The sequence below is a fragment of the Streptomyces sp. NPDC054872 genome, from assembly GCF_053610705.1.
Genome location: NZ_JBSGYY010000003.1, coordinates 238,121 through 295,791, shown reverse-complemented (window position 1 = coordinate 295,791; position 57,671 = coordinate 238,121). Strand labels below are relative to the sequence as shown.

Below are 57,671 nucleotides of genomic sequence, written 5' to 3'. Positions count from 1 at the left end.
TCCTTGTTCGCGTGGTCGATTTATTGACGGCGACACATGATGCGAGTGCGAGCGTTAGCGTGACGGTGAGTCGTTGGCCTGTTTGGAGATCCTTCAGGGCTCCGAGTGCTAGCACGTTGAACCCGGCGGCAAAGCTAAAGAGTGCGATGCAGTGAAACCAGACTTCGGTGGAGATGTGAAAGGCGAGCCGTTCAGGCTCCCAGCCGGTACTACGCGGTGAAGCGAGTCGCACTCCGGAGGCGGTCATCAGTCCGATTCCGGCGGCGATCAGATTTCCGGAAGTCAGGGCGAGTGCTGACACCATCACAATGGCTAATGTCAGCATTAGGCGCCCCGGGAAGCGGAGGCTCTGTGGGGCAAGGAGGTTCTCAAGTGAGTGATGGCTGTCCTCGCCCCTGAACTTATATCCGGCGAAAAGCACGTTTAGGGCCGCCAGTGCCAAACTCAGAAGCCCTGACAGGCTGTCAAGTCTGTCCACGTGCACCTCCATTCCTGTGTGTCGCTCATCTCGGCGGCCTCCGCTAAAGCCGCGCCATCTGTTTGAGTAGATTCAGAGTTTTCGAGTGAGGGGGCCGATGACTCAGCGCGCATCGGCCCGCCTGCTTTCCGAGATCCGCCGGTCCCACACGGCCTACTCCTACATCGACGTGATCTCTCCGGCGCAGGAGCGCAGGCGCCTTCCTGCTATCGGAGGGGACGACTCCTGCGACCGCACGGCGTCGATCCGGCGGACGTGCAGGGCCACCTGCGTAGATCCTCTGGGCGACCTGGTCCCGAGTGACGCGACGTCTCTGCTGACCCAGTACGGGACCGAACTGAGGGCGTACCGGGGTGTTGATCGAGATCATAAGGGCGACCGGCGATGATGACACTACTGCTCCCTATCATCGCCTGTTGGACATTCTGTTTTCTCCCCGCGCGGATAGTGCCGGGTCCTAGAATCTGCCCTGCGTCATTCTCGATGGGGGAGGACTGATTCATGAGCGAGATGCTCGCCGGGGCCGTCAACACAGATGCCCGCGCCGGACAGTTGCGTGCCGTCGCCTATCTGCGTGTCTCTACGGAGGCGCAGAAAAAAGGGTACGGCATCGACTACACCCACAGGAGGGTAAAGGCGCACTGCGTCAAGAAGGGATGGCATCTCGTTGACACCTTCTCCGACGAGGGATTCAGCGGAAGCCTGGAGTGGCATCAGCGTCCGGACTTGAAGACCCTCATGGAGCAAGTCCGGACAACGCCCCGCCCTTTCGATGTCGTGTGCGTGTACGAAGAGCGGGCTATCGGGCGAGCAGGCCGCGCGTTCTGGCCCTGGGTCTGGGAACTTGAAGGCCTCGGGGTCTTCACCGCCATCGTGCGAGGCGACTACGACAACACCTCAGATGAGGGCCGCTCGCGCATGCGCAAGGCTGCGGACCGTGCCGAGGATGAGCGAATCACGATCCGTGATCGCCTTCAGGGCGGAATCCAGGAGGCGGCAGAACAGCGCGGGGGCGAGGGCGGTTACGTCGGCGGACAACCCCCGTTCGGCTGGTACATCAAGAACCAGGGCAAGAAGGGCGAAGGTGTTTACGCTCTTGACGACCAGCCCAGCGGTTCGTGGCACACACTCGCCCGGGGGCGTGAACTGGTCGTCGAATACAAAGGCGATATCGAGCGTGCGGCCGTGGCGTTGAATGCATGTGGAATGCTGACGCGCAACGGCAGACTGTGGACGCGTGAGAACCTTCAAGCCCGACTGCTCTCGGACGCGGTGCTCAGCTCCGAGGTCACCTTTCGCGATACACGCAAGGTGATCAACCGGGTAAAGACCGATGCTGATGGAAACCCCCTGTATGGGGAAACTGTCGTCATCAGGATTCCCCCGGCATTCTCGGAGCGGGAAATCAAAGAACTGCTGGACGCGGTCAAGGTGAAGTCGTACGGGCCACGCCGCGGGGATCGCACTTACCCCTTCAGTGGTCGCATCCTCTCGGTCTGCGGCAGCTACTACACCGGATGCGCCCCGGGGAAACGCCAGCGTCAGTACCGGTGCATGGGCAAGCGGCCGAGGTACGCGGGCGCCGCGGTATGCGCGTGCGGGCAGATGCCCGCACGCGAGCTTGAGGAATTCATCTGGGGCAAGCTCGCCCAGATCCTCAAGGACCCAGATGAGCTGCGCTTGCGCGCTGAGGAATGGTCCGGGTTGAACGCACAGGCCAACGTCGACTTCGAAGAGCGGCTGATGCTGCTCGACCGGGAGATTGCGCAGAAAGACCGGGCGATTGGCGCGGTCATGGCCGCGGCGGCGCAGGATTCGGACAATCCGGAAGAGGTCATCCGCATTGCCACCAAGGCGCTGATGGACCAGCGCGTTCAACTGGCCGTGCAGCGGGAGCAGGTTGCCGCGTGGCACGGCGAAAGCGTGGCGGCGCGAGGGCGAGCGGTTGAGCTTCAGCGCCTGGCGGACATCGCGTCCAAGCGGCTCAAGGTGATGGACCTCGATGACATGGCCGAGATCGTCGGCATGATGAACATCGAACTGAGGCTGCTCGAACCGGTCCCCGACGTGGCCCGCTCTTGCCCCGTGACCGACTGGTTCCGTCAGACCGGGCTGGATGTCCCCGTCCTGACGGATGAGGGCTGGGTGCGGGTCGAGCCGGCCATCAAAGCGCGCCACCGGCCGGACCGTCGGCTGCCTCAGCGGCTCATCCTCCAAGGGTTGCTGCACAAGGCGCGCACGGAAACGTCCTGGCACAAGCTCACGGAGTACGGACGCGGCCAGGGCCTGCGCGCGGCGTGGGGCCGGTGGCTGACGTCGGGCGCCTGGGCTGACGTCATCGCCCTGTTGGACGGGGAGGGGGCGCAGCGTCCGCCCTCCCGCCTGCCCCGCGTGCGCATGAAGGTCAAAATCATCGACGGTCTCATCCTCAGCACAGAAGGGGACTCGATCACATGCGACCCAAGGGCGCGATGATGACGCACCGCGCCCTGGTGCACGAGTACGTCAGCGCGATCACCGCGCTGGACCTCAAGGAGACCGACAAGCCTGTCCACGCCCTGCCGCTCTACCACTCGGCGCAGATGCACGTCTTCCTGCTGCCCTATCTGGCCGTCGGCGCCGAGAACACGATCATCGACGCGCCCGACGCCGAGCGGATCTTCGAACTCGTCGAGGCGGGCCGCGCCGACAGTCTTTTCGCGCCGCCCACCGTATGGATCGGCCTCTCGCAGCACCCCGGCTTCGCCACCCGTGACCTCGGCGGCCTGCGCAAGGCCTACTACGGGGCGTCGATCATGCCCGTTCCGGTCCTGGAGCGACTGCGCGAACGGCTGCCGTCACTCGCCTTCTACAACTGCTTCGGACAGAGCGAGATCGGCCCGCTCGCCACGGTCCTCGGGCCTGACGAGCACGAGGGGCGGATGGACTCCTGCGGGCGCCCCGTGCTCTTCGTGGAGGCGCGGGTCGTGGACGAGCGAGGTCTTGAGGTGCCCGACGGCACACAGGGTGAAGTCGTCTACCACTCACCGCAGTTGTGCGAGGGCTACTGGGACAAACCGGAGGAGACCAAGGAGGCGTTCCGTGACGGATGGTTCCACTCCGGGGACCTGGCGGTGCGGGACCAGGACGGCTACTTCACCGTCGTCGACCGGGTGAAGGACGTCATCAACTCCGGCGGTGTCCTCGTGGCGTCGCGCCAGGTCGAGGACGCGCTCTACACCCACGAAGGCGTCGCCGAGGCGGCCGTGATCGGGCTGCCGGACGAGCGCTGGATCGAGGCGGTCACCGCGGTCGTCGTACGCAAGGGAGAGGTCACCGAGGCGGAACTCGTCGAGCACGCGCGCGAGAAGCTCGCCCACTTCAAGGCGCCCAAACGGGTCCTCTTCGTGGACGAGCTGCCGCGCAACGCGAGCGGGAAGATCCTCAAGCGGGAGCTGCGGGACCGCTTCAGCGCCTCGTAACTGGCGCGGGCCTCGCGGTCACTTGTCGCGCAGGTCCACGATCCGCTTGAACTTGCCCACCGACCGCTCGATGGTCTCCGGATCGACGATCTCGACCTTCACCGAGACGCCGATGCCGTCCTTCACCGCCGACGCGATCTCCCGGGCCGCCGCCACGCGCCGCTCGGGAGGCGTGTCCGCGCGGGACTCGGCCCGGACCGTCAGCGCGTCCATGCGGCCCTCGCGCGTCAGGCGCAGCTGGAAGTAGGGGGCGACGCCCGGTGTCCGCAGGACGATCTCCTCCACCTGCGTGGGGAAGAGGTTCACGCCGCGCAGGATCACCATGTCGTCCGAGCGGCCCGTGACCTTCTCCATCCGGCGGAAGACCCGTGCGGTGCCGGGCAGGAGGCGGGTCAGGTCGCGGGTGCGGTAGCGGACGACGGGCATGGCCTCCTTGGTGAGGGAGGTGAAGACCAGCTCTCCGCGCTCGCCGTCCGGGAGGACCTCGCCGGTGATCGGATCCACCACCTCCGGATAGAAGTGGTCCTCCCAGATGTGCAGGCCGTCCTTGGTCTCCACGCATTCCTGGGCGACTCCGGGGCCGATGACCTCCGAGAGCCCGTATATGTCGACCGCGTCGATGGCGAACCGCTCCTCGATCTCGTGGCGCATCTCCTCCGTCCACGGTTCGGCGCCGAAGATGCCGACCTCGAGCGACGTCGTGCGCGGGTCGACGCCCTGGCGCTCGAACTCCTCCAGAAGCGTGAGCATGTAGGACGGCGTGACCATGATGATCTCGGGGCGGAAGTCCTGGATGAGTTGGACCTGCCGTGCCGTCATGCCGCCGGACGCGGGAATCACCGTGCAGCCGAGCCGCTCGGCGCCGTAGTGCGCGCCGAGCCCGCCGGTGAACAGGCCGTAGCCGTACGCCACATGGACCTTGTGACCGGGACGGCCGCCCGCCGCGCGGATCGAGCGGGCGACGACGTCCGCCCACATCGACAGGTCCTGTTCGGTGTAGCCGACCACGGTGGGCCGGCCTGTGGTGCCGCTGGACGCGTGCAGGCGTCGTACCTCGGACTGCTCGACCGCGAACATCCCGAAGGGGTAGTTGTCCCGCAGGTCGGTCTTGGCCGTGAAAGGGAAGCGGGCCAGGTCGGCGAGCGTGCGGCAGTCGTCGGGGCGCAGGCCCGCCTTGTCGAACGCCGCCCGGTAGAAGGGCACGTTCTCGTACGCGTGCAGCAAGGTGTCCTGGAGGCGCTCCAGTTGCAGCGCCTCCAGCTCCTCGCGCCCGAGGCGCTCCGCCGCGTCCAGCATGGCCGTCATATGCGGTTTCTCCCGTCCCAAACGGGCGACCGATCATTCGGTCGTCGATCTTCCGTCAGGGTCAGTAATCCAGCCGCGGAGGCGGCCGTCAAGAGATCGCGCACGGCGGCCTTGAGCTGCGGCGCGACGGCCGAACGGCATTGTCCGGGCGTGGCGTGGGATGTGATGATCGCCCTCATGCCGACATTCAGGGGAATCGCTGTGCGTCCCGTCTCGTCCGTGAGGCGTCTGCTTGCCGTCGGGGCCGTGGCGGCGGCCCTGCTCGCCGGAAGCGGGGGCGGGAGCGGGGTGGCGGTCGCCGCTTCCCCGGCGCCGCTGCCTGGCGTGTCGTCGTCCGTCCCCGCGGGGGCTTCGTACGCCCGGCTCCACTCGCTGGTCGATCTGGCCGCCCAGCGCCTGGCCACCGCCGATCTCGTGGCCGCGGCGAAGTACGGCACGGGCAGCCCCGTCGACGATCCGGCGCGTGAGCGGCAAGTACTCGACGACGTCGCGCGCCAGGCGCGGGAGCTGGGCGCCGACCCCGAGGCGACCGTGCGGATCTTCCGGGACCAGATCGAGGCCAACAAGGTGGTGCAGCGGGAGCTGCACCGGCGGTGGGACGCGGATCCTTCGCAGGCGCCTACCCCGCAGGAGCGGCCTGACCTCGCGGAGGTGCGCGTGGAGATCAACCGGGTGAACGGGGAGTTGGTGCGGGGGATCGCCGACTCTTCGGGTGCGCGCGCCGCGCCGTCCTGTCATGGGCTTGTGACTGCGGCGGGCGTACGGGTGCGGGGTGAGCGGCAGCTTGACGCGCTGCACGTCGTGGCCCTGGGGCGGGCGCTTCCGTCCGTCTGCTCGGACTGACGCCCCTCCGACCACCGCTGAGCGCCAGGTCTCTCCCGCCCACCCGACCGATTACCCCGCGGCCACCGCTTTCGCCCACCGGTAGTCCGCCTTGCCGCTCGGTGAGCGTTGGATCTCGGGGGTGAAGACCACGGCGCGGGGGATCTTGTAGCCGGCGAGGCGGGTGCGGCAGTGGGTCTGAATGGCTTCGAGGTCCAACGGGGCGGCTCCGTCCCGTAGTTGGACGACCGCGGCCACGCGGTTGCCCCAGCGCTCGTCGGGGACTCCGGCGACCAGCGCGTCGTACACGTCCGGATGGGACTTGAGCGCCTGCTCGACCTCCTCCGGATACACCTTCTCGCCACCGGTGTTGATGCACTGCGAGCCCCGGCCGAGGACGGTCACGATGCCCTCCTCGTCGACCGTGGCCATGTCGCCGAGCAGCACCCAGCGCTCCTCGCCCTTCTGGAAGAACGTCTCGGCGGTCTTCGCCGAGTCGTTGTAGTAGCCGAGCGGTACGTGGCCGCGCTGGGCCAGGCGGCCCACGACACCCACCGGCACGGGCTCGTGGGTGGCCAGGTCCACCACCTGCGTACGTTCGTTGACCTCCAGGCGGAAGCCCTTCTCCGGGCCCGAGTCGTCCGTCGCCTTGCCGTTGGAGCCGGACTCGGAGGAGCCGAAGTTGTTCAGGAGCAGGACGTCGGGGGCCAGTTCCTGGAACTGGGCGCGCACCGTCTCCGACATGATCGCCCCGGAGGACGAGACGCTGAAGAGCGACGACAGGTCGGTTCCCTTGAGCGGGCCGTGCAGGGCGTCGATGAGCGGCCTGAGCATCGCGTCGCCCACCAGCGACACACTGGAGACCTTCTCCCGCTCGATCGTGCGGAGCAGCTCCTCGGGGACGTACTTGCGGTGAATGGCCACCCGCTGGCCGTAGTTGAACGCGATGAACGACGTCAGCGTCGAGGTGCCGTGCATCAGCGGGGGAGCGGGGAAGAACGTGATGCCGGGGCCGCCCGCCGCGACGCGCTCCGCCAGTTCCTCGGGCCGCTTCACCGGCTCGCCCGCGGGCTCGCCGCCGAAGAGCCCGGCGAAGAACAGGTCCTCCTGGCGCCACATGACGCCCTTGGGCATGCCGGTGGTGCCGCCGGTGTAGATGATGAACAGGTCGTCCGCCGAGCGCGGACCGAAGCCGCGCTCCGGCGAACCCGCCGCCTCAGCCTCGGCGAAGGCCACCACGTCGAGCGCGGGCGCGTCGGCCGGCGGGGTCCCCACCCGCACCAGATGCCGCAGCTTCTCCGTGCGCGGCAGCGCCGCCGCGACCCGCTCGGTGAACTCCGCGTCGAAGACGAGCGCGGCGAGGTCGGCATCGCGGTAGAGGTAGACCAACTCCTCTTCCACGTAGCGGTAGTTGACATTGACGGGAACCAGGCGTGCCTTGAGGCAGGCGAGGACGGTCTGGAGGTACTCGACGCCGTTGTAGAGGTGCAGCCCCAGATGCTCGCCGGGCTTCAGGCCGCTGTCGATCAGATGGTGTGCGATGCGGTTGGCGGCCCGGTCGAGCTCGGCGTACGTCAGCCTGCGTTCCGCCCCGGTACCGGGGTGATCGATGTACACGAGCGCCTCGCGGTCGGGGACCACGTCGACGACCGACTCGAACAGGTCGGCAAGGTTGTACTCCACCGCTCCTCCTGACCCCGGCGTCATCTCTTCTGGCGGTCATCAGAGCAGAGGCGTCAGCAAGTGGGAAGGGTCCTCGTGCAAGAAAACTGACTGTCTGTCAGAAAACTCTTGAACTGGCTCCCCGCCTACTGCAACCTGTTCCAGGTCCGAAGCCGACAGCAAGAAGGAGCACGGCTATGGGTGGGACGGAACATCTCGCTGTGCAGCGCGAAGGCGCCACACTGATACTCACGCTCAACCGGCCGGAGGCGAAGAACGCGCTCTCGCTGCCGATGCTGGTGGGCCTCTACGACGGGTGGGTGGCCGCCGACGAGGACGACGCGATCCGCTCCGTCGTGCTCACCGGAGCGGGCGGCGCGTTCTGCGCCGGCATGGACCTCAAGGCTCTCGCGGGCAAGGGCATGGACGGTGAGCGCTACCGAGACCGGATGAAGGCCGACCCCGATCTGCACTGGAAGGCGATGCTGCGCCACCACCGCCCCCGCAAACCCGTCATCGCCGCGGTCGAGGGGTACTGCGTCGCGGGCGGCACGGAGATCCTCCAGGGCACGGACATCCGCGTCGCCGGCGAGTCCGCGGCGTTCGGCCTCTTCGAGGTCAAGCGCGGCCTGTTCCCGATCGGCGGGTCGACCGTGCGCCTGCCGCGCCAGATTCCCCGTACCCACGCCCTGGAGATGCTGCTGACCGGGCGGCCCTACACGGCGGCCGAGGCCGCGTCGATCGGTCTGGTCGGTCACGTCGTCCCGGACGGCACCGCCCTGGAGAAGGCCCTCGCCATCGCCGAGCAGATCAACGCGTGCGGGCCGCTCGCCGTCGAGGCGGTCAAGGCGTCCGTGTACGAGGCCGCCGAGATGTCCGAGACGGACGGCCTCGCGGCGGAGCTGAAGCGGGGGTGGCCGATCTTCGACACCGCCGATGCGAAGGAGGGCTCCAGAGCCTTTGCGGAGAAACGTGACCCGGTGTTTCGGCGGGCCTAGGTCGACGGCCACCCGCCGGCCGGTGGGGGCTGGTCGCGCAGTTCCCCGCGCCCCTTACGGGGCGCCCCTGTCGTTCCCGAACGGGGCGATTTTCTTACCCTGCTGAGAAACGGAGTTCTGCTCATGGCATCCACTCCCTCACCCGAAGTGCTGCGCGCGCCTCTCGTCGTCGAATTTCCCTTCACCCGGTCCCTCGGGCCCGTGCAGAGTGCCTTTCTCACCGGGCTGCGCGAGCGCACCGTACTCGGCGTGAGGACCACCGACGGGCGCACGCTCGTCCCGCCCGTCGAGTACGACCCCGTCACCGCCGACGAGATACGCGATCTGGTCGAGGTCGCCGCCACCGGCACCGTCACCACCTGGGCCTGGAACCACGAACCCCGCAGGGGGCAGCCCCTGGACACCCCCTTCGCCTGGGTCCTGGTGAAGCTCGACGGCGCCGACACCGCCCTGCTGCACGCCCTGGACGCGCCGGGCCCCGACGCCGTCAGGACCGGGATGCGCGTCCGGATCCGCTGGGCCGGCGAACGCGTCGGCGCCATCACCGACATCGCCTGCTTCGAGGCGGACGCCGATGCCGCGGTGGGGCAAGCCGGCCCGCACACAGGAGAGTTCAGCGACCCGGTCACCGGCATCGTCGCCCTCGCGCGCCTCGACTACACGTACGCGCCCGGCCGCGCCCAGACCGCCTACATCAAGGCACTCTCCGAGCAGAAGACCGTCGGCGAGCGCTGCCCCTCCTGCCGCAAGGTCTACGTACCACCCCGCGGCGCCTGCCCCACCTGCGGTGTCGCCACGGCCGAACGGGTCGAGGTCGGGCCCCGCGGCACGGTCACCACGTACTGCATCGTCAACATCAAGGCGAAGAACCTCGACATCGAAGTGCCCTACGTGTACGCGCACATCGCCCTCGACGGCGCCGACCTCGCCCTGCACGCCCGCATCGCGGGCATCCCCTACGACCAGGTCCGGATGGGCCTTCGCGTCGAGCCGGTGTGGACCGAGGGCGCCCGCTTCCCCGACCACTACCGGCCCACGGGCGAGCCTGACGCCGACTACGACACGTACAAGGAGCTGGTGTAGATGCCGTCCGCCAAGCCGTCGGTGATGCGTCCCGTCCGGGACATCGCCATCGTGGCCTTCGGCCAGACCGACCACCTGCGCTCCACCGACGAGCTCTCCGAGGTGGAGATGCTCATGCCGGTCCTGCACCAGGTCCTCGCCGCCACCGGCATGAAGACCAGCGACATCGGCTTCACCTGCTCGGGCTCCTCGGACTACCTCGCGGGGCGCGCCTTCTCCTTCACGATGGCGCTCGACGGGGTGGGCGCCTGGCCGCCGATCTCGGAGTCGCACGTCGAGATGGACGGCGCCTGGGCACTGTACGAGGCGTGGACCAAGCTGCTCACCGGCGAGGCCGACACCGCGCTCGTGTACTCCTACGGCAAGTCGTCCCCCGGGTCGGTGCGCGACGTGCTGACCCGACAGCTCGACCCGTACTACGTGGCTCCCCTGTGGCCGGACTCGGTCGCCCTCGCCGCACTCCAGGCGCAGGCCCTGATCGACGCGGGGGACGCCGACGAGCCCGCGCTCGCCGGGGTCGCGGCGCGCAGCCGACGGGACGCGTCCGACAACCCGCACGCGCAGCTGCGTGGAGCGGTCCCCCAGGGCGACTACCTCGTGCGTCCCCTGCGTACCGGTGACTGCCCGCCCATCGGGGACGGCGCCGCCGCCGTGATCCTCGCGGCGGGGGACCGGGCCCGTGAGCTGTGCGAGCGGCCCGCGTGGATCCGGGGGATCGATCACCGCATCGAGGCGCACGGCCTCGGCGTGCGCGACCTCACCGACTCGCCGTCCAGCCGCCTGGCCGCCGAGCGCGCCGGTGCCTTCGAACGGCCCGTGGACACCGCCGAGTTGCACGCGCCGTTCACCTCCCAGGAGCTCGTCCTGCGCAAGGCGCTGAAACTGGGCGACGACGTCGCGGTGAACCCGTCGGGGGGCGCGCTCGCCGCGAACCCCGTGATGGCCGCCGGACTGATCCGGCTCGGCGAGGCCGCCGCCCGCATCCACCGCGGCGAGTCGGACCGGGCCCTCGCGCACGCCACATCAGGCCCGTGCCTGCAGCAGAACCTGGTCGCCGTCCTCGAAGGGGAGTCGTGATGAGTGGGGTGAGCGGGATGGGCAAGGAGCCCGTGGCCGTCGTCGGGATCGGCCAGACCAAGCACGTCGCCGCCCGGCGGGACGTGTCGATCGCGGGCCTCGTCCGAGAGGCTGCCCAACAGGCGCTCGCGGACGCCGAGTTGACGTGGGCCGACATCGACGCCGTGGTCATCGGCAAGGCGCCGGACTTCTTCGAGGGCGTCATGATGCCCGAGCTGTATCTCGCCGACGCGCTCGGCGCGGTGGGCAAACCCATGCTGCGCGTCCACACCGCGGGCTCCGTCGGCGGCTCCACGGCCCTGGTCGCCTCGAACCTGGTCGCGGGCCGCGTCCACGGCACCGTGCTCACCCTCGCCTTCGAAAAACAGTCGGAATCCAACGCGATGTGGGGGCTCTCCCTCCCCATCCCCTTCCAGCAGCCGCTCCTCGCGGGCGCGGGCGGCTTCTTCGCCCCGCACGTGCGCGCGTACATGCGGCGCACCGGCGCCCCCGACACGGTCGGCTCACTCGTCGCGTACAAGGACCGCCGCAACGCCCTGAAGAACCCCTACGCCCACCTGCACGAACAGGACATCACCCTGGAGAAGGTCCAGGCTTCGCCGATGCTCTGGGACCCGATCCGCTACTCCGAGACCTGCCCGTCCTCCGACGGGGCCTGCGCGATGATCCTCACCGACCGTGCGGGCGCGGCCCGTTCGCCCAGGCCGCCCGCCTGGATGCACGGCGGCGCCATGCGCAGCGAGCCGACGCTCTTCGCGGGCAAGGACTTCGTGTCGCCGCAGGCGGGCAAGGACTGTGCCGCCGACGTCTACCGGCAGGCGGGCATCACCGACCCGCGGCGCGACATCGACGCCGTCGAGATGTACGTGCCGTTCTCCTGGTACGAGCCGATGTGGCTGGAGAACCTGGGCTTCGCCGAGGAGGGTGAGGGCTGGAAGCTGACCGAGTCGGGCGTGACGGAGCTGGACGGGGATCTGCCCGTCAACATGTCGGGCGGCGTCCTTTCCACCAATCCCATCGGCGCCTCGGGCATGATCCGGTTCGCCGAAGCGGCACTTCAGGTGCGTGGCCAGGCCGGCGAGCACCAGGTCGAGGGGGCCCGCAGGGCGCTCGGACACGCCTACGGAGGCGGCTCGCAGTTCTTCTCCATGTGGCTGGTCGGCGCGGAGCCGCCCACGACGTGACGGGTGTGCCGCGCCGGACGGGCGGGTGTCCTCCTGCCGCGGCCTGTCCGGTACCGGAACCGAAAGCTAGGCTGGCGGGCGGACGACGCATCGGGAGGAGCACGGACGTGGCCGAAGGCACCATTCAGCAGCATCCGCTCGCAGGTCAGCAGCGCCCGCTCGCGGGCTGGGACAAGCCGGAGCTCGACCTCAGCACAGCGGACTGGCAATCGAGCAGCGAGGGGCGGGGTGATGTGGAGATCGCCTTTGTCGAGGGCTTCATCGCGATGCGCAACGCAGGCCGTCCCGAGAGCCCGTCCCTCATCTTCACTCCGGCGGAGTGGGGAGCGTTCGTGCACGGCGCGCGTGCGGGGGAGTTCGACCTGACGTAGGCCGTGCGGGGCGTTGTGGCCCCTCGTCTCCGGCTGTCGCGACCGCTCGCGGCTCGTGCCGTGCTGACCTGGTGACCTCGGGATCCGCCGTCGGCCCGCCTCCCGGAGGGGGCAGGGACCGGCAGCGGAGCCGGTCGACCTTGGCCTTGCGCCGGAGACGAGGAATGCCATGCGTGACGACGCCCCCGTTGAACCAGTCGCGGCCGCCGACGGACCCGTCGTCGTGGCCGTCGACGGGTCGGCCGGCAGCGACCACGCCCTGGAATGGGCACTGACCGCCGCGCGCCTGCGGGACGCGCCGCTGCGGATCGTGCACGTGCGGCAGTACGCGATGCCGCTCGCCGACGGTCCGTACATGCCGGCCATCGATCACCGCCCGGACGCCGACCCGGTCGTCGACCGGGTGCGCGCGGCCCTTGAGGGGCGGGCCCAGCTCCCCTCGCTGACCGTCGAGGTCGTGGAGGGCAGCCCGGGGCGGGACCTCCCCGGGCTCGGCGACGCGGCGCGGCTCCTTGTCCTCGGGTCACGCGGGCGCGGCGGTTTCGCCAGCCTGCTCCTTGGCTCGAACGGCATCGCGTGCGCGCGGGAAGCGGCGTGCCCCGTGGTCGTGGTGCGGCCGGACAAGGAGCTCACGGCGGGGGCCGAGCCGTGCGTGGTGCTCGGTCTCGACGCGCTTTCCCCGCACGCGTACACGATCGGCTTCGCCTTCGCGGAGGCGGCTCTGCGCGGCGCGGTGCTCCGTGTCGTGTGCGCCTATCCCGGGCCCGTCCTCGTCTACACGGCCACCGGCGACTTCGTGACCTCGGCGGAGGCGGACGCGGCCACCTCGGCGCAGTACACGGAGCTGGCGGGCGAGCAGCTCGCGCCCTTCCAGGAGCGGTACCCGAACGTGCGTGTCGAGAGGGAGGTCCTGCCGGGGGACGCGGCGGGTCTCCTGGTGGACGCCTCGCGGGAGGCGGAGCTCGTGGTGGTGGGAAGACACCACAGCCGCAGGTCGCTGGGGCGGCTGATGGGCTCGGTGACCAACGCGGTGCTGCTGCACGCGAAGGGCGCGGTGGCCGTGGTGCCTCCTGAGCCCCGATAGGGGCCCTGGCCCTGGCGCGGCAAAGACGCGGTCCCTGGCAGCCGGTTCCCTCACCGCAGCACCACGCACCCCCGCCCCTCAAGCCTCCGCAGCAGCTCCTCCGGCACGGCGACCTCGTTCCAGCGCAGGTCCAGCTTCTCCAGCGCGGGCAGGTCGCCGATCCAGGAGGGGAGTTCTCGCAGGCGGTTGGCCCGCAGATCGAGCCGCCGCAGCAGCGGCAGTCCGCGCAAGGCCTCGGGGACATGCCCGAACTCGTTCTCCCGCAGCTCCAGTTCGCGCAGCTCACGCAAGCGGCCGAGCGAGTCGGGGAGCGATGTGAGGCGATTGCCGCGCAGCCACAGTTCACGCAGGGCGTTCAGGGCGCCAAGGGACGAAGGGACCGAGGTGAGGCGGTTGTGCTGGGCGCGCAGTTCCACCAGGGCGTCGAGTGAGCCCAGGGTCTCCGGCAGCGCCGTCAGCCGGTTCTCGCCCACGTTCAGATAGGTCAGCCGCCTCAGGTTGCCCAGGGAGTCCGGCAGCGACGTGAGGTGGTTGTCGTGGACGTAGAGGAAGCGGCTCAGGGCCGTCAGATCGCCCAGCTCCGGCGGGAGCCCGGTCAGGGAGTTGTGGCCCAGGTCCAGTGTGTGCAGCGAGGTCAGGGTGCCGATCCGGGCGGGGAGCCGCGTGAGCGCGTTGTCGGGCAGGAGCAGCACCTCCAGGGACGGGTGGTGCCACACCTCGGCGGGGACGTCGCTCAGGCCGCCGTGCCAGTAGTTCAATACGTTCTCGGAGCCGACCCTCACATGTGGTCCCTTCGTCCGGAGTGGATGACCCAGGGGGCATGTCCATGGCCAGTGGATGTCCATGGACAGGGGATGACCATGCCGCATCGCACCGCTGTGACCGAATCGGCTCCCGGCGGGCGCCACGGGCGTAACCTGAAGTGCCTGAAGTCCAGGGCCCGCGCCGCGAGAGACGCCCGGCGCACCACCGTGGCGAGGGGTGTCCCATGGTGCAACACGGCACCCACGGCAAGCGGATCCTCTTCGAGCGTGAAAGTGAACTCGCTGCGGTCGACGAGGCGTTGAGCGAGCTGTGCGGCCTGTCGCGGGACGGCTCCGAGCCGCCGGACAGGCCCCGCGGCGCCCTCATCGCCTTCGCGGGGCGGGCGGGCCTCGGCAAGACCTCGCTGCTCGCCGAGGCGCGGCGCCGCGCCGTCGCCAAGGGCTGCACCGTGGCGCCGGCCCGCGGCGGCGACCAGGAGCAGCGGGTCGCCTTCCACGTGGCGCGGCAACTGGTCCAGCCGCTGCTCGCCTCCGTCCCGGACGCGGAATTAAGGGACGTGCTCGGCAGTTGGTACGCCATCGTCGGCCCCGCCCTCGGTCTGTGCGCGCCGCCGGACGACGCGCCGCCCGACCCGCAGGGCCTGCGGGACGGCCTCGACTGGGTGCTCACCCATCTCGCCGTCCAGCGCGCCCCGCTGGTCGTCGTGATCGACGACGCGCACTGGGCCGACGCCGAGTCGCTGAGCTGGCTCTCCGCCTTCGCGCCCCGCGCGGAGGCCCTGCCGCTGCTGCTGGTTGTCGCCTACCGCCCCGAGGAACTCCCCTCCCACGCCGAAGAGTTCAGAGGCCTACCAGGACGTGCCGGGCAGCGGCCCATCGGACTCGAACCGCTCAGCGCCACCGCCGTCGCCCACCTCGTACGCGACTCGCTCGGTGCCCGCGCCGACGACGCGTTCTGCCGCGAGTGCTGGGCGGTGACCGCGGGCAATCCGTTCGAGGCCGTGGAGCTGACCGCGAAGGTGCGCGACCGCGGGCTCACCCCGGACGAGGCCGGCGCGCATCTGCTGCGTGATCTCGCCGCGGCCGTCAAGGGCAGCGGCCTCGTCGCCCGTCTGGAGCGCCTCGGCACCTCCACCGTGCGGTTCGCCTGGGCCTGCGCCGTCCTCGGCACCTCGATCTCCCCGGCGCTCGCCGCGACCGTCGCGGGCATCGGCGAGCGCGAGGCCGCCGACTGCGCGGACCGGCTGCGCCGCGCCCGGGTCCTGACCGGCGCCCGCACCCTGGAGTTCGCGCACCCGCTGATCGCCACCGCCGTCTACCGCGCCATCCCCAGCGGTGTACGCGTCGCCCTGCACGGGCAGGCAGCCTGGACCGTGGTCAACGCCGGACTCGGGGCATCCGCCGCCGCACGCCATCTCCTGGAAGTCCACCCCGACGGCGACACCTGGGTCGTGCAGCAACTGCGTGCCGCCGCCCGCGAGACCGTCCGCGCGGGGGCGCCCGACGCCGCACGGCGCTATCTGGCCCGCGCCCTGCGGGAGCCCCCGCGCTGGGAGGACCGTGCCGCCGTCCTCTACGAACTCGGCTGCGCGTCCCTCCTGACCGAACCGGCGACCACCGTCAACCACCTGCGCGCCGCGCTCGAGGAGCCCATCACCGATCCCGTCCTGCGCCACGGCATCGTCTACCGCCTCTCGCAGGTCCTTGCCCACTCCGACCGCCTCGGCGAGGCCTCCGACACCCTCGCCCGCGAGATCCGCCTGACCACCGAGCCCCGGGTGCGGATCCGGATGCAGGCCGAGCAGTTCATGTGGGACGCCTTCCGGGCCGACGAGCCGGACTCGCCCGCCCGTTCACGGCGTCTGGCCCGGCTCGCCGACCGGCTGCCGGGCCACGATCTCACCGAGCGGTACATCATCGGGCTGCGCGCCTGGGACGCGATGCTGCGCGCCGAACCCGCCGCGACGGCCGTGCGCAACGCCGAGCGCGCCCTGGTCGGCGGGCTCGGCTGGGCCGAGGAGTCCCGGGGCTTCGAGGTCCCCGTGCTTGTCGCGCTCACCTTCCTGTACGCCGACCGGCCGGGGCGGGCCGAGGAGCTGTTCGCCGCCGGGATCGCCGACTTCGAGCGGCAGGGCTGGCGCGGCGCCCATCTGTCGTTCGCGTACACGCTTCTCGGGTACGTGCGTTTCCGCCGCGGGCGCCTCGCCGAGGCCGAGGACTTCGTGCGGGCGGGGCTGCGGATCGCCGAACGGGTCGGGCCGGGAACCCCCGCCCACTGGTACGCCGTCGGCATCCTCATCGAGATCCTGCTGGCCCGCGGCCGCCTCGCCGAGGCCACCCGCACCGCCGATGACTACGGCTTCGGGGCGCCGTTCCCCGCGGCCGTCGTCTTCCCCGACGCGCAGGCCGTGCACGGCGAACTGCTGCTCGCCCGCGGTCTCACCAAGGACGCGGCCGCCGAACTCGCCGCGGCGGGGCGCCGCCTCGACCCGCGCGGCATGCGCAACCCCGCCTGGTGCCCCTGGCAGCTGCACCTCGCGCTGGCCGAGGCCGAGGACGCCCCCGAGCGCGCCCTCGCCACCGCGTACGAGGCGGTCCGGCGCGCCCGCAGGTTCGCCACCGCGTCGGCGGTCGGGCAGGCGCTGCGGATCACCGCCGAGGTCGCGTCGGGCTCCGCGCGCCTCAAGCTCCTGGAGGAGTCCGTCAGCCACCTGGAGCGGTCGCCCGCGGCGTACGAACTCGCTTGTGCGCTGGTCGGTCTCGGCGCCGAACTGCGACGCGCCGGCCGCCCCAAGGACGCCGCTGATCCCCTGTACCGGGGGTTGGAGGCGGCCGTCCAGTGCGGCGCCGACGGCCTGGTCGAGCAGGCCCGCGACGAGCTGGCGGCGGCCGGCCTGCGCCCCCGCCTGCTGCACAGCACCGAGACCGAAACGCTCACCGCGCGCGAGCGCACCGCCGCGGCGCTCACCGTCCGCGGCGACTCCGCCTCCCGCATCGCCGAGGAGCTGCGCACCGACGAGCCGACGGTCGTGCGGCTGCTGTCGGCCGTCTACCGGAAAGTGGGAACGGACCACTCCGGTCTCGCCGCCGCACTCGCGCCCCACGACCCCCGCTGACCTCGTGCGGAGCACCGGCCCGCCCTCCTCGCGCCGCGCGCGGACCGGCGCCGCCCCCGCGCCGACAAGCACCGCGGGCCACGTACCATTGGCGCATGTCCTTCCTCCGCCGCCGCAGCTCCGCCACTCCCGCCGGCCCGGACTTCGATGTCCTCGCCATGGACCCGGGTGACTGGCCCGGCAATCTCGGCGCGGGCCTGCTGCCCGCCCCCGACGGCAGCTGCCAGGGCGTCTTCCTGCGCTACGACCTGTTCGGCGGGCGCGGCCCCGCGATGATCATCGGCAATCTGCCCGAGGGCTCCCCGGCGCGCGACACGGCCGACGACGAGGTGCCCTTCGAGGTGGCCCAGCTGCTGCTCGCGCTGGAGAACGACGAGGAGGTCACCGTCGTCACCACCGAGGACATGCCGGTGATGCAGGGCGACAACCTCCTCATCGTGCGCCGCCTGAAGCTTTCGGAAAGCCGTATCTCCTGCGTGCAGTTCGACCGCAGCGACGGCGTCCTTGTCACCATCGCCGCCTGGGACCGGCCGATCACCGACGATCTGTACGCCCTCCTGAAGCCGCTGCCCGCGGAGCTCTTCCAGCAGGGCTGATCCGCCCGGCACCACCGCAGGCCATGTGCCCACCCCTCCGGCCGGAGGGGTGGGTTTTGTCATGTGCCTTGCCAGGCCAGTCATCGGACTTTTAACGTGACCGGTCATGACTCCCGGGATCTCGCGAAGAACCACGATGAAGTCCGCCGTAGGCGGAGCAGCCGTTCTGGCATCGGGCGGAGGCGTGCTCGCGGGTACTGCGACCGCAGCCGAAGAGCGACCCCAAGGCCGGCCCCAAGAGCGCGACACATCCGATGAATCGCTGCTCTGGTACGCGGCACCTGCCGCCGACTGGGAACGCGAGGCCCTTCCCATCGGCAACGGCGCACTCGGTGCCATGATCTTCGGCACCCTCGCCTCCGAGCGGCTCCAGTTCAACGAGAAGACCCTGTGGACCGGCGGCCCCGGCTCCCGCGAGGGCTACGACCACGGCAACTGGCGCGAGGCCAGACCCGGCGCCCTCGCCGCCGTGCAGAAGGATCTCGACGAGCAGGGCAAGCTCGCCCCCGACGCGGTCGCCGCCGACCTCGGTCAGTCCCGGCGCGGCTACGGCGCCCACCAGACCTTCGGCGATCTGCACCTCGACATGCCTGGAGGCCCGGCCGAGCCCGACGCCACCTACCGCCGCGCCCTGGATCTCCGCACGGGCCTGGCGACGGTCACGTACACCCACCAAAAGGTGCGCCACGAGCGGGAGTTCTTCGCCTCGTACCCCGACGGCGTGCTCGTCGGACGCCTCGGCGCCGACCGCCCCGCGAGCGTCACCTGCACCTTGCGACACACCTCGCCCCGCGCCGACTTCACCGTCACGGCCGACGGCGACCGGCTCTCCGTACGAGGTGAACTCGCCGACAACGGACTGCGGTTCGAGGCGCAGCTGCGCGTCGTGCACCAGGGCGGCACGCGCACGGCGAACGCGGACGGCAGCATCACCGTCAGCGGCGCCGACCACGTCTGGTTCGCGCTCGCCGCCGGAACCGACTACGCGGACACCTACCCCGACTACCGGGGGCCCGACCCGCACGCCCGCGTCACCGGCGCCGTCGACAAGGCCGTCGCCCGCGGCCACGGCACGCTGCGCGCCCGCCATCTGCGCGACCACCACGACCTGTTCGGCCGCGTGACCCTCGACATCCGCCAGGGCCCCCTCGCCGATGTCCCGACCGACCAGCTGCTCAAGGGATACGGGGCAGGCGCGAGGGCGGCCGACCGAGCCCTCGAAGCTCTCTTCTTCCAGTACGGCCGCTACCTCCTCATCGCCTCCTCACGGCCGGGCTCACTGCCCGCCAACCTCCAGGGCGTGTGGAACAACAGCACCACTCCGCCCTGGTCGGCCGATTACCACACCAACATCAACCTCCAGATGAACTACTGGCTCGCCGAGGCCGCCAACCTGGCCGAGACCACCGCCCCCTACGACCGCTTCGTCGAGGCACTGCGCGCGCCGGGGCGGCGCACGGCGAAGGAGATGTTCGGCTCACGGGGCTGGGTGGTGCACAACGAGACCAACCCCTACGGCTTCACCGGCGTCCATGACTGGTCCACCGCCTTCTGGTTCCCCGAGGCGGCCGCCTGGCTCGCCGCGCAGCTCTACGAGCACTACCGCTTCGGCGGCTCGACCGAGTACCTGCGCACCACCGCCTATCCGGTGATGAAGGAGGCCACCGAGTTCTGGCTCGACAACCTGCGCACCGACCCGCGCGACGGCACCCTCGTCGTCACCCCCAGCTACTCGCCCGAACACGGCGACTTCACCGCGGGTGACTCCATGGCCCAGCAGATCGTGCACGATCTGCTCACCAACACCCTGGAAGCCGCCCGTGTGCTCGGCGACTCGGCCGCCTTCCGCGCCGAGCTCGAGAAGACCCTCGGCAAGCTCGACCCCGGCCTGCGCGTCGGCTCCTGGGGACAGCTCCAGGAGTGGAAGGCCGACCTGGACTCGAGGACCGACGACCACCGGCACGTCTCCCACCTCTACGCCCTGCACCCCGGCCGCCAGATCCAGCCCGGCAGCAAGTGGGCCGACGCCGCGAAGGTTTCCCTGACCGCGCGCGGCGACGGTGGCACCGGCTGGTCCAAGGCCTGGAAGGTCAACTTCTGGGCGCGGCTTCGCGACGGCGACCACGCGCACAAGATGCTCGGCGAACAGCTCAAGACCTCCACGCTGCCGAATCTCTGGGACACGCACCCGCCGTTCCAGATCGACGGCAACTTCGGAGCCACCTCGGGGATCGTGGAGATGCTCCTGCAGAGCCAGTTCGACGTCATCGAGGTGCTGCCCGCGCTGCCCGCGAGCTGGCCCGACGGCTCGGTGCGCGGTCTGCGGGCACGTGGCGGGGCGCGCCTCGACGTCGAGTGGTCGGGCGGCCGGGCCACCCGCATCGCGCTCACCGCCACGCGCACCCGCGAACTCACCGTGCGCAGCGACCTGTTGAAGGGCGGCGAGAAGACCTTCAAGGCGCGGGCCGGACAGCGTTACGTCTTCGACTGAGCGCCCGTCCGCCGACACGCCAGGGCCGGGCCCGCCCCCACGCGAACCCGGCCCTGACGGTTCTCAGTGCTCTAGGAGCCCGAGCGCACCACCTTCACGTCGGCCGCCCGGACATACGCCACGCGATGCCCGAACTGCACCTCGTAGTACATGTCCTTGCCGCGCACCACCTTGTGCGGTGTCGTGTCGAACGTCGGCGCGTAGAAGTACTCGCCCGGCACCTTGCCGCCGGTCGCGTACTGCTGTCCGGCGAGGAGCTTGTACGGCAGTGGCGTGACCGGCTGCACCGGGACGCCCGCCGGGTACGCCTCTTTCTCCGGGTAGGCGCGCCCGTACACCGGGATCTCCTTGGCGTCGCCCCTCGGCGTCACCACGAGCCCCTTCGCGTCGACAGCCGTCGGCTGCTTCCGTGGGTTCTTGAACCAGGCCTTCTGGCCCAGGTACCAGACGGCGGTCCAGTCGCCCTTGCGATCGGCGACCGCGTACTGCTGGCCGGTGGACAGGCGGGCGCCGGTGTCGTTGACACCGATCGTCGAGTCGCCGCCGCCGGGCCGCAGACCGATGTCCTTGATGAGCGGCGCGTCGTCACGGGGCTCGGTGTGGACGCGTACCGCGGCCGAGCCGTGCGGCACGCACTTCTCGCCCGGCTTGACGCAGCCCGTGTACTCCGGCCGGTTCTTGGCGTACTCGGGCGCCACCGTCACCAGGCCGCCGTCCGGGCCCGCCGTGCGCTTGAACGGCTTGCCCATCAGCGTGAAGTAGTGCTGCCAGTCCCAATACGGACCCGGGTCGGTGTGCATGCCCGCGATCGTCGACGGCAGCGTGCCCGGGACGTTGTCGTGGCCGATGATGTGCTGGCGATCCAGCGGAATGCCGTACTTCTTGGCGAGGTACTTCACCAGGCGCGCCGACGAGCGGTACATCGCCTCCGTGTACCAGGTGTCGGGCGCCGTGAGGAAGCCCTCGTGCTCCAGGCCGATCGACTTGGAGTTCACGTACCAGTTGCCGGCGTGCCAGGCGACGTCCTTGGCCTTGACGTGCTGGGCGATGTGGCCGTCGGTGGAGCGCAGGGTGTACTGCCAGGAGACGTACGTCGGGTCCTGCACCATCTTGAGGACGCCTTCCCAGCGCCCCTCGGTGTCGTGGATGACGATGGTGTCGATGCTCTGGCTCTTGGGCCGGTCCGACAGGTCGTGGTTGCCGTAGTCGTCGTTGCCGTTCGGGTCCTTGAACTCCTCGTACGGAGCCGGAATCCACTCGCACGAGACGGTCGACGGGCACTCGGTCTCGCCCTTCGGCGCCTTCCGCAGCCCCATGCCCCGCACCTGCGCGGCATCCGGCTCCAGGCCGGCGTCCGCCGCGAGCGCCACCTGCTGGCCGGCGTCCGTGGTGCGCGACTGCCCGTCGTGGATGACGGCGAAGACGTCGTTGGCGTACGTCGCCGCGGTGGCCTGGTCGTCCGCGCCGGAGAAGCGGGCGATCGCGCCGTACCAGTCGGCCGGGTCCTCGCTCAGGGGCTTGCCGAGCTTCTTCTGCGCGGCGGCGAGCAGGGCGGCGCCGCCGCGTACGTTGGCGGCCGGGTCGGTGCGCAGCCGTTCGGCGGAGAGACCGCTGATTTCGGCGGCGCGGGGCAGGGTCTTGAGCCGGGCGGGCAGTTGAGAGTTCTCCGGCACCTTGGCCGTGGACTCCTTCGGCTTGAGGACCCCGCGGGACTCGTCGCCGCGCGGGTCCTCCTCGCCCTCGCTGTGGTGCGGGGCGCCGGCGACCGCGGTGCGCGCGTCGGTGAGGTGCATGGGGCCGTACCCGCCGGTCACGCTCGGCGCGCCGCCGTGCGCGTCCCAGCGGGACTGCAGATAGGACACGCCGAGCAGCACGCTCTGCGGTACGCGGTATTCGGCGGCCGCGGCCGCGAAGGCGTCCTGCAGCTCATGCGACGGGGTTCGCCCGGGAGCGCCGGACGAGGGCGTGGCACCGAGCAGCGGAAGCAGCAGACCGGCGGAGACAAGGGCGCCCGCGGTCCTGACGGCGCGTCTGCGCGCGGCAGGGGTGCGGGCGGTGGCGGATCCTCGCAATGCAGCCTCCTGGGGCGGTGAAGCGTGATGGGGCGTGCGGGGCCGGGCGTGCGTCAGTGGTACCGGCTCTCCGACGATCCGTCAATCATGCCCAGGAGAGCGGATTTCCCATGTCAGCGCCGGTCCCGGCGGGTTTCGCCCCGGGAGGCCGCACGGCCTGCGACGCGTCAGTGGAGTGGACCAATGAGGTCTGGACCACCTGTTCGGACGAAGCGGCGCAGGGAGGGCGGCTCAGCGGGCCGCGCCCGACAGGGCCCGGTCCACCTGCCGGGGGGACAGCGCGTGCTCCACGGCCAGGATGCCCGCGCCGATCGCTGCCGCGTTCTCGCCCGTACGGCTCGGCTCGATCCGCAGCACGTGGGTGGCCAACGGGTGCGACCGTCGGTACACCGCCTCCCGTACGCCCGCCAGGAGTTGGTCGTGCACGGCGGCCAGCGCCCCGCCGACCACCACCGTGTCCGGGTTGAAGAAGTTCACCAGGCCCGCGAGCACCTCGCCCACCGCGCGGCCCGCCTCGCGCACCATGCGGACGGCGTCACGGTTGCCGGACTTCACGAGCCGTACGACATCACTGCCCGAGGTCGCTCGCAGGCCGAGCTCGGACAGCTTGCGGGCGATGGCCGCACCGCCCGCCACCGCCTCCAGGCAGCCGGAATTGCCGCACCGGCAGGGCTCCTCGATCTCGCCCACCCGGATGTGCCCGATGTCGCCCGCGCTGCCCTGCGCGCCCCGGTGCAGCCGGCCGTCTGCGACGATGCCGCAGCCGATGCCCGTGCCCACCTTGATGTAGAGCAGATAGCGCGTGTCGGGGAAGGCGCGGCGCTGTTCGGCGAGCGCCATCACGTTCACGTCGTTGTCGACGAGGGCCCGGGGCCCGAACCGCTCGGCGAAGAACTCCGGGATGGGGAACTGGTGCCAGCCCGGCATGATCGGCGGATCCACCGGGCGGCCCGTCGAGAACTCCACGGGCCCCGGCACCCCCACCCCGATGGACTGGAGCGACGCGGAATCGCGCTCGGTCTCCTTGAGCAGGGTGTGCAGGGTCCGCTCGACGTGGCCGAGCACCTCCTGCGGGCCGTCCGCGATGGAGATCGGGTCCTCGCGCAGGGCGAGCATCTCGCCGCCGATGTCGAGCAGGGCGACCCGGCAGTGCGAAGCGCCCAAGTCAACGCCTGCCACGGCGTGTTCACGCGTACGCAGGCGGAGGCGCCGCGGGGGCCGGCCGCCCGTCGAGCCGCCGTCCGCCTCCTCGGTGACGAAGCCGTGCGCGATCAGCGCGTCCACCCGCTGGGACACCGTCGAGCGCGCGAGCCCCGTCATCCGGGCGATGTCGGCGCGGGTCTCCACCGCCCCCGTACGGAGCAGGGCGAGGACTTCGCCGGGTGTCGACGGTACGGAAACGGGGTGATCCGGCGCTCCAGACATGGCAGCAACCTTAGGGACGAGTTTGGCTGCTCACAAGGCTGATGCTGTTCGACGATCGACCTAAGTACCCGTCAACTCGCCTGTACAGAAAGCTGCTTGGGCCCTTGACAGGTCAAAGTTCCCTCATCACATTGCTCTGCAGACCGCTGCCGAAGGAGCCGAGGGTGCAGGCGATGCAGGCGACGCAACAGATGTTGGCGATGCGCGGGGTGTCGAAGAGCTTTCTCGGGGTGCGAGTGCTGCACGGCGTCTCGCTCGACCTCGCCGCCGGCGAGGTGCACGCGCTTGTCGGCGAGAACGGCGCCGGCAAGTCCACCTTGATGAAGGTCCTCGCGGGCGAACACGTCCCCGACGAGGGAAGCATCGTGCTCGACGGGACGGAGCATTCCTTCAGCCACCCGGCGCAGGCGCAGGCCGCCGGGATCGGCATCATCCATCAGGAGTTCGCGCTGCTCGCGCATCGCACGGTCGCGGAGAACGTCTTCCTGGGCCGCGAGCCGACCCGCTACGGCCTCGTCGACCGCCGCACGATGGAGGCCCGCACGGCGGAACTCCTCGCCGAGGTCGGCGTATCGGGCATCACGCCCCGCACGTACATCCGCGACCTGTCCGTCGCCCGCCAGCAGACCGTCGAGATCGTCAAGGCGCTGGCCTCCGACGTCCGCGTCCTGGTCATGGACGAGCCGACCGCGCCGCTCGCCGACCATGAGGCGGGCCTTCTGCACGATCTCGTACGCCGCCTCGCGGCCCGTGGTCTCGGCATCCTGTACATCTCGCACCGCCTGCGCGAAGTGTTCGAACTCTCGCAGCGCATAACGGTGTTGAAGGACGGCCGCCACGTCACGACGGTACGGACCAAGGACACCGACACCGACCAGGTCGTACGCGCCATGGTGGGCCGGGAGCTGAGCGCCTACTATCCGCCGCGAGCCGACCCCGACGACATCGGCGAGGTACACCTCGCCGTCACGGGCGGCGGCAACGACCGGCTGAGCGGCATCGACCTGACGCTGCGCGCGGGTGAGGTCACCGGCATCGCGGGCCTGGAGGGTTCCGGCCGCACGTCCCTGGCGCGGGCCTTGTTCGGTGCCGCCCCGTTCACCGGCGGGGCCATGACGGTGAACGGGCAGGCCCTGCGGCCCACCAGTCCGCGGCAGGCCATCCGCGCCGGGATCGCCCTGGTGACCGAGGACCGCAAGGCCGAGGGGCTCGCCCTGCGCCAGTCCGTGCGCGACAACGCCCTGCTCGTCACGCGTGCCGTACCGGCCCGCGGGGAGCCGCCCACCGCCCGCGAACTCACCGCACTCCTGGAACGGGTACGGCTCCAGGCGCGCGGCGAGGACCAGGAGGCCCGCTACCTCTCCGGCGGCAACCAGCAGAAGGTCGTCATCGCCAAGTGGCTCGCCGCGCGCCCCCGCGTCCTGCTCTTCGACGAACCGACCCGGGGCGTCGACGTGGGCGCCAAGGCAGCCATCCACACCCTCGTCCGCGAACTGGCCCGCGAGGGCATCGCCGTCCTGATCGTCTCCTCCGAACTGCCCGAACTCATCGGCATGAGCGACCGCATCCTCGTCATGTCCGAGGGCCGCATCGCCGGTGAACTGCCGGCGGGGGCGGCCGAGGAGCAGGTGATGCGGCTCGCCACGGCCTCACCGGCCGTCGAAACGACCGACCCGTCCGGAGAGGAGTCCGTCGCGTGAGCGGTACCACTGGCACCACCGTCGCCCCACCGCCCGCCGTGAAGACCCGTGCCCCCACCCGCAGCAGGCTCACCGACCCCGCCGTCGGCGTCTGGCTGGCGGCAGCGGCCGTCACCGCGCTCGGCTGGATCGTGGTCGCCGCGCGCGGCGGTGACTTCCTCACGCTGTCGAACGTCGTCGGCATCCTGCAGAACTGCGTCGCCCTGGGGCTGGTCGCCGTGGGGCAGACCGCCGTCATCCTCACCGGCTCCCTCGACCTGTCGGTGGCGTATCTGATCAGCCTCGGCACGCTCGTCGCCGCCACCACCATGGAGGACGGCAGCGTCATCACCGCGGTGCTCGCCGTCCTCGCCCTGTCCGCGGCCGTCGGACTCGCCAACGGTCTCATCGTGACCGGGCTCAAGGTCAACGCGTTCATCGCGACGCTCGGCACCGCGTTCATCCTGCGCGGCTGGATCGAGGACAACTACACCGGCCCCGCGGGCAAGGTCCCCGCCTCCTTCCAGCATCTTGGCTACGACCGGATCGGCCCGCTCCCCGTCTCGCTCTTCCTGCTCGCCGCCGTCGCCGCCGCGATGTGGCTGATCACCCGTCGCACCCGCTTCGGCCACCACCTGTACGCGACCGGCGGCGACGAACACGCGGCCCGGCTCTCCGGCGTCCGCACCCGCCGCACGATCATCGCCGCCCATGTCCTGTGCTCGCTCTGCGTCGGCGCCGCCGCCCTCTTCCTCGCCTCACGACTCGGCGCGGGCGCCCCCTGGGCCGGCACCGAGGCCCGCTACGACCTGGAGTCGATCGCCGCCGTCGTCCTCGGCGGCACCATCCTCGCGGGCGGACGCGGGGGAGTGGCCGGCACCCTCGGCGGGGTCCTGGTGCTCGCGGTGCTCGACTCCGTCTTCAACCAGCTCGGCGTCGACCCGTTCTTCAAGAACGTCGTACGTGGCGTCGTCATCATCGCCGCCGTCGCGATCTACGCCCGGCGCGGCAGCAGGAGGTCCGCATGAGCAGCCGGACAGCTCAGCCGGAGCAGACCGTGACCCCGTACAAGAGGGTGGCCCGCTCGCTCGGCACCGGGGCACCCGTCTACGCGCTCCTCGTCGTCCTGCTCGTCGCGCTCGCGGCCACCGACCCCGGCTTCTACGAACCCGATCGCTTCCTCGCCTTCGTCAAGCGCGCCGCACCCCTGGTGATCCTCGCCGCCGGGCAGTATCTGGTCATCGTCTGCGGCGAGTTCGACCTGTCGGTCGGTGCGATCGTCACCGCCGGCGTCGTCGCGGCGGCAGAGGTCTACGGCTCGTTCCCGGACGCTCCCTGGCCGCTCATCACGGCGGGCCTGCTGCTCGCGGGCGCGGTCACCGGCCTCGTCAATGGGCTGATCACCACCCGCCTGAGGGTGCCTTCGTTCATCACCACGCTCGGCATGATGCTGATCCTGGAGGGCGCCGTCTTCTTCTGGACGGGCGGCTCCCCGCACGGACAACTCTCCGAAGACTTCCGGCAGATGGGGCGCGGCACCGCCATGGGCTGGCTGCCCTGGGCGGTCCTCGCGTGCCTCGTCGCGGGAAGCGTCGCCGTCCTGCTCATGCGCTCCGACTTCGGCCGTACGTTGATCGCGACCGGGGACAGCGAACGCGCCGCCGCCCTCGCGGGGGTCCGCGTGCACCGCGCCCGCGTCATCGCGTTCGTCCTGTCCGGCGTGGCGGCGGCGCTCGCCGCGGTCCTCGTCGGCGGCTTCTCCGGGGTCTCCGCGCAGGCGGGCCGCGGCTACGAGTTCGAGGCGATCACCGCCGTGGTCCTTGGCGGCGTCGTGCTCGGCGGCGGCCGGGGCAGCGTGGTCGCCGCCATGGCGGGCGCCTTCTCGCTGCAGGCCCTGTTCACGCTGCTCAACCTGCAAGGCGTATCGGGCGCCCTGGAGTCCACCGTCCAGGGCGTCATCGTCATCGCCGCGGTCGGGCTCGGGGCCGCCGACTGGTCCCGGCTGCGCCGCCGCCGTACCCACTCCTCGGAAGGCAGACCCTCGTGATACGGACCCCCGTCACGCAGACCCTCGTGACACACCTCAAGCCGCACCGCGGGCGCCGCCGCGTGCTCGCGCCCGCCGCCGCTCTGCTCGCGGGCACCCTGCTCGCCTCCTGCTCCAGCGACACACCGCCCGACTCGCCCGCCGCGGCCTCGCAGTCCACCGGATCCGACGGAGGCGGCGACAAGCCCTCCAAATTCTTCGAACAGGCTGAGTACGAGCGCCAGTTGGAGCTCGGAAAGGAGACGCCCGAGGGCCCGGAGGGCAAGCCCTGGGAGCAGATGCTCGATCCGAAGATGACCGACACCGCCCAGTACGAGAAGAAGGGCTCGGGCGGCACCCACCTCTGCTTCTCGAACGCCGGTGTCTTCAACCCCTGGCGCCAGGTCGGCCTGAAGAACATGAAGGCCGAGGTGAAGCTGCACGAGGAGATCGACGACTTCACCGTCCTGGACGCCCAGGGCAAGGACGACAAGCAGATCTCCGACATCCAGGAACTCGCGGGCAACAAGGACTGCGACGCGCTCATCGTCTCGCCGAACACCACCGCCACCCTCACCCCCGCGGTGAAGGAGGCCTGCGGCAAGCTCCCCGTGATCGTCTTCGACCGGGGTGTGGAGACCGACTGCGCCGTCACCTTCGTCAACCCCATCGGCGGCTACGGCTACGGCGCGGTCGCCGCGGACTTCCTCGTCGACAAGGTCAAGCCCAAGGGCAAGATCCTCGCCCTGCGCATCTCGCCCGGCGTGGACGTCCTGGAGACTCGCTGGTCCGCGGCGAAGCTCGCCTTCGACAAGAGCGAACTCGACGTTGTGGACGCCAAGTTCACCGACGGAGACCCCGCCAAGACCAAGTCGATCGTCTCCGACGCGATCTCCCGGCACGGCTCCATCGACGGTGTCTGGATGGACTCCGGCGCCACGGCGGTCGCCGCCGTCGAGGCCTTCGAGGACGCGGGCGTCGATGTCCCGCCGATCACCGGCGAGGACCAGCAGGACTTCCTCCAGGCGTGGAAGGACAAGAAGCTCACCGCGATCGCCCCGACCTACCCGACCTTCCAGTGGCGTACGCCGGTCATCGCCGCCCTGCGCATCCTGGACGGCAAGCAGGTCCCCGAGGAGTGGAAGCTGCCGCAGCCCACGGTCACGCAGGCCAACCTCGACGAGTACCTCCAGGAGGGCATGCCGCCGCTGCACTACGCGATGTGCGGCTGCCAGGAACTGCCGGGCTTCCCGGAGAGCTGGGGAGGCAAGAAGTGACGTACTCAGGCTGGCAGTTGGGCGCCAACCCGTGGATCTGGCACTCGCCGGTCACCATCGAGGTGCTCGGTGAGACGCTGCCCCGCCTCGCGGGCTGGGGCTTCGACTGCGTGGAGCTGCCGCTGGAGCACCCCGAGGACTGGGAGCCCGCCGCGGTGGCGAAGCTCCTCGACGCCACGGACCTGACACCTGCGGCCGTCGTCGCCGTCATGCCCGATGAGCGCAACCTCGTCCGCGCGGACCAGGGCACCCTGCGCTCCACCCAGGACTACCTCCGCCGGTGTGTCGACGCGGCGCACGCGATCGGCGCCCCCGTGGTGGCGGGCCCGGTGTACGCGGCGGTCGGCCGCACCTGGCGGATGGACCGGGCGGCGCGGGCGTCGGCGTACGAGGAGTGGCGCGAGCACATCGCCCCGGTCGTCGAGTACGCCTCGCGCGCCGGCGTCCGTATCGCCGTCGAACCCCTCAACCGCTACGAGACGAGCCTGTTCAACACCGTCGCCCAGACTCTGGAGGGCCTCGAAGGCCTGCCCGGGGAGTCGATCGGCGTCGCCCTCGACACCTACCACCAGAACATCGAGGAGCACTCCCTGCCCGGGGCGGTCCGCGCGGCGGCAGGGCGCATCGCCCATGTCCAGGTGTGCGCCAACGACCGCGGCGCCCCCGGTGCCGACCACCTCGACTGGCCCGGCTTCCTGAGAGCACTGGGCGAGTCCGGCTACCGAGGGCCGCTCTGCATCGAGTCGTTCACGGCCCACAACGACGCCATCGCCGTCGCCGCCTCCGTCTGGCGGCCGCTCGCGACCAGCCAGGACACGCTCGCGACCGACGGGCTCGGCTTTCTGCGCCGGGCAGTGGCCGCCCTCTGATCCCTGGCACCTCCCGGACATCCGGCAATCCCGCACGTCCGTCCGTCCTTCCCCACCAGAGAGGACCAGCCCATGGGCCGTCATGAACGTGACATGAGACTGCGCGACGCAAGAGGCGTACGAAGAGCGGTGCTGGCCCTGCTGACGGCGCTGCTGCTCGCGGTCGGGTTCCTGCCCGCCACCTCCAGCGCCGCCGACGAGGCGCCCGCCTTCCGTGCCCTGCTCTTCACCAAGGCCGTCGGCTACGTCCACGACTCCATCCCGGCCGGCGTCCAGATGGTCAAGGAGCAGGCGGAGGCGAACAACTTCGAGGTCGTCCAGACCGACGACGCGACGGTCTTCGACGACGCGAAGCTCAAGGACTTCGACGTCATCATCATGCTGCAGAACTCCGGCATGGTCTGGGACACCGAAGCCCAGCGCGATGCCATGAAGGCGTACGTCAAGAGCGGCAAGGGAGTCGTCGCCCTGCACAACACCCTCGACATGGGCGTCGAGGACTCCTTCCCCTGGTGGGACGACCTCATCAACGCCGGTGCCCACATGCCCGCCCACTCACCGGGCGTCCTGAAGGGCACCGCCAAGGTCGCCGACCGCGCGCACCCCTCGACCAAGGGACTTCCCGAGCGCTGGGAGCGCCCGGAGGAGTGGTACAACTTCGACAAGAATCCCCGCGGTGACGTGCACGTCCTGGTCACCGCCGACGAGACCACGTACGACCCGGGCGGCTCCAAGATGGGCGCCGACCACCCCATCTCCTGGTGCCGCAACGCCGAGGGCGGCAAGGTCTGGGCCACCGCCATGGGCCACGACAAGGCGTCGTACAGCGAGCCCGCCTTCCGCGAGCACGTGCTCGGCGGCATCGAATGGGCCGCGGGCAACAAGCCCGGCGACTGCGGCGGCACGGTCTGGTCCGGCTACGAGAAGACCGCCCTGGACGACAACACCGCCGACCCGATGGAACTGGACGTCGCCAAGGACGGCAAGGTCTTCTACGTCCAGCGCAGCGGCGAGGTGAAGATCTTCGACCCGAAGAGCCACTCCACGTCCACGGCGGGCAAGCTCGACGTCTACACCGGCGGCGAGGACGGCCTCGTCGGCATGGAACTCGACCCCAAGTTCGCCACCAACCGCTGGATCTACCTCTACTACGCCCCCGCCAAGGCGACGGACGACGTCAACCGCCTCTCCCGTTTCACGGTCAAGAAGGACAACACCATCGACCTCGCCAGCGAGAAGATGCTTCTGGACGTCCCCGCCTACCGCGACCGCACCTTCCCCGAGCCGGGCCACACCGGCGGCGCCGTCGAGTTCGGCCCGAACCGTACGCTCTACCTCGGCGTCGGCGACGACGTCCCGCCCAACCTCGACCCCAACTGGCAGGGCTACGCCCCGCTCGACTGGCGCCCCGGCAAGCAGATGCTGGACGCCGCACGCACCGCGGGCAACACCAACGACCTGCGCGGCAAGATCCTGCGCATCAAGCCCACCGACAAGGGCGGCTACACCATCCCCAAGGGCAACCTCTTCGCCAAGGGCAAGGCCAAGACGCGCCCCGAGATCTACGCGATGGGCTTCCGCAACCCCTTCCGCTTCACCGTCGACCCCAAGACGGGATACGTGCACGCCTCCGACTACGGCCCCGACCGCGGCGCCCCCGAGACCAACCGCGGCCCGGAAGGTCTCGTCGAGTACAACGTCATCAAGAAGGCGGGCAACTTCGGCTGGCCCTTCTGCCACGGCAACAACCAGGCGTACGCCCCCTACAACCCCGACACCCAGGAAGTCGGCGCCAAGTTCGACTGTGCCAAGCCCACTAACCCCTCGCCGAACAACACCGGCCTGAAGGACCTGCCGACGCTCCAGCAGCCCGAGATCTGGTACGGCTACGGCGAGTCCAAGGAGTTCCCGGAGATGGGCGCGGGCGGTTCGGCGCCGATGAGCGGACCCGTCTACCACTACGACGCCGAGAACCCCTCCACGACGAAGTTCCCCGCCTACTTCGAGGGCGCGAGCTTCTTCTACGAGTGGGCCCGCGACTCGGTCAAGGAGATCCGCTTCGACAAGGACGGCAAACTCCTGAAGATCAACGACTTCCTGAAGTCGGCGAAGTTCGCCAAGCCGATGGACATGACCTTCGGCCCCGACGGCTCGCTGTACGTCCTGGAGTGGGGCAGCGAGTTCGGCGGCGGCAACAACGACTCCGGGCTGTACCGCATCGACTACGCCCAGGGCAAGCGCACCCCGCTCGCCCAGGCCAAGGCCTCCGCCACCAACGGCCCGACCCCGCTGAAGGTCGACTTCTCCAGCGAGGGCAGCAAGGACCCGGACGGTGATCCGCTCACCTTCGCCTGGGACTTCGACGGCGACGGCACCTACGACTCGACGGACGCCAACCCCTCCCACACGTACGAAACCAAGGGAGACTTCAACGCCCAGCTGAAGGTCACCGACTCCACCGGCAAGTCCGGCTACGCCAACGTGCCCGTCACGGCGGGCAACACGGCACCCAAGGTGAAGGTCGAGACCCCGGTCGACGGCAAACTCATCGAGTTCGGCGACAAGATCCCCTACAAGGTGACGGTCACCGACCCCGAGGACGGCACGATCGACTGCTCCAAGGTCACCGTCAACCCGGCCCTCGGACACGACGACCACGAGCACCCCACCACCGACATCCCCGGCTGCGAGGGCACCGTGGATACCGGTGACCTGGGCGGCCACCCCGAGGGCGCCGACCTCACCTACGTCCTGAACGCCAAGTACACCGACAAGGGCGGCGACGGTGTCAGCGCCCTCACCGGCTACGGCCGCTCCGTCATGCACCCCGAGCACAAGCAGGCGGAGTACCACGACGACCAGTCAGGAACCCGCATCGTCTCCCAGGAGGGCGCCGAGAACGGCAAGCGCATCGGTGACATCAGTGACGGCGACTGGATCGCGTACAGCCCGATGAGCGTGGAAGGCGTCAGCAAGGTCAGCTACAAGCTGTCCTCGCCGTACGGCGTCGGCTCGATCGAGCTGCGCGCGGACGCCCCCGACGGCAAACTGCTCGCCACCACGCCCGTCCCCGACACCGGGGGCTGGGACACCTACCAGGCCACACCGGACGTGCCGGTCGAAGCCCTGTCCGGCACCCACAAGCTGTACGTGGTCTTCAAGTCACCGCAGAACAATTCCTTTGACGTAGACGCGGTGCAGTTCACCACGTCATAGTCACCCGGAAGTCGCCGGGGGCATAGAAAAGTCCGCAGTGCGCCGCTGTCCAAGGCGCACTGCGGACCTTCTTCCCCCCGGTCAGCGAGTGCCGACGGCCGCGCGCACGGCCCGGCGTGCCAGCTGGCAGTCGTCGTGCAACCGCCGCAGCAGCAGCCGCTGCTCCTCACCGGATGTCGCGGCACCGGGGTGGGCCGGTCCCGGGGCCGCAGGCGAAGCGTCGTGCATGGATCGCTGCACGGCCATCTCGTACGTACGGATCTCCCGTGTCAGCACCAGCATCAGGTTGACCAGGAACGCGTCACGCGCCGCCGGACCCTGCTCCTGCGCCAGCTGACTGATCTCGCGCCGCGCGACCGGTGCGTCACCGAGCACCGACCACAGCGTCGCCAGGTCATAGCCGGGCAGGTACCAGCCCGCGTGCTCCCAGTCCACGAACACCGGGCCGGCCGGGGACAGCAGGATGTTCGAGAGGAGCGCGTCACCGTGGCAGAACTGCCACGTGCCGTGCTGTCCGGCCGAGTGCGCGATGCCGTGCAGAAGCTTCTGCAGGTCGCCCATGTCCCGGTCGGTCAGCAGCCCCAGCTCATGGAAGCGGTTGATCCGCTTGCCGTAGTCCATGGGCCTGCCGAACAGTTCCTGCGGCGGACGCCACTGGTTGAGGTAGCGGATGGAGTTGAGCGCGAGGCGCACATCAGCGCGCGGCGGCGCCTCCACGGGATGGCGGGACAGGGCGGCGACGCGTCCCTGCATCCGCTCGATCACCAGCGTGCAGTCCTCGGGGTCCGCGGCGATGAGCCGCGGGGCCCGGACCGGAGGACGGTGCCGGACGAACGAGCGGTATGCCGCTATCTCGTGCCGGATCCGCTCGGCCCACGCGGGCGAGTGGTCCAGTAAACATTTGGCGATCGCGGTGCTGCGCCCCGTGGTGCCCACGAGCAGTACGGTGCGTCCGCTGCGGCGGAGCACCTGTACCGGGTTGAACTCCGGACAGATGCGGTGCACCGAGGCGATCGCGGTGCGCAGTTGCGCCCCCTGGGGGCCTGACAAGTCGAGTCTCCCGCTGAGCGGTTGCGTGCCGGGCCCCGGCACGCGTCGCGTCCGGCCGCCGCCGAGCGACCCGGTCGCGGGGCGCGCGGGCTCCAGGTACGGGCCGCTGCCGGGCTGTCGGCTGTGCAGTGGCCGGGGCGGGGCGGACACGGAGGACGATGCTGTGTACATGGGCGATACAGATCCCTTCGTGTGCCTGCGAATTGCGGCGCCTCCCGTCCCCGGCCCCTCAGGGAGCACCCTGGGGAATGTCCCGCGGTGGGCCGGGTCGGGGTGGCGCATTCCTACCTGACACCCGGCGTCCCCTGGCACACCATGTGGCGCACCCTGGCGAACCCTGGCGAATAGTCGCCCAGCAACTGACAGAGGGTTACTGTCAACTCAGCCGAGAACCTGGGGGCTTGACGTGAACGGACAACCCAACACCCGACTGTCGGACCTTTTCGGCCTGGCAGGCTGGTCCAAGGGGGAGCTCGCGAGACTGGTGAACCGGCAGGCGGCGGCCATGGGGCATCCGCAGCTGGCCACCGACACCTCGCGGGTACGGCGATGGATCGACATGGGAGAAATCCCGCGCGATCCCGTGCCCCGGGTGCTGGCGGCTCTGTTCACCGAGCGTCTCGGCCGTGTCGTGACCATTGAGGATCTTGGTCTGGTCCGGCACGGGCGCGTGGGGAAGCAGCGTGGCGACGGGAGTGTGCAGCACCCCGACGGCATGCCGTGGGCGCCCGAACGGACAGCCGCGGTCCTCACCGAATTCACGGGAATGGACCTCATGCTCAACCGACGCGGCTTGGTGGGCGCGGGTGCCGCGCTCGCCGCCGGCTCCGCACTGACCGGCGCCATGCACGACTGGCTGCACACCGATCCGGCCCTTGCTGCCGACGCCCCCCGATCCGACCATCCCCTGCACGCCGACCCCGCTGGGTTCGACCGCTATGAGGCCGCCCCCATCGGGTCGCAGGAGATCGAGGAACTGGAGACCTCCGTCGAGGTGTTCCGGGCCTGGGACGCCTCCCGTGGCGGAGGGCTGCAGCGCAAGGCTGTGGTGGGGCAGCTCAACGAAGTGGGCGGCATGCTCGCCTACCGACACCCCGACCATCTCCAGCGCCGCCTCTGGGGCGTCGCTGCCAATCTCGCCGTCCTCGCGGGCTGGATGTCGCACGACGTCGGCCTGGAGCCCACGGCACAGAAGTACTTCGTGATCGCCGCGCACGCGGCCCGCGAGGGCGGCGACCGGCCGCGCGCCGGTGAGGCCCTGTCCCGGGCCGCGCGCCAGATGGTGCATCTGGGGCGTCCCGACGACGCCATGGACCTGATGAAGCTCGCCCAGTCGGGTTCGGGCGAGGAGATGCTGCCGCGCACGCAGGCCATGCTCTACACCATCGAGGCCTGGGCACAGGCATCGATGGGCAAGGGCCAGGCGATGCGCCGCACACTCGGCATCGCCGAGGATCTGTTCGTCTCCGACAAGGGGGACGTCCCACCGCCCAGCTGGATGCAGATGTTCGACGAGGCGGACATGCACGGCATGCAGGCCCTGGCCTTCCGCACCCTCGCCGATCACGACGCGTCCGCCGCCAACACCGCCCAGCGACATGCGCGGGAGGCCATCGACCTGCGGGCCAAGGGCCGAGACCGCTCGCAGATCTTCGACTACATCTCGCTGGCGTCGGCATGCTTCATCGCCGACGACCCCGAACAGGCCGATCGGTACGCACGGTTGGCGCTGGTGTCGATGGGGTCGAACTCCTCGATGCGTACGTGGGACCGGCTGCGCGAGATGTACCGCCTGACGGCTCAGTACTCGGGCTACCCGAAGATCGAGGACCTGCGCGAGGAGATCAAGCTGGCGCTGCCCAAGGCCGCGGCCAAGACCGGAGGTGGCAGCCGGGTCCGCGCATAGGGCCCGGCACAGCTCGGGGGATCAGGAACCCACCCGGGCGACCAACAGGCAGGCGTCGTCCTCACGTGGGGCCACGCCGAACTCTTCGACGACCGTCCGCACACAGTCCTGCGCACCCCGCGTGTCCGTGAAACGTGGCGCAAGGGCGAGCAGCCGGCTCGTGGCCGCGTCCCGTGCGCGCCGGGGGACCAGACCGTCGGTGTGCAGCAACAGCAGGTCTCCGGGCGCGAGTTGCACTTCGGCCTGCTCGTACGTGGCTCCGGAGGTCGCCCCGAGGATCACTCCATCCGGTGGCGTCAGCGCGCGCCCCGTCCCGTCGCGGTACAGCAGCGGGGCGGGGTGTCCTGCCTGCGCCCAGCTGAGGGTGCGGGTGGCGGGGGTGTACTGGCAGCAGACGGCGCTGCCGAGGGCAGGTTGCGCCGTGCTGTCCAGTAACTGGTTGAGCCAGCCCATGAGTTGGGCGGGACGGACCCCGGCGACGGCCATGCCGCGCACCGCGCCGAGCAGCATCGCCATGCCCGAGGTGACGGTGACGCCATGCCCCGTGAGGTCGCCGACGCTGAGCAGGAACTGGCCGTCGGGCAGCTCCATCGCGTCGTACCAGTCGCCGCCGATCAGTGAGCTCGTGGCGGAGGGGAGGTAGTGCGCGGCGAGATCCAGTGCGGCGGGTCCGCCGTGCGGGAACCGCAGGGAGCCGCGCCACGGCGGCAGCACGGCCTCCTGCAGTTCGACCGCGAGCCGGTGCTCTGTCTGCGCGATGTGCCGCTGGCGCTGCAACGAGTCACGGGTCTCGCGCACCACTCGCTGGCTGCGGCGCAGCTCGCTGACGTCCCGCAAGACCGCCCACATCGAGGCGGTGCTGCCGTCAGCGGCGAGCACGGGCTCGCCCATCATGTGCACCTGTCGGACGCCGCCGTCGGGGCGCACGATACGGAACTCGCCGTCGATCGGCTTTCCGTCGATCAGGCAGTCCGTGACCATGGCCGTCAGCATCGGCTGGTCGTCGGCGTGCACCAGGGAGGGCAGTTCGTCGAGGGAGAGCGGGGGAGCTTCCGGGTCCCGCCCGAGGATCTGGTACAGCTCGCCCGACCAACTGGCCTCGTCGTTCAGGAGGTTCCACTCCGCGCTGCCGACCCGGCTGAGCAGTGAGCCGTGCTGGGGTTCGAGCGGCGGGGGAACGGCCGGAGCGGCGGCGGGCTCGACGGCCGGTTGCGCGGGTCCGTCGCGCAACTGTGCGAGGTGGCCGTCCAGGTCGTTGAGCTGATGGACCGCCAGGTCGCACAGGGCGCGCTGCCAGCGCCCCTGCGGATCGCTCTGGTCGGGCACGGCATCACGGCGTACGGCGTCGACCTGGCCGCGGAGCCGGCGTGTCTGCGTGATCAGCGCTTCGACCGAGCCGCGCTCGGGCGGCTGGGCGGAAGGGCGGTCCGCGAAGACATGGGACGGCATGAGGTGCTCCGTTGAGGATGCGGTGCGACCAAACGGGCGGGATGGACCGCTAATGACTTTCGCACAGCGGGGGGGTGGCCCGTAAGGGATTTGGCAACACACGACGCGGGGGTGCTTCTGGCATATGTCCGTGTCCTTCGGAACGATATGTTCCGGTGACGCGCTCCCGATCACCCGCGCAAGTAGCGGACAACGGCAAGGACTCGGCGGTTGTGGTCATGTGACGCGGGCAGCCCGAGCTTGTCGAAGACGGCGGCCACGTGCTTCTCCACGGTCCCCGCCGAGACGACGAGACTCTGCGCGATCGCCGCGTTCGACCGGCCCTCCGCCATCAGCGAGAGCACCTCGCGCTCCCGGTCGGTGAGAGGCGCGAGTTCCTCCGCGCGGCGCCCGGCGCCGGCCAGCTGCGTGACGACCTCGGGATCCAGAGCCGTACCCCCGGCGGCCACCCGCTGCAGGGCATCGGTGAACTCCGCGACGTTGGCGACACGGTCCTTGAGGAGGTATCCGACGCCCGCCGATCCCGCCGCGAGCAGCCGTGTGGCGTACTTCGTCTCCACGTACTGGGAGAAGAGCAGCACCCCGGTGCCCGGTTGATCGCGACGGATGTCGATGGCCGCGCGGAGCCCTTCGTCCGTGTGCGTCGGAGGCATCCGGATGTCGGTCACCGCGACGTCCGGACGGTGCTCGGCGACCGCGGCCCGCAGCATGTCCGCGTCGCTCACGGACGCGCAGATCTCATGTCCGCGCTCCTGGAGCATCTGACCCAGCAACTCCCGCAGTACGGCGGCATCCTCGGCGATCACGACGCGCATGGCGGCATGCTCTCACGCGTGCAGCGGCAGCTCGACGGTGACCGCCGTCGGCCCGCCCTCGGGACTCCTGACATCCATCCGCCCATCGACCGTACGTACACGCTGCAAGAGTCCCGCAAGGCCGCTTCCCTCCCCGGTCTCCGCACCACCACGCCCGTCGTCACCGACCTGCAGAAGAAGCCGGCCGTCCAACTGGGCCACCGTGATGGAGGCCTTCAGGGCCCCGCTGTGCTTGATGACGTTCGCCAGCAGCTCGGCCGCGCAGAAGTACGCGATGGTCTCGATGGCCGGGGTCGGCCGCTCCGGTATCTCCGTCACCAGCTCGACGGGGATGCTGCTCCGTGCGGTGAGCGTGGCGAGCGCGTCCGGCAGCCCGTCGTCGAGGACCGGGGGATGGATGCCGCGCGCCAGATCCCGCAGCTCGGTGAGGGCCTCGGTGGCGTTGTGGTGGGCCCCGTCGACGAGTTGACGCAGACGGGCGACATCCAGCGGCCCGCCTCGGCCGTCACCGTTGCCCTCGCTCTCGGCGAGCCGCTGCCTGATCATGTCGAGGCTCATCGCCACCGCGACGAGGCGGACCTGCGCCCCGTCGTGGAGATCGCGCTCGACCCGGCGGAGCAGCGCCACCGAGTCGTCCACCGCGAGCGCCCGCGTCTCCTCCAAGTCACGTACCCGATCGGCCAGTTGGCCCGGCCCGAGCAGGGCGCCGATCAGCCATCGGTCGGCCTCGGTCACCAGGCGGGTCACCCAGGGCGCGCACACCAGGATGCCCACACCGACGGCGACCGCGAGGAACGTGCCGCCGAAGGTGTCCGCGTCCGGACCGCCGAAGAGGAACGGCGTGAGCACCGGCATGCCCTCGGGGGAACCGGGCTCGGGACGCTGCCCGAAGAGCGCCCACCGCAGCGGCGCCGTGAGGTTGATCAGCCCCGCGACCCACCACAAAACGGCGTACGCCCCCAGACAACCGACCGGCAGCTTCGCCAGGACATAGGCAGCGGACCGCCAGCCGACCCCGTCCGACAGCCGGGCGTCGAGCCGGTTGACCAACCGCCCCTGCGGGCGCAGTGGCGGTGGCGCGGGCGTGCGGTCCCCGAGGAACAGGGCCGCGAGGCGACGATGCGCGCCGCCCAGCGCGCGGGCCAGTCGCAGCCCCGTGATGAACAGGAGCGCCCCGAGCACGGCGAACAGCACCGACACGGTGAAGCCCGCGCCCAGGGCCAGCGCCACCGCGAGGAGCACGCCGCCCGCGAGAGCCAACGGAAACCCGATCGCGCAGTACGCCGCCTCGGCCCACGCCCGCCGGGTGAGCGGGGCGCGCCCCACGGCTCGCACGAGGGCGCGCGCCCCTCGCGTGCCCGTGGGCGTCCCGGGGCGCTCCGGCGTGCCGGAGGTGGTGGAGGCGCCGGCCCGTGGTCGGAGCGTGGGCCTGTCCCGCTCGGTGCGGCCTTGAGTCTCCGTCATCGCTACTCCTGAGCTGCAGACCTGGTGGGGCCGGACGACCTCACGTTAGGCCCCCGCCATGGCTCGCCGGAACGCGGATTTCCTCCGTCTGGCCTGGGGTTTTCCCCCAGGAGCCGGGGCGTGGACCAGCACGGATAGACTCCTTCGCATGGTTCGAGCGTCCCGTGGTGAGGCGACCCCCGGGATGTGGCGGCGCGAGGCGGGCACCGTGCTGCGCCGGGCCGAGGCGCTGCCGGCACACGCGGCGGCGGGCGCCATCCTTGCCGGATTCCGCGTGGTCCGCGCTCCCACCGAGTGGTCCCCGCACTCGCATCCCCTGCACGAGCTCGTCTGGGTGCGCGGGGGAACGCTGACGTCCCGCGTGGGGGACCGCGTCTTCACCGTGGTCGAGGGACATGGGCTGTGGATGCCCGCCGGAGTGGTGCACGCGGGCCGGGCCACGGCGGGTGCGGAGTTCTCCGACGCCTTCTTCGCCCTCGACCGCACGCCGTTCGCGTTCGAGGAACCGAAGGCGATCGCGATGACGCCCTTGCTGGAGTCACTGCTCACCCATCTGTCCCGTACGGATCTCGACGCGGAGGCCAGGGCACGCGCGGAGTCGGTCGTCTTCGACGTGATCCAGCCCTCGGAGCGGCAGTTCTCCCTGCGGTTGCCGGGCGACCCCCGTATCGACGCGATAGCCGAAGCCCTGCTGGACGATCCCGCCGACTGCCGCTCGCTGGAGGAGTGGGCGCGACACCTCGGGACCAGCGACCGCACCGTCACCCGCGCCTTCCGCCAGGCGACGGGTCTCTCCTTCGCGCAGTGGCGCCAGATGCTGCGCGTGCACCGGGCGCTGATGCTCCTCGCCGACGGCTTCGACGTGACAACGGTCTCCGAGGTGCTCGGCTACGCGCAGCCCAGCTCCTTCATCGCCGCGTTCCGGCGGGTCATGGGCACCACGCCGGGCGCGTTCTTCGACGCGGCGGACGGCGCACCGGGTGATGTCCGGAATTCCGTATCGCGTGACCAGAACGCCTGATTGTCGACGCGGCAAGCGGAATATAACCTTCTCGGAGTTAGGTAACCCTTAGTTGTTGCTCGCCGCGCACGGCGCTGTCCGTGCGCGGGTGAGTGCGCGGCCTGACCGGTGAAGCCGGACGGAGGGGAGCCGCAGCCCTCGCCCCTCCGATCGTCCGGACCCCTTCATGTTCACGAGCCCATTCCGGCCTGCCGCACAATCGGTGACCGGCCCCGCCGCTCGGGCGGCCGCCCTCCACGGGCACGACCTGGTGCTCCGCTACAGCGGCAAGCCGGTCGTCCACGGCGTCTCGGTCGCCCTGGAACCCGGCCGTGCGACTGCCCTGGTCGGGCCGAACGGCAGCGGCAAGTCCACGCTCCTGCGCGCCCTCTCCCGACTGCATCGGGTGGACGGCGGCCGGGTGACACTCGGCGCGCCCGAAGCACAGCGCGCCCCCGACGGACGGCCCGAGCGTGACGCGGCCCTGCTCAGCCCCCGTCAGTTCGCACGCGAGGTCACGCTGTTCTCCCAGTCGCGGCCCGCTCCCCAAGGGCTCACGGTCGCGGAGGTCGTCGCGTTCGGACGGTATCCCTACCGGCGTGGCTTCGCCGGACCGACCGCCGAGGACCGGACCGCCGTCGACCACGCGATGGGGGTCACCGGAGTACGGGAGATGGCAGGCCGACAGGTCGGAGAACTCTCCGGCGGGGAGATGCAACGCGTCTGGCTCGCAGCCTGCCTGGCCCAGGACACCGGCGTCGTGCTCCTCGACGAGCCGACCAACCATCTGGACCTGCGTTACCAGTTCGAGACGCTCGACCTCGTACGGGATCTCGTCGAGGAACACGGCATCGCGGTCGGGATCGTGCTGCACGACCTCGACCAGGCCTCCCGTGTCGCGGACACACTCGTCCTCATGAGCTCCGGCCGTGTGTACGCGGCCGGCGCTCCCGCCGACGTCCTGACCGCCGAGAACATCGGCGAGGTCTACGACATCCGTGTCGAGGTGAGCACCGACCCTCGCACAGGCCGCCTCCGCATCGACCCACTCGGGCGCCACCTGTCCTGAACACGCCGGCACGCCTCCCGGAGCGCCACATCCGCCGCTCCGACGTGCCGCCAAGGAAACCGACGCAACGCCTCCGCGTCGCACCCGCATCATGTGAGAAAGAGGACCCCTCATGAACCGTGCCCGTCGCCTGGCGGCATCAGCCACCACCGGGCTCGCCCTGCTCGCCGCAACGGCCTGCGGCACGACCGACGTCGACAAGACCACGGCCGGCGACAGCGCCGACGCGTCTCCCGCGTCGAAGAGCTGTGCCGAGGACACCACGAACACCTCGACGAAGCCGGTCTCCTTCAAGGACGGCGTCGGCCGCCAGGTGAAGCTCGACAAGCCCGCCAAGCGGATCGCGGTCCTCGAATGGCAGCAGGTCGAAGACGCGCTGACCCTGTGCGTCACCCCCACCGCCGTCTCCGACGCGAAGGGATACCGCACCTGGGTCAGCGCGGAGAAGCTGCCCAAGGGCGTGACGGACATCGGCACCCGTGAGGAGCCCGACCTCGACACCCTCTACGCGGCCGGGCCCGACCTCGTCGTCGTGGAGGCGTTCGACGCCAAGGACGAGATGATCAAGAAGCTGGAGAAGCGAGGCGTCCCCGTGATGGCCACGCGAGGAGCGGACCCGAAGGACCCGATCGGGAACATGCGGGAAGTCTTCAGCATGATCGGCGAGGCGACGGGACGCACCGAGCGGGCCGACCAGGTGCTCGAGGAGTTCGACCAGCACCTCGCGACGGCGAAGAAGAAGGTCACCGACGCCGAGCTGCCGACGAAGGACTTCCTGTTCTTCGACGGATGGCTCGAAGGAGGCAATCTCACGGTTCGCCCCTACAGCGACGGCGCCCTGTTCACCGAGATAGGCAAGGAACTCGGCCTGAAGCCGGCGTGGACCAACGACGTCAACAAGAAGCACGGTGACGGGGGCGTCGACCCCGCCTACGGCCTCGCGCAGACCGACGTCGAGGGCCTCACCGCGGTGGGCGACGCCAACCTCTTCTACGCCAACGACGAAGGCGCCGGCGGCTACGTCGCGGCGCTGCGGAAGAACCCGATCTGGAAGACCCTCCCGGCCGTCAAGGAAGGCCGCGCCCACGCGTTCCCGGCCCGGGTGTGGGGCGCCGGTGGCCCGCGTTCCAACGAGCAGGCGATCGACGCCTACGTCGACGTACTCGACAAGAAGTGAGCACCGTACGCACAGCCGGATCTGAAGCGGGACCGCTGCCGCGCGCCGAGCGCGGCGGCGGCCCCGCCGGGGCGGCTGTCCTGGCACTCCTCCTCGTCGCGACCGCCCTGGCGGGTATGTGGCACCTGACGCAGGGGACATCGGGCGTCGGCGTCGGCGACCTGCTGCGCCATCTCGCCGGGGAACCCGAGAACACCGGTGGCGCGCCGGTCGGCGAGATCCTCACCGGCTCGCGACTGCCGCGCCTGCTCGCGGGCGTGGCGGTGGGCTTCGCCCTCGGCTGCGCCGGCACGCTGCTCCAGTCCGTCACGCACAACACGCTCGCCTCGCCCGACACCCTCGCCGTCACGGCCGGTGCCCACTTCTCCCTCACGCTCATCGCCGCTTTCGGCCTCGCCGTCCCGCTGTGGGCGTCGGGCGCCGTGGCCTTCGCCGGCGGCCTGGTCGCGGCGGCGCTCGTGCTGCTTCTCGCGGGCCGGGCCGCGGGCACCTCGGGCACCCGCCTCATCCTCGCCGGATCGGCGACGGCGATGGCCCTGGACGCCGCGACCGGCATGCTCCTCATCCTGTTCAACCAGAACACGACCGGCCTCTTCGCCTGGGGGAGCGGCTCACTCGCGCAGGTGAACATCGACGCGTCGGTACGGGCCATCCCCCTCATCGGCGTGGTGCTGTTCGTGGCCCTGGCCCTGTCCAGGCGGCTGGACGTGATGAATCTCGGGGACGACACCGCATCCACCCTCGGCGTGCCCATCCGGAGCACCCGCGTGATCGCCGTGGTCTGCGCGGTACTGCTGACCAGCACCGCGGTGACCCTCGCCGGCCCGATGGCCTTCGTCGGCCTCGGCGCCCCCGTCCTGGCCCGCCTGATCGCGGGGCGGGTCCGCGCGCTGCGCCGGCACCTGCTCCTGATCCCGGCGGCCGGTCTGCTCGGCGCGCTGCTCATCCTGCTCGCGGACGCGGTTCTGCGTGCGGTGCAGGGGGCGGACGGGGCCGCCTCCATCCCCACCGGAGTACCGACCGCACTGCTCGGCTCCGTCGTGATCGTGATCCTCGCGCTGCGGCTGCGTGACACCGGTCAACTCCGGCAACCCCCGCGCACGCGCGTCGCCGTACGCTCCCGCCGCGCGTACCTCCTCGTCGTGTCCGCGACGGTGGCACTGCTGGCGGCGGCGGCCCTCGTGGCGGTCCTGGCCGGAAGCCTCTGGCTGCGGACGGGAGACATCGGCCTCTGGGTCCAAGGCGCCGCACCGGACCTGATCGGCCAGGCGCTCGACGACCGGGTCCCGCGGGTGACCGCCGCGATCCTCGCGGGCGCGGCGCTCGGTCTCGCCGGCTGCGTCGTGCAGAGCACGGTACGCAACCCGCTGGCGGAGCCGGGGGTGCTCGGCATCACGGCGGGCGCCGGCCTCGGTGCGGCGAGCGTCGTCACGTCCGGCCTGCCCGGTGGCCGGCCGGTGCTCATCGCGGTCGCCGTCGCGGCTGGCCTCGCCACCTTCGCCGTGATCGCCCTGCTGGCCTGGCGCGGCGGTTTCCTGCCCGACCGGTTCGTGCTGATCGGCATCGGCATGGGGTACGGCCTCAGCTCCGTCACCACCTTCCTCCTGCTGCGCGCCGACCCGTACAACACGCCCCGGATCTTCACCTGGCTCTCGGGCACGACCTACGGGCGCACGTTCCCCGACGTCGTCCCGGTCGCGGTGGCGCTGGTCCTCGCCCTTCCCGTACTGCTCGCCATGCGCGGCCGGCTCGACCTGCTCGCCGTCGACGAGGACACCCCGCGCATCGTCGGTGTCAGGGTGGAACGCACCCGCTTCACCGCCCTGGCGATCGCCGCGGTGCTCGCGGCGCTCAGCGTGATCGCCGTCGGCGTCGTCGGCTTCGTGGGGCTCGTCGCCCCGCATCTCGCCCGTTCCCTGGTGGGCGCCCGGCACGGCCGCGCGATCCCGGTCGCGATGCTGCTGGGCGGGGTGCTCGTATGCGTGGCGGACGCGCTCGGCCGCACGCTCGTCGCGCCCGCCCAGGTGCCGGCGGGCCTCATGATCGCCCTGGTCGGCGCACCGTACTTCGTGTGGGTGCTCCGGAAGTCCCGTTGAACAACCGTCCCTCCTTCCCCTTCTTCCCCTCTGTTCCGTCGGCAGGAGCACCAGAATGTCGCCCCATCAGGAAACGCCCGCGCGGCCCGCAGAGCCCGTGAGGAGCACCGTCGTTCCCTACGAGCGCGATACCCCGCCGATCCAGCTGGCGCGGCTCGCCCACCACGAGGTGTCGGAGCGCTGGCGAGCGGTCGACCGCTCCGCCCACGCCCCGCACATCGTGGCCGTACCCGACGGCGACGGCGGGGACTGGACCGCTGCCGCGCTCGTGACGGCCCGTCCGGACACGGCCTATCTGAAGATCGTGGATGCCGTCGGCGACGTACCGGCAGTCGTGGAGGCGGTCGTCGCCCACGCCCGTCGCCGAGAGCTCGCGCAGGTCAAGTGGGAAGGGTGGTCGGCGAGTCCCGCGGACGCCGCTGCCGCCGGCTTCGCCCCCTTGAACCCTCCGCTCGCGCAGTCGGAGGGGGCGGCAGGGCCGGCCGCCGGTTACGTGCGCTGGCTGCGCGACGGCGTACTGACCGAGCCTCCGTACTACGGGCAGAGCACGCACTTCACCTGCGGCGCCGTCACCGCCTTGGTCGCGCAGGCGCACGCGGGGCGGCTGCCGCGGGAGGGGCTCGACCGGAACGCGGAGTTGACGCTGTGGCGCGATGCCACCAACTTCCTCGCGTGCGAGCCCGTCGGACTGGGCGTCGCCCTGAGCCGAGCCTGGCCCGCTTCCCCGGTCACGGTCCACCTCGACACCGACCGGCCGGTCATGCTCGACCACCTTTCGGAGAGCGACCAGGAATGGCGTGCCCTGCTCCAGCGCGCCTCCCGTGCGGACGCGGAACGCATCGGTGTCCCGATCGACCCGAGCCGCCTCTCCCTGAGCTCGATCCGGGAGGCGGTCGGCCGACGCGAACACGTACTGCTCCTGCTCTCGCTCGCCCGGATGCAGGGGTTCGACGTACCGCACTGGGTGCTCTGCCACGGCGTCGTACCCGGCGCCGTCGTGATCGAGGATCCGTGGGCCAACGCGGCGACGGGGGACACCTGGGTCGACGCCCATCTCCTGCCGGTCCCCGCCCCCTCGCTCGACGCGATGTCGGCCATCTCGCCGGAGGGCTTCCGCGGTGCGGTGACCGTCGGCCGTGCGCGGCGACGGGACGCGGCCTCGGCCGTTGCGGACGGCGAGTAGTCCGCTGGGCCCGCGGCCGGACACCATGCCGGTGTGCCGGTACTCCTCCGTACTCACCTGGTACTCCGTACTCACCCGGCACTTCGAGAAGGAAGCGACAGCGATGCACATTCGTCCCACGACCGATGAGGACCTGGACGTCTTCGTCGACACGGTCCACGCGGCATTCGGACACTTCCCGGAAACCCCGGTCGCGGGCGGCGGGCGCTGGTGGTCGGCGCTCGAAACGGACCGCGGACTGCTGGCCCTGGCAGCGGACGGGCGGCCGGTGGGCACCGCCGCCGCGTACTCCTTCGACCTCACCCTGCCCGGTCGGACCACCGCTCCGGTCGCCGGGGTGAGCGCGGTCGGCGTCCTGCCCTCGCACCGGCGGCGTGGCGTGCTCAGCGCGATGATGCGGCGCCAACTCGCCGACGTACGGGCCCGGGGCGAGTTCCTCGCGGTGCTGCTGGCTTCCGAGGCGCCGATCTACGGCAGGTTCGGTTACGGACCGGCGACCTTCACCGCCCGGCTGACGGTGCCGCGCCACCGGGCCGACCTCGCGGTCCCCCGGGCGGGCGCGACGGCCGACGCACCGGCGTCCGGCACGGACAGCGGGTATGTCGAGGTGCTGCGGCGTGCCGAGTGCGGCGAGATCCTCGAAGAGGTCTACGACCGCTACCGCCGCGCCCAGCCCGGCGCGCTGTCCCGGCCGCACCGCTGGTGGGCCCTGGGAGCGGGGCAGTCGCCCGTCTCGCCGGCGCCGCGCTACGTAGCCGTCCACTGGGACGCCGAAGGCACGGCGGACGGCTACGCCAGCTACTCCATCAGCGAGCCCGACACCCTGACGGTCGACGAGACCATAGCCACCGATGACGCGGTCTTCACCGCCCTGGCCCGGTGCGTGCTCGGACACGACCTGGTCTCGCGGGTCGTGTTCCGGCACGTCCCGCCCGAGCACCCGCTGCGCTGGCAACTGGCAGACCTCCGGGCCGGCGCGATCGGCGAACACACGGACTGGCTGTGGGTGCGTCTCCTCGATGTCCCGCGCGCCCTGACAGCGCGTGGCTGGTCCACCGACGGTGAGCTGATCCTCGACGTCGTGGACCCGTTCCTCGAAGAGCACGGCCGCTATCTGCTGACGGTCCGTGACGGCAAGGCCGCCTGTGTCCCCACGGACCGCCGGCCCGACCTGTCCCTGGACGTACGTGACCTGGGCTCGCTCTACCTGGGCGGCACCGCCCCGAGCACGCTCGTGCGCGCGGGACACATCCGGGCCCACCACCCGGACGCCACGACCCTCGCGGACGCACTCTTCCGCACGGAACGGGCCCCGCACTGCCTGCACTGGTTCTGAGCGAGTTCCACGGAGCTCCCGGAGGTCGGGATCCGTGTGCGTGCCCCCGCACACAGTGCCGTAAGGTCTGCGCGTCGCGAACGCGGAAGATCAAGGGGGCAACGGGGATGCGGGCAAGGGGTCGTGGGGCAGCGGGTGCGGTGGTGGCCGTCGGGGTGGTCGTGGCCGTCACGGGATGTTCGGCGCGAGGGTCGGCCGAAGCCCTGGAGGCGAAGGAATCGCCGTCCGCGTCGGCGCCCTCGAAGTCTTCGCTGCCGGCATCAGGAGCACCGTCGTCATCGCTGTCAGCCCGGCAGTTGAAGGGTCTCCTGTTGCGGGACGGGGATGTGCGGGGCATCGAGAGTGCGCCGGTGCAGGGACCCGTGCCCAAGTACGATCCGCGGGTCCTGGTGCCGGGGGAGGGCTGCCAGGACGTGTTCGACGCGCTCGTGTCGCACAACGCGTCCACGTCCGTGATCCAGGACTTCTGGTGGCGGAAGAACCAATGGGGCGGGCGGACTTGGCTGGCCTCGTACGCCGGGGACGGTGCGTCGAGGGAGTTCCGGAGGCTCGCGGAGGGGCTCAAGACGTGCAAGACCCTGGTGGGGCAGACCCCGGAGGGAAAGCTCAACTCCCGTATCTCCGTGTCGAAGGCGCCCGGCGACCTCGGGGACGAAGCCGTCGCCTTCGACCTGAGCATGGACGGCCCCAAGGGCACTGTGCTGACCGACCACCACATCTGGGTGCGGGTGGGCGCCCTCACCGTGGAGTTCGGCGACCGGGGTGCACAGCGCACCCCTGGCTTCCCCCTCGATGTGGTGGTCGGCAAGCAGCTCGATCGGCTCACGCAGAGGCCGGGCGCCTGACGCGGGCCCGGCCCCGGAGCGGCCCTCAGCACTGTGCGAAGACGTATCCCTTCGCTCCCTCGGGGCTGACGTCGCGGTCGCGCAGGGTGATGGAGAGACGGGAACCCCAGGCGTCACAGGCGTTGCGGTAGTCCTTGCGCGTGTACTCGACGGCGAAGACCTTGTCGTCGTAGGCGTCGGCGAAGTCGCCGCACTCCTTGTACGCCGCGCACTCCTCGACCACGGCGAAGTCGAAACCGACACGACGGCGCTCGGGCAGGAGGTCGGTGGTGTTCTTCTGGGCGATGGCCAGGCCACGGCTGTGCGCACGCTCGGCGAGCAACTCGGCGAAAGCGGCGGCGTCCTCGGTCGTGAGGAGATCGTCCGAACGCTCGTAGGAGTCGAGGTTGTCGGGCTCCACCGCGTCGTGTCCCGACTCGGCGCAGCCGTCGATCCACGGTCCGACGATGTCCATCAGCTCGCTGCGCTTGCCGGGCGTGGAGATGTCCAGGAGCGGCTCCTCCCAGTCCTCGTCGACCACCAGGGAGCCTTCGTCGTCCTTCAGGAGCAGGCCGGGGTGGTTCTTCTTCCACCAGGTGACGGCCTTGCCCGGCTGGGACTGGAAGGCGTTGACGTAGCACACGTTGTAGAGGCCCTCGGCCGGTTCGGCGGAGCGGTCGCGGGACACCGCCCGCACCGCGTCGCCGGGCGGGTAGGGGCCGCCGAGCTGGTAGTCGAAGACGGCGTCCGCCTCCGGCGCGCGTACGGCGTCCGACCGGTCCGTGGCCGGGGTGTCCTTGCCGTCGTCGGGGGTGCAGGCGGTCGCGGCCAGGAGGAGGGCGGCGGCGCAGGCGGCCAGCCGGGCAGGGAGCGCGGGGCGCGGGGGGTTCGAACGGTGCGGGCGGTGCATCGAAGACTTTCGTTCGGGGGCGGCTGTCGGTGCGGGCAGCCGCCGGGTCAACGCGCCGCGGGTCCACCGGGGGCGGGCCTCGCGGCCCTTCCGTGTGGCGAAATGTGACGCGATGTCGATCTTACGTACGTCAGCCTGGGCCTCGGCGGGCAGGTTGACGGTCAGGCCGGCGCCGGGCGGTTCAGGACAGGACCACCGAGCGGGTCAGATGGGCCGGCTTGTCGGGGTCGCGCCCCGCGTCCTCGGCGAGCCGTACGGCAAGACGCTGGGCGAGCACGAGTTCGGCGAGCGGGTCGAGCTCGGGGGCGCGGAGGTACGCCCCGGTGTCCTCGATCCGGGCGGCCAGCTCCGCGGGCAGCGGAGACAGGCTCCACACGGCTCGTCCGGGACCGGCGACCGCGATGGGCCCGTGGCGGTACTCCATCACCGGGTAGGACTCGGTCCACCGGGCCGCCGCCTCACGCACCTTGAGCGCCGCCTCGTGCGCGAGCCCGGCGTGCCAGCCCTCGCCGAGGAAGGTCACCTGCTCCGCGGCAGGCAGCCGTGGATCGAGCGGCGCGCTCAGGGCCGTGGTCACGTCGGTCAGCGCCCGGTCGAGATCGTGTCCCAAGTGGGCGAGCAGGAGCACGAGTTGCGTGGTCGGATAGCGGGTCTGCACGACGGAGCGCTCATCGGCGTGGTCGAGGATGATCACGTCGTCGGCGGCGCGCGCGGCAGGCGACCGGGGCACCGCCGTGAGGGTGGTGACGCGCGCGGAGGAGCGGGCCGCCCCGAGGGCGGTGAGGATTTCGGTGGTGGTGCCGGAACGGGTGAGGGCCAGGATGCGGTCGTACGGGCGGTGCAGCCGGGCCGCGGACGCGGGGAAGGCGTCGGTGGGGCCGTGCCCCAGGTCCTCCCGCAGGTGCGCGTAGGCCTGGGCCATGAACAGCGACGTACCGCAGCCGATCACGGCGACCCGCTCACCCTTGGCGGGCAACGCCTGGGCGTATTCCGGGAGTTGTTTCAGCGCGTACTCCCAGCACTGCGGCTGTGAGTCGATTTCCTGGCTTGTGAGCGACATGGCGGGTGCTTTCTCCATCAGGTCAAGTGGAGGCGATGCGATGGGTGGGGTGCCGGGTGCTGGATGTCCGGGCGTCGGCCGGTCAGTCGCCCAGCAGAGGGCGCAAGGACGGCTGGAGGCGCTCCGCGTGGGCGCTGACCATGTCGTCGCACAGCCGCCAGATCTCTTCCACCGGCAGCGCCGCCGCGGTGGCCGGGTCGGTCATCGCGGCGTGCCGGATGTGGCGTGGCTCGTCGTCGAGGGCGGCGCGTACGACCAGGTCGTTCATGCTGAGGTACGTGCGGTTGAGCGCCGCGAGTTGTGGGGGCAGGGAGCCCACGCGGGTCGGCTGGATGCCGGAGGCGTCGACGAGGCAGGGGACCTCGACCACCCCATGGCCCGGGAGGTTGTCGATCAGGCCGTGGTTGGGGACGTTGCCGTAGACGGTGCGCGGGGCGCCGGTCACGATGCTGTGGATGATCTGCGGGGCGTACTCCATGGTGCCCTCGACGGTGAGCGGTTCACCGGCGGCCAGGGCGTCGCGCGTGTGGTGATAGGCGGCGACGTTCTCCTCGACGATGCCGAGGTAGGCGCCGACCGGCAGGCGCAGGCGCTCGATCTCCTTGTCGTGGTGCAGGTACCAGGGGACGTACTCGGAGGAGTGCTCGCTGGTCTCGGTGGGGTAGTAGCCGAGCCGCCGGTACATGTCGACGCGGACCCGGCGCCGCAACTGCGCGTCCCCGGCGATGAGTTCGTCGAGCCGTGGGTAGAGATCGCGCCCCTGGTGCTCGAATCGCAGCACCCACGCCTGGTGGTTGACGCCCGCCGCCCGGTAGGTGATCTCCTCGTACGGGACGTCGATCAGCTCGGCCAGATCCCGCATGGTCCAGTACACGGAGTGGCACAGGCCCACCACCCGGGTCAGGCCGGTGGCCTGGGTGAGGTACTGGATGTTCATGGCCATGGGGTTGGTGTAGTTGAGGAGCCAGGCGTCCGGGCAGAGTTCGGCGATGTCCTCGCCGAGGGCCTTCAGGAGCGGGAAGGTGCGCAGGGCGCGGAAGATGCCGCCGATGCCGAGGGTGTCGCCGATGGTCTGGCGCAGACCGTATCGGGCCGGGACCTCGAAGTCGGTGCGGGTGGCCTCGCCCATGCCGACCTGCACGATGTTGATGACGAAGTCCGCGCCCGCCAGGGCCTCGCGCCGGTCGGCGTGGCGGGTGACGGTGGCGTGCGCGCCGAGGTGGCCGGCGATGTACTCGGCCGCTGCCTGCGCGGTGGTCAGGCGTTCGGCGTCGATGTCGTGCAGGGCGATATGGGCACCCTTCAGCTCGGGGAAGGCGAAGAGGTCGGCGAGCAGGCCCTGGGTGAAGACGACGCTGCCGGCGCCGATGAAGGCGATCTTGGGATGGGTCATGAGGCGTGCGCTCCGCTCAGGGTGGTGTGGGCGAGGACTTCGTCCCGCGTGGGCTGGGCCGACGTGCCGCCGTGGGCGCGGGTGGACAGCGACCCGCAGGCGACGGCGAACCGCAGCGCCTCGTGCGGCGGCCGTGCGTCGAGGAGCGCGGCGATGAATCCGGCGTCGAAACTGTCCCCGGCGCCGACGGTGTCGACGGGGGTCAGGGGAAGGCCCGGTGCGGTCAGCAGGGTGTGGCCGTTGTGGCACAGGGCGCCGGCGGCGCCGTTCTTGACCACGGCCAACGGGACGTGGGCGGACAGGAGTTCGGCGGCGCGCTCCGGGCTGCTGCCGGTCGGTGCCCCCGCCAGGTGCAGGGCCTCCCGGGCGTTGGGCAGCAGGATGTCGGTCTCGGCGAGCACGGCGTCGAGGGCTGCCCGGTCCCATCGCCCCGACGGGTCGTCCTGGGTGTCCAAGGACGTGCTCGCGCCGTGCCATCGTGCGGTGCGCAGCAGCCGGGGCAGGTCGGCGGCCAGGCGGGGCTGGAGGAAGTACGAGGCGGCGTGGACGTGCCGGGCGTCGGCCAGGAGCTCGACGGGGACGTCGTCGCCGCTGACGGCGGTCAGGGTGCCCGGAGAGGTGAGGATCGCTCGGTCGTCGTCCTGGGTGAGCACGACGGTGAGCGGGGTCGGCCGGGAGGTGTCCGTCCGCAGCGCGCGGGTGTCGACGCCGCGTGCGGTGAGCGCGTCACGCGTGTAGCGGCCGGCCTCGTCGTCACCGACAAGCCCGGCGAAGGCCACCTTCAGGCCCAGGCGCGCGGCCCCGCACGCCATGATCGCGGCCGAGCCGCCGAGGGTCAGGGACCCGGCGCCGACGAGTTGTTCGCGCTGGCCGAAGGCGAGCGGCCCGGTGAGCGGGCCGAGGATCACATCGGGGTTGGCGTCCCCGATGACGAGCAGATCGTACGAGTGGGACATCGATTTCCTTCGGATCGTGCGAGGGAGCGGGGAAGGACGCGGCGGGAAGGGTCAGCCCTTCAGGCCGCTGGAGGTGACCGAGCGGATGAAGGCCTTCTGCGCGAAGAGGAACGCGACCAGGACCGGCAGGACGGTGATCACGTTGCCCGCCATCACCGCGGACCAGCGGGTGTGGTGCTGCCCCTGGAAGGTGGTGAGTCCCAGCTGCAGCGTGTACTGGGTGTCGTGGTTGATCGCGATCAGCGGCCAGGTCAGGTCGTTCCACGTGGTGAGGAAGGTCAGTACGGCCACCGTGGCGAGCGCGGGCCGCGCCAGCGGCAGCACGATCGACCAGAGGACCCGCAGCCGCGAGCAGCCGTCGATCCAGGCGGCCTCCTCCAGCTCCCTGGGCAGGGAGAGGAAGAACTGCCGCAGCAGGAACACCGCGAACGGCGTGACCAGGGAGGGCACGATCAGGGCGCCGAGGGTGTCGATGAGGCCCAGCTTCTTCATCACGAGGAAGGTGGGGATCATCGTCAGCTGGAAGGGCACCGCCATCGTCGCCAGCATCAGCACGAGCAGCATCCGCGAGCCGCGGAAGCGCATCCGCGCGAACGCGTAGCCGCCGAGCGCGCCGAAGACGAGGTTCGACGTGACCGCGACGGCGGAGACGATCGCGGAGTTCAGCAGCCAGCGCGGGAACATGGCGTTGCCGAGCACATAGCGGTAGCCGCCCAGATCGACACTGGAGGGCCACAGCGCCGGCGGGAAGCGGTTGATCTCGGCGTTGCTCATCACCGAGCTCAGGAGCAGCCAGATCAGCGGCACCGCGAAGAGCAGGGCCAGCGGTGCGAGCAGCGCGTGCCAGCCACTGAACGGCAACCGGAAGCGGCGGTGGCGGCGCGGGGCGGCGGGCTCGGCGGCCCGGCGCGCGGTGGCCTCGGGTGCGGTGGTGGTCGCGGTCATCAGGCGGCTGCTTTCGTACGAAGGGTGCGTGCGCGGCCGGGGCCACGGCCACGGACCACGCGCATCACGACGGCCACCACGAACAAGGCGAGCGCCAGGACGTAGGCGGCCGCTGCGCCGTACCCGGCGGTGAAGTTCTTGAAGGCCTGCTCCCAGATGAAGTAGACGATCACCGTGGTCGACCCGAGCGGTCCGCCCTTGGTCGTCACATAGACGAGGTCGAAGACCTGAAGGGACTGGATGGTCTGCCACAGCAGCAGGAACACGCTGACCGGGGAGAGCGCGGGCAGTGTCACGTGGCGCAGCAGATGCCACCGCCCCGCGCCGTCCAGGCGGGCCGCCTCGATCAGCGACTGCTCGACGTCCTGCAGTGCGGCCAGGTAGATGACGGTGCACAGCCCGGTGCCGCTCCACAGCGTGATGGCGACCAGGACGAACAGCGCCTGCGAGGAGTCGGTGAGGAAGCCCTGCGGCGAGATCCCCAGACGGTGAAGCACGGAGTTGGCGGCCCCGAACTCGGGGTCGAGGATGAACGAGAACAGCACGCCCTGGGCGGTGGCCGAGATCACGAACGGCACGAAGAACAGGGTGCGGTACAGGCCGACGAAGCGGATCCGCCGGTTCAGTGCCAGGGCGAGGACCAGTCCGACGGCGATGCTCAAGGGCACGTACAAGAGGGTGTAGAGCAGGGTGTTGCGCACGGCCTGGCTGAAGTGCGGGTCCTGGGCCAGCGCACGGTAGTTGTCCAGGCCCACCCAACGGCTGGGCGTGACCAGGTCGTTGGCCTGGAAGGACAGCAGCAGCGACCACACGACCGGCAAGACGCTCAGACCGAGGATGACGAGGACGGCGGGGGAGATGAACGCCCAGGCGGTGGCGGTCTCTCCGCGGCGTCGGCGGCGCAGGGCGCGTTGGCCGGACGGGTCCGGCGGCAGGGTCAGGGGGCGGGGAAGTGACGGCATATCGGTCCTCAACGCGGTATCAGCAGGGCGGCGTTGGCCTCGTCGGCGCATGAACGCACCGCGTCGGCGGGGCTCTTGCGGCCGAGCAGCACGGAAACGACCGCCTGCCCGAGGGACTGGGAGATGCGGGGGTAGGCGGCGTGCACGGGGCGGACCCGCGCCGATGTGACCGCCTCGGTGAACACCGGAAGGCCGGGCATGTCGGTGGCGTGCTCGCGCCAGGCGGGACGGTCCTGGCTGCGTCGGCTCAGCGGGAGGCTGCCCGCCTCGACGGCCCAACGGCTGTCCTGAGCAGGCTGGTTGAGCCAGCTGACGAAGGTGCGAGCCGCCTGTGCCCGGGCCTCGCCGTTGTCGAAGACCGTCCAGGTGTCGGGGCCCGAGATGGTCACGGGGCGGCGGCTGAAGCTGGGCATCGGCACGACGTGGTAGTCGACCTCGGCCTGGGAGATGTCCGGCAGCTGCCAGGGGCCGGTGGGCACCATGCCCATCCGTCCGGAGAGGAAGACCTGGTACATCTGCTCGCTGCCGGGCTTGGGGTCGACGTACACGCTCTTGTCGCGCACCAGGTCCCGTACGACCTCGAGCGCGCGTACGCCCTCCCGCGCGAAGCCGATGCCGTGCCCGTCGTCGGCGATCACGTCGCCGCCCAGGTCCCACACCATCGGCCACACCCGCCACACGGTGTCCTCGTCGCCGGTGCCGGGCCAGCCGGTGCCGAAACGGCCGCGGGAGGCGTCGGTCAGCCGGCGTGCCGTGTCGGTGAACTCCTGCCAGGTCCAGCCGGGTTCGGGCAGATCGAGTCCCGCGTCGGCGAACAGTTTCTTGTTGCAGACCACGGCGAGGCAGTCCAGGAGCGCGGGCATCGCACGGACCCGGCCGTTGACGGTGACGGCCTGCCGGGCCGGGCCCCAGAAGTTGCGCCATGGTGTCGGCCCCGCACGTACATGGGAGGTCAGGTCGACCACCTGGGGGCTCCGGGCGACGCTGGCCAGGTCGGAGCCGAAGACGTAGGCGACATCGGGGTAGGAGCCAGCGGCGAGCGCGGCGGTGATCTTCTGGAGCATGGCGTCGGCGAGCACACCGCCGCCCATGTCGACGCTGATGTCCGGATGCGCGGCGTGGAAGCGGGCCACCAGGCCTTTCAGGACCTTCGCCGCGGTGTCCGTCTGCCCGTGCCACAGCTGGATGGTCACCCGCCCGTCGGGTCCGACCCCGTCGGCGGGCCCCGTGCCGCAGCCGGCCAGCGTGCCCCCTCCCGCCACCATCGCCGCCGCGCCGCCCACGCGCAGCACACTGCGCCGTGACGGGTGGCCCGGCGCTCGGGGTCCTGTGCTCATCACTGCCTCCAGGGGGATGGGGTGCGCCCGCGGCGCGGGAAATTCATGGGTGCGCGCAGGCCAGGGGCCGGAACGTCCACGGCGGGGGAGGGAGAGGGGGAGGCCGGAGGGGCCGAGGGTGTCAGCAGGTCTTGCGGACGTGTCCGTCGCTGCCCGCGGGCGTCACGCCGACGTCGCGGCGCACGATGGCGAGCCGGTCGCCGAAGCCCGCGCAGGCCTTGCGCAGACCGGCGTCCGTGTACTCGATGACCAGGACGTCGTCGCCGAACGCGGAGGTGTAGTCCGCGCACTCGTCGTACGCGCCGCACTCCTCGGCGACGGCGAAGTCGAGCCCGGTCCGTGCACGCTCACCGGCCAGCTGAGGAGTGTTCTTCTGCGCGACGGCCAGACCCTGTTCGTGGGCGTGCGCGGAGAGCAGCGCGATGAACGACATGGCCTGATTGGCCGTCAGCAGGTCGGGGAAGCGGGTGAAGGTGTCGTAGTTGTCCGGCTCGACGGCCTGGAAGCCCTTGTCGGCGCAGCCGTCGATCCAGCCGCCGACCTCGGCGGCGATGCGCTCGCGCTTGCCCGCGGTGCGGATGTCCAGGACGGCCTCGCCCCAGTCGCCGTCGTACACGACATCGCCGTTGTCGTCCCGCAGCAGCAGGTCGGCATCCCAGTCGTCCTCCGCCCCCGGCTGGGCCTGGAAGGCGTTGAGGTAGCAGATGTTGTACAGGCCGGGAGCGGGGGCCGCCGCCGCGTCCCGGCTGACGGTCGCGACCCCGGCGGGCGGTGTGTACGCGCCGCCGATCTGGTAGTCGAAACCGGCGTGACGCGGCGGCAGCGGGGCGGCGGTGGCGCCCGCGGAGGCGGTCGACGGGGCGAGCAGGCAGGCGGCCGCGGTGGCCGTGAGGGCCGCGGACGCGACGACACCCCTGCGCAGAACACGATTGAGGCTCATCTCAGAGCTCCAGATGTCTGGGGGCACGTCCCCGCCTCGGACACGGGAAGGGTCCTGGCGACTCAGTCCGGGCTCATGGCCGTGGCCACCTACCGGCTAGGCGTACCTCTGCGCCGAGTGCTCGGCATCGGCGTGCCAGGGAGTTAATCGAGCAGCTTCGGTCATGTCAAGGGATGAGGGCTGAAGAGCACTTGGCCGACTCGCGCAGAAACACTCACGATTTCTGCGGGACTCTGCTCGGGTCGGCGTCCGGGGTCTATGCTCGCCCCGTGCTGAGAAGCGACCGCCAGGCGCGGATACTTGAGCATGTGGCCGCCCAGGGCAGTGCGGACGTCACGCAGTTGGCCGGGCTGCTCGGCGTCTCGCAGGCGACCGTGCGCCGTGACCTTCGGCAGCTGAGCGACCAGCGGCTCCTCGAGCGCACGCACGGCGGCGCGGTCCTCGGCGGTGTGAGCATCGAGGTGCCGCTGAGGCACCGGATCGACCAGCGCTCCCCGCAGAAGCAGGCCATCGCGCGGGCCGCGGCCCGGCTGGTCCCCGCCGGTGCGGTGGTCGGTCTCACCGGCGGCAGCACCACCACGGAAGTGGCCAGGCTGCTCGCCGACCGCGGCCCCGTCACGATCGTCACCAACGCCGTGAACATCGCGGCCGCCCTCGTCCTGCGCCCGACCGTCACCCTGATCGTGGTCGGCGGCACCGCCCGCAGCGAGAGCTACGAACTGGTCGGTCCCATCGCGGAGAAG

The 57,671-nt window shown here is 70.8% G+C and carries 44 protein-coding genes and 1 pseudogene (2 of these 45 running past the window's edge); 27 read left to right on the top strand and 18 right to left on the bottom strand.

Annotated elements, in window-relative coordinates:
• Window positions 1–478: the 5' portion of a hypothetical protein gene (locus tag ACWGIH_RS05385; RefSeq protein WP_453449534.1), read on the bottom strand. It extends 110 nt beyond the left edge of the window; the window shows 478 of its 588 coding nt (coding positions 1–478); the start codon lies at window positions 476–478; the stop codon falls past the left edge of the window.
• A 501-nt stretch (window positions 479–979) separates the two neighbouring features.
• On the opposite strand from ACWGIH_RS05385, the gene ACWGIH_RS05380 reads away from it, so the two are divergent.
• Window positions 980–2,953 carry a recombinase family protein gene (locus tag ACWGIH_RS05380; RefSeq protein ID WP_453510360.1) on the top strand — a complete coding sequence of 658 codons (1,974 nt, stop codon included), beginning with the start codon at window positions 980–982 and terminating at the stop codon, window positions 2,951–2,953.
• Window positions 2,938–3,939, top strand: a pseudogene (locus tag ACWGIH_RS05375) (AMP-binding protein); the annotation flags it as partial. The gene ACWGIH_RS05380 and the pseudogene ACWGIH_RS05375, both read left to right, overlap by 16 nt.
• An 18-nt stretch (window positions 3,940–3,957) precedes the next feature.
• Here the strand turns inward: ACWGIH_RS05375 and paaK are convergent.
• Entirely contained in the window at window positions 3,958–5,244 is a 1,287-nt protein-coding gene (gene paaK, locus ACWGIH_RS05370) for a phenylacetate--CoA ligase PaaK (protein WP_453449535.1), read from the bottom strand.
• 177 nt (window positions 5,245–5,421) lie between these two features.
• On the opposite strand from paaK, the gene ACWGIH_RS05365 reads away from it, so the two are divergent.
• Window positions 5,422–6,087 carry a chorismate mutase gene (locus ACWGIH_RS05365; protein ID WP_453449536.1) on the top strand — a complete coding sequence of 222 codons (666 nt, stop codon included), beginning with the start codon at window positions 5,422–5,424 and terminating at the stop codon, window positions 6,085–6,087.
• A gap of 51 nt (window positions 6,088–6,138) precedes the next feature.
• Here ACWGIH_RS05365 and ACWGIH_RS05360 read toward each other — a convergent pair whose 3' ends face one another.
• A complete protein-coding gene (locus ACWGIH_RS05360; RefSeq protein ID WP_453449537.1) occupies window positions 6,139–7,749 on the bottom strand; it encodes an acyl-CoA synthetase in 1,611 nt (536 codons plus the stop codon).
• A 176-nt stretch (window positions 7,750–7,925) separates the two neighbouring features.
• On the opposite strand from ACWGIH_RS05360, the gene ACWGIH_RS05355 reads away from it, so the two are divergent.
• From ACWGIH_RS05355 to ACWGIH_RS05330, 6 genes are all read left to right on the top strand, one after another.
• Window positions 7,926–8,726 (top strand): crotonase/enoyl-CoA hydratase family protein, encoded by an 801-nt coding sequence (locus ACWGIH_RS05355; protein ID WP_453449538.1) that lies wholly within the window; start codon window positions 7,926–7,928, stop codon window positions 8,724–8,726.
• A gap of 123 nt (window positions 8,727–8,849) precedes the next feature.
• Window positions 8,850–9,809 carry a Zn-ribbon domain-containing OB-fold protein gene (locus ACWGIH_RS05350; RefSeq protein WP_453449539.1) on the top strand — a complete coding sequence of 320 codons (960 nt, stop codon included), beginning with the start codon at window positions 8,850–8,852 and terminating at the stop codon, window positions 9,807–9,809.
• Window positions 9,810–10,886: a thiolase domain-containing protein gene (locus tag ACWGIH_RS05345; RefSeq protein WP_453449540.1), complete on the top strand. Its 1,077-nt coding sequence runs from the start codon at window positions 9,810–9,812 to the stop codon at window positions 10,884–10,886.
• 17 nt (window positions 10,887–10,903) lie between these two features.
• Window positions 10,904–12,070 carry a thiolase domain-containing protein gene (locus ACWGIH_RS05340; protein WP_453449594.1) on the top strand — a complete coding sequence of 389 codons (1,167 nt, stop codon included), beginning with the start codon at window positions 10,904–10,906 and terminating at the stop codon, window positions 12,068–12,070.
• 107 nt (window positions 12,071–12,177) lie between these two features.
• Complete coding sequence (locus ACWGIH_RS05335; protein ID WP_336605706.1) at window positions 12,178–12,441, top strand: DUF397 domain-containing protein; 264 nt, start codon at window positions 12,178–12,180, stop codon at window positions 12,439–12,441.
• 169 nt (window positions 12,442–12,610) lie between these two features.
• Entirely contained in the window at window positions 12,611–13,525 is a 915-nt protein-coding gene (locus tag ACWGIH_RS05330) for a universal stress protein (protein ID WP_453449541.1), read from the top strand.
• A gap of 50 nt (window positions 13,526–13,575) precedes the next feature.
• On the opposite strand, the gene ACWGIH_RS05325 is transcribed toward ACWGIH_RS05330, so the two are convergent.
• Complete coding sequence (locus tag ACWGIH_RS05325) at window positions 13,576–14,307, bottom strand: leucine-rich repeat domain-containing protein (RefSeq protein WP_453449542.1); 732 nt, start codon at window positions 14,305–14,307, stop codon at window positions 13,576–13,578.
• Between the two features lie 206 nt (window positions 14,308–14,513).
• On the opposite strand from ACWGIH_RS05325, the gene ACWGIH_RS05320 reads away from it, so the two are divergent.
• From ACWGIH_RS05320 to ACWGIH_RS05310, 3 genes are all read left to right on the top strand, one after another.
• Window positions 14,514–17,405, top strand: coding sequence for an ATP-binding protein (locus ACWGIH_RS05320; RefSeq protein ID WP_453449543.1), 2,892 nt, complete (start codon window positions 14,514–14,516; stop codon window positions 17,403–17,405).
• A gap of 95 nt (window positions 17,406–17,500) precedes the next feature.
• Window positions 17,501–18,001 (top strand): hypothetical protein, encoded by a 501-nt coding sequence (locus ACWGIH_RS05315; protein ID WP_365817703.1) that lies wholly within the window; start codon window positions 17,501–17,503, stop codon window positions 17,999–18,001.
• A 136-nt stretch (window positions 18,002–18,137) separates the two neighbouring features.
• Complete coding sequence (locus tag ACWGIH_RS05310; protein WP_453449544.1) at window positions 18,138–20,492, top strand: glycoside hydrolase family 95 protein; 2,355 nt, start codon at window positions 18,138–18,140, stop codon at window positions 20,490–20,492.
• A gap of 71 nt (window positions 20,493–20,563) precedes the next feature.
• Here the strand turns inward: ACWGIH_RS05310 and ACWGIH_RS05305 are convergent, their stop codons facing one another.
• Both ACWGIH_RS05305 and ACWGIH_RS05300 read right to left on the bottom strand, forming a co-directional pair.
• Window positions 20,564–22,564, bottom strand: coding sequence for an N-acetylmuramoyl-L-alanine amidase (locus tag ACWGIH_RS05305; RefSeq protein WP_453449545.1), 2,001 nt, complete (start codon window positions 22,562–22,564; stop codon window positions 20,564–20,566).
• 231 nt (window positions 22,565–22,795) lie between these two features.
• A complete protein-coding gene (locus ACWGIH_RS05300; protein ID WP_453449546.1) occupies window positions 22,796–23,989 on the bottom strand; it encodes an ROK family protein in 1,194 nt (397 codons plus the stop codon).
• A gap of 191 nt (window positions 23,990–24,180) precedes the next feature.
• Between ACWGIH_RS05300 and ACWGIH_RS05295 the strand changes: the two genes are divergently transcribed.
• From ACWGIH_RS05295 to ACWGIH_RS05270, 6 genes are all read left to right on the top strand, one after another.
• Window positions 24,181–25,689, top strand: coding sequence for a sugar ABC transporter ATP-binding protein (locus ACWGIH_RS05295; RefSeq protein ID WP_453449595.1), 1,509 nt, complete (start codon window positions 24,181–24,183; stop codon window positions 25,687–25,689).
• Window positions 25,686–26,696, top strand: a complete 1,011-nt coding sequence (locus ACWGIH_RS05290) for an ABC transporter permease (protein ID WP_453449547.1) — start codon at window positions 25,686–25,688, stop codon at window positions 26,694–26,696. The genes ACWGIH_RS05295 and ACWGIH_RS05290 overlap by 4 nt, the downstream gene beginning before the upstream one ends.
• Window positions 26,693–27,715 carry an ABC transporter permease gene (locus tag ACWGIH_RS05285; protein WP_453449548.1) on the top strand — a complete coding sequence of 341 codons (1,023 nt, stop codon included), beginning with the start codon at window positions 26,693–26,695 and terminating at the stop codon, window positions 27,713–27,715. The genes ACWGIH_RS05290 and ACWGIH_RS05285 overlap by 4 nt, the downstream gene beginning before the upstream one ends.
• Window positions 27,716–27,777: 62 nt before the next feature.
• Window positions 27,778–28,971: a substrate-binding domain-containing protein gene (locus ACWGIH_RS05280; RefSeq protein WP_453449596.1), complete on the top strand. Its 1,194-nt coding sequence runs from the start codon at window positions 27,778–27,780 to the stop codon at window positions 28,969–28,971.
• Window positions 28,968–29,840, top strand: a complete 873-nt coding sequence (locus ACWGIH_RS05275; RefSeq protein ID WP_453449549.1) for a sugar phosphate isomerase/epimerase family protein — start codon at window positions 28,968–28,970, stop codon at window positions 29,838–29,840. Before ACWGIH_RS05280 ends, ACWGIH_RS05275 begins: the two co-directional genes overlap by 4 nt.
• A 93-nt stretch (window positions 29,841–29,933) precedes the next feature.
• Window positions 29,934–33,056: a ThuA domain-containing protein gene (locus ACWGIH_RS05270; protein WP_453449550.1), complete on the top strand. Its 3,123-nt coding sequence runs from the start codon at window positions 29,934–29,936 to the stop codon at window positions 33,054–33,056.
• An 81-nt stretch (window positions 33,057–33,137) separates the two neighbouring features.
• Here ACWGIH_RS05270 and ACWGIH_RS05265 read toward each other — a convergent pair whose 3' ends face one another.
• The gene (locus tag ACWGIH_RS05265; RefSeq protein WP_453449551.1) at window positions 33,138–34,277 is read right to left on the bottom strand and encodes an aminoglycoside phosphotransferase family protein; all 1,140 of its coding nucleotides are present in this window, start codon (window positions 34,275–34,277) and stop codon (window positions 33,138–33,140) included.
• 235 nt (window positions 34,278–34,512) lie between these two features.
• Here ACWGIH_RS05265 and ACWGIH_RS05260 point away from each other — a divergent pair, with 235 nt between their 5' ends.
• Window positions 34,513–36,012: a DNA-binding protein NsdB gene (locus tag ACWGIH_RS05260; RefSeq protein WP_453449552.1), complete on the top strand. Its 1,500-nt coding sequence runs from the start codon at window positions 34,513–34,515 to the stop codon at window positions 36,010–36,012.
• A gap of 21 nt (window positions 36,013–36,033) precedes the next feature.
• Here ACWGIH_RS05260 and ACWGIH_RS05255 read toward each other — a convergent pair whose 3' ends face one another.
• The 3 genes from ACWGIH_RS05255 to ACWGIH_RS05245 form a co-directional block, all read right to left on the bottom strand.
• Window positions 36,034–37,461, bottom strand: coding sequence for a PP2C family protein-serine/threonine phosphatase (locus ACWGIH_RS05255; protein WP_453449553.1), 1,428 nt, complete (start codon window positions 37,459–37,461; stop codon window positions 36,034–36,036).
• 170 nt (window positions 37,462–37,631) lie between these two features.
• Window positions 37,632–38,276, bottom strand: a complete 645-nt coding sequence (locus ACWGIH_RS05250) for a response regulator (RefSeq protein ID WP_453449554.1) — start codon at window positions 38,274–38,276, stop codon at window positions 37,632–37,634.
• 12 nt (window positions 38,277–38,288) lie between these two features.
• The gene (locus ACWGIH_RS05245) at window positions 38,289–39,740 is read right to left on the bottom strand and encodes a sensor histidine kinase (RefSeq protein WP_453449555.1); all 1,452 of its coding nucleotides are present in this window, start codon (window positions 39,738–39,740) and stop codon (window positions 38,289–38,291) included.
• 148 nt (window positions 39,741–39,888) lie between these two features.
• On the opposite strand from ACWGIH_RS05245, the gene ACWGIH_RS05240 reads away from it, so the two are divergent.
• The 7 genes from ACWGIH_RS05240 (at window position 39,889) to ACWGIH_RS05210 (ending at window position 48,446) form a co-directional block, all read left to right on the top strand.
• On the top strand, window positions 39,889–40,761 hold the full coding sequence (locus ACWGIH_RS05240) for a helix-turn-helix domain-containing protein (protein WP_453449556.1): 873 nt from the start codon (window positions 39,889–39,891) through the stop codon (window positions 40,759–40,761).
• A 166-nt stretch (window positions 40,762–40,927) separates the two neighbouring features.
• Window positions 40,928–41,809, top strand: a complete 882-nt coding sequence (locus tag ACWGIH_RS05235) for an ABC transporter ATP-binding protein (RefSeq protein WP_453449557.1) — start codon at window positions 40,928–40,930, stop codon at window positions 41,807–41,809.
• Window positions 41,810–41,921: 112 nt separating this feature from the next.
• Window positions 41,922–42,986, top strand: coding sequence for an iron-siderophore ABC transporter substrate-binding protein (locus ACWGIH_RS05230; protein ID WP_453449558.1), 1,065 nt, complete (start codon window positions 41,922–41,924; stop codon window positions 42,984–42,986).
• The gene (locus ACWGIH_RS05225; RefSeq protein WP_453449560.1) at window positions 42,983–45,082 is read left to right on the top strand and encodes an iron ABC transporter permease; all 2,100 of its coding nucleotides are present in this window, start codon (window positions 42,983–42,985) and stop codon (window positions 45,080–45,082) included. Before ACWGIH_RS05230 ends, ACWGIH_RS05225 begins: the two co-directional genes overlap by 4 nt.
• Before the next feature lie 55 nt (window positions 45,083–45,137).
• Window positions 45,138–46,265: a peptidase C39 family protein gene (locus tag ACWGIH_RS05220; RefSeq protein ID WP_453449561.1), complete on the top strand. Its 1,128-nt coding sequence runs from the start codon at window positions 45,138–45,140 to the stop codon at window positions 46,263–46,265.
• A gap of 103 nt (window positions 46,266–46,368) precedes the next feature.
• Complete coding sequence (locus tag ACWGIH_RS05215) at window positions 46,369–47,601, top strand: GNAT family N-acetyltransferase (protein ID WP_453449562.1); 1,233 nt, start codon at window positions 46,369–46,371, stop codon at window positions 47,599–47,601.
• A 362-nt stretch (window positions 47,602–47,963) separates the two neighbouring features.
• Window positions 47,964–48,446, top strand: coding sequence for a hypothetical protein (locus ACWGIH_RS05210; protein WP_453449563.1), 483 nt, complete (start codon window positions 47,964–47,966; stop codon window positions 48,444–48,446).
• A 25-nt stretch (window positions 48,447–48,471) separates the two neighbouring features.
• On the opposite strand, the gene ACWGIH_RS05205 is transcribed toward ACWGIH_RS05210, so the two are convergent.
• The 8 genes from ACWGIH_RS05205 to ACWGIH_RS05170 form a co-directional block, all read right to left on the bottom strand.
• A complete protein-coding gene (locus ACWGIH_RS05205) occupies window positions 48,472–49,335 on the bottom strand; it encodes an endo alpha-1,4 polygalactosaminidase (protein WP_453449564.1) in 864 nt (287 codons plus the stop codon).
• A gap of 181 nt (window positions 49,336–49,516) precedes the next feature.
• The gene (locus tag ACWGIH_RS05200) at window positions 49,517–50,395 is read right to left on the bottom strand and encodes an SIS domain-containing protein (RefSeq protein ID WP_453449565.1); all 879 of its coding nucleotides are present in this window, start codon (window positions 50,393–50,395) and stop codon (window positions 49,517–49,519) included.
• 82 nt (window positions 50,396–50,477) lie between these two features.
• Window positions 50,478–51,788 carry an alpha-galactosidase gene (melA, locus tag ACWGIH_RS05195; RefSeq protein WP_453449566.1) on the bottom strand — a complete coding sequence of 437 codons (1,311 nt, stop codon included), beginning with the start codon at window positions 51,786–51,788 and terminating at the stop codon, window positions 50,478–50,480.
• The gene (locus ACWGIH_RS05190) at window positions 51,785–52,744 is read right to left on the bottom strand and encodes a carbohydrate kinase family protein (RefSeq protein ID WP_453449567.1); all 960 of its coding nucleotides are present in this window, start codon (window positions 52,742–52,744) and stop codon (window positions 51,785–51,787) included. Before ACWGIH_RS05190 ends, melA begins: the two co-directional genes overlap by 4 nt.
• 51 nt (window positions 52,745–52,795) lie before the next feature.
• Entirely contained in the window at window positions 52,796–53,689 is an 894-nt protein-coding gene (locus ACWGIH_RS05185; RefSeq protein WP_453449568.1) for a carbohydrate ABC transporter permease, read from the bottom strand.
• Complete coding sequence (locus ACWGIH_RS05180) at window positions 53,689–54,651, bottom strand: carbohydrate ABC transporter permease (RefSeq protein WP_453449569.1); 963 nt, start codon at window positions 54,649–54,651, stop codon at window positions 53,689–53,691. The genes ACWGIH_RS05185 and ACWGIH_RS05180 overlap by 1 nt, the downstream gene beginning before the upstream one ends.
• Window positions 54,652–54,659: 8 nt before the next feature.
• Window positions 54,660–55,988, bottom strand: coding sequence for an ABC transporter substrate-binding protein (locus ACWGIH_RS05175; RefSeq protein ID WP_453449570.1), 1,329 nt, complete (start codon window positions 55,986–55,988; stop codon window positions 54,660–54,662).
• A gap of 121 nt (window positions 55,989–56,109) precedes the next feature.
• Complete coding sequence (locus tag ACWGIH_RS05170; RefSeq protein WP_453449571.1) at window positions 56,110–56,928, bottom strand: endo alpha-1,4 polygalactosaminidase; 819 nt, start codon at window positions 56,926–56,928, stop codon at window positions 56,110–56,112.
• A 269-nt stretch (window positions 56,929–57,197) separates the two neighbouring features.
• Here ACWGIH_RS05170 and ACWGIH_RS05165 point away from each other — a divergent pair, with 269 nt between their 5' ends.
• Window positions 57,198–57,671: the 5' portion of a DeoR/GlpR family DNA-binding transcription regulator gene (locus tag ACWGIH_RS05165; RefSeq protein WP_453449572.1), read on the top strand. 285 nt of this gene lie beyond the right edge of the window; the window shows 474 of its 759 coding nt (coding positions 1–474); it begins with the start codon at window positions 57,198–57,200; its stop codon lies beyond the right edge, outside the window.

Excerpts from the sequence above, each read along its gene's own strand:
- ACWGIH_RS05380 (WP_453510360.1), top strand. The coding sequence starts at position 980 with ATGAGCGAGATGCTCGCCGGGGCCGTCAACACAGATGCCCGCGCCGGA.
- paaK (WP_453449535.1), bottom strand. The coding sequence starts at position 5,244 with ATGACGGCCATGCTGGACGCGGCGGAGCGCCTCGGGCGCGAGGAGCTG.
- ACWGIH_RS05365 (WP_453449536.1), top strand. The coding sequence starts at position 5,422 with ATGCCGACATTCAGGGGAATCGCTGTGCGTCCCGTCTCGTCCGTGAGG.
- ACWGIH_RS05355 (WP_453449538.1), top strand. The coding sequence starts at position 7,926 with ATGGGTGGGACGGAACATCTCGCTGTGCAGCGCGAAGGCGCCACACTG.
- ACWGIH_RS05350 (WP_453449539.1), top strand. The coding sequence starts at position 8,850 with ATGGCATCCACTCCCTCACCCGAAGTGCTGCGCGCGCCTCTCGTCGTC.
- ACWGIH_RS05345 (WP_453449540.1), top strand. The coding sequence starts at position 9,810 with ATGCCGTCCGCCAAGCCGTCGGTGATGCGTCCCGTCCGGGACATCGCC.
- ACWGIH_RS05340 (WP_453449594.1), top strand. The coding sequence starts at position 10,904 with ATGGGCAAGGAGCCCGTGGCCGTCGTCGGGATCGGCCAGACCAAGCAC.
- ACWGIH_RS05330 (WP_453449541.1), top strand. The coding sequence starts at position 12,611 with ATGCGTGACGACGCCCCCGTTGAACCAGTCGCGGCCGCCGACGGACCC.
- ACWGIH_RS05320 (WP_453449543.1), top strand. The coding sequence starts at position 14,514 with ATGGTGCAACACGGCACCCACGGCAAGCGGATCCTCTTCGAGCGTGAA.
- ACWGIH_RS05315 (WP_365817703.1), top strand. The coding sequence starts at position 17,501 with ATGTCCTTCCTCCGCCGCCGCAGCTCCGCCACTCCCGCCGGCCCGGAC.
- ACWGIH_RS05310 (WP_453449544.1), top strand. The coding sequence starts at position 18,138 with ATGAAGTCCGCCGTAGGCGGAGCAGCCGTTCTGGCATCGGGCGGAGGC.
- ACWGIH_RS05300 (WP_453449546.1), bottom strand. The coding sequence starts at position 23,989 with ATGTCTGGAGCGCCGGATCACCCCGTTTCCGTACCGTCGACACCCGGC.
- ACWGIH_RS05295 (WP_453449595.1), top strand. The coding sequence starts at position 24,181 with ATGTTGGCGATGCGCGGGGTGTCGAAGAGCTTTCTCGGGGTGCGAGTG.
- ACWGIH_RS05285 (WP_453449548.1), top strand. The coding sequence starts at position 26,693 with ATGAGCAGCCGGACAGCTCAGCCGGAGCAGACCGTGACCCCGTACAAG.
- ACWGIH_RS05270 (WP_453449550.1), top strand. The coding sequence starts at position 29,934 with ATGAGACTGCGCGACGCAAGAGGCGTACGAAGAGCGGTGCTGGCCCTG.
- ACWGIH_RS05265 (WP_453449551.1), bottom strand. The coding sequence starts at position 34,277 with ATGTACACAGCATCGTCCTCCGTGTCCGCCCCGCCCCGGCCACTGCAC.
- ACWGIH_RS05255 (WP_453449553.1), bottom strand. The coding sequence starts at position 37,461 with ATGCCGTCCCATGTCTTCGCGGACCGCCCTTCCGCCCAGCCGCCCGAG.
- ACWGIH_RS05250 (WP_453449554.1), bottom strand. The coding sequence starts at position 38,276 with ATGCGCGTCGTGATCGCCGAGGATGCCGCCGTACTGCGGGAGTTGCTG.
- ACWGIH_RS05245 (WP_453449555.1), bottom strand. The coding sequence starts at position 39,740 with ATGACGGAGACTCAAGGCCGCACCGAGCGGGACAGGCCCACGCTCCGA.
- ACWGIH_RS05240 (WP_453449556.1), top strand. The coding sequence starts at position 39,889 with ATGGTTCGAGCGTCCCGTGGTGAGGCGACCCCCGGGATGTGGCGGCGC.
- ACWGIH_RS05235 (WP_453449557.1), top strand. The coding sequence starts at position 40,928 with ATGTTCACGAGCCCATTCCGGCCTGCCGCACAATCGGTGACCGGCCCC.
- ACWGIH_RS05230 (WP_453449558.1), top strand. The coding sequence starts at position 41,922 with ATGAACCGTGCCCGTCGCCTGGCGGCATCAGCCACCACCGGGCTCGCC.
- ACWGIH_RS05220 (WP_453449561.1), top strand. The coding sequence starts at position 45,138 with ATGTCGCCCCATCAGGAAACGCCCGCGCGGCCCGCAGAGCCCGTGAGG.
- ACWGIH_RS05215 (WP_453449562.1), top strand. The coding sequence starts at position 46,369 with ATGCACATTCGTCCCACGACCGATGAGGACCTGGACGTCTTCGTCGAC.
- ACWGIH_RS05205 (WP_453449564.1), bottom strand. The coding sequence starts at position 49,335 with ATGCACCGCCCGCACCGTTCGAACCCCCCGCGCCCCGCGCTCCCTGCC.
- ACWGIH_RS05200 (WP_453449565.1), bottom strand. The coding sequence starts at position 50,395 with ATGTCGCTCACAAGCCAGGAAATCGACTCACAGCCGCAGTGCTGGGAG.
- melA (WP_453449566.1), bottom strand. The coding sequence starts at position 51,788 with ATGACCCATCCCAAGATCGCCTTCATCGGCGCCGGCAGCGTCGTCTTC.
- ACWGIH_RS05190 (WP_453449567.1), bottom strand. The coding sequence starts at position 52,744 with ATGTCCCACTCGTACGATCTGCTCGTCATCGGGGACGCCAACCCCGAT.
- ACWGIH_RS05185 (WP_453449568.1), bottom strand. The coding sequence starts at position 53,689 with ATGACCGCGACCACCACCGCACCCGAGGCCACCGCGCGCCGGGCCGCC.
- ACWGIH_RS05180 (WP_453449569.1), bottom strand. The coding sequence starts at position 54,651 with ATGCCGTCACTTCCCCGCCCCCTGACCCTGCCGCCGGACCCGTCCGGC.
- ACWGIH_RS05175 (WP_453449570.1), bottom strand. The coding sequence starts at position 55,988 with ATGAGCACAGGACCCCGAGCGCCGGGCCACCCGTCACGGCGCAGTGTG.
- ACWGIH_RS05170 (WP_453449571.1), bottom strand. The coding sequence starts at position 56,928 with ATGAGCCTCAATCGTGTTCTGCGCAGGGGTGTCGTCGCGTCCGCGGCC.